54 protein-coding genes (1 of these 54 only partly in view) are annotated in these 56,650 nt (G+C 59.8%); 21 read left to right on the top strand and 33 right to left on the bottom strand.

All coding sequences use genetic code 11. The features are described 5' to 3' along the window. Nucleotides 1-316: 316 nt before the first annotated feature. The 9 genes from rpsO to ACSHXH_RS03805 form a co-directional block, all read right to left on the bottom strand. Complete coding sequence (gene rpsO / locus ACSHXH_RS03845; RefSeq protein WP_411221934.1) at nucleotides 317-586, bottom strand: 30S ribosomal protein S15; 270 nt, start codon at nucleotides 584-586, stop codon at nucleotides 317-319. Nucleotides 587-740: 154 nt separating this feature from the next. Next, nucleotides 741-1,130, bottom strand: a complete 390-nt coding sequence (locus tag ACSHXH_RS03840) for a hypothetical protein (protein WP_435670444.1) — start codon at nucleotides 1,128-1,130, stop codon at nucleotides 741-743. Nucleotides 1,131-1,234: 104 nt separating this feature from the next. Next, entirely contained in the window at nucleotides 1,235-1,789 is a 555-nt protein-coding gene (locus ACSHXH_RS03835) for a DUF1643 domain-containing protein (protein ID WP_435670443.1), read from the bottom strand. Beyond that, the gene (gene truB / locus ACSHXH_RS03830; protein ID WP_435670442.1) at nucleotides 1,786-2,694 is read right to left on the bottom strand and encodes a tRNA pseudouridine(55) synthase TruB; all 909 of its coding nucleotides are present in this window, start codon (nucleotides 2,692-2,694) and stop codon (nucleotides 1,786-1,788) included. Before truB ends, ACSHXH_RS03835 begins: the two co-directional genes overlap by 4 nt. A gap of 73 nt (nucleotides 2,695-2,767) precedes the next feature. Next, nucleotides 2,768-2,950 (bottom strand): Trm112 family protein, encoded by a 183-nt coding sequence (locus ACSHXH_RS03825; RefSeq protein WP_435670441.1) that lies wholly within the window; start codon nucleotides 2,948-2,950, stop codon nucleotides 2,768-2,770. Next, on the bottom strand, nucleotides 2,947-3,591 hold the full coding sequence (locus ACSHXH_RS03820; RefSeq protein WP_435670440.1) for an LON peptidase substrate-binding domain-containing protein: 645 nt from the start codon (nucleotides 3,589-3,591) through the stop codon (nucleotides 2,947-2,949). Before ACSHXH_RS03820 ends, ACSHXH_RS03825 begins: the two co-directional genes overlap by 4 nt. 27 nt (nucleotides 3,592-3,618) lie before the next feature. Beyond that, nucleotides 3,619-4,542, bottom strand: a complete 924-nt coding sequence (locus ACSHXH_RS03815; RefSeq protein ID WP_435670439.1) for a tetratricopeptide repeat protein — start codon at nucleotides 4,540-4,542, stop codon at nucleotides 3,619-3,621. A 72-nt stretch (nucleotides 4,543-4,614) separates the two neighbouring features. Further along, nucleotides 4,615-5,418 carry an alpha/beta fold hydrolase gene (locus ACSHXH_RS03810; protein WP_435670438.1) on the bottom strand — a complete coding sequence of 268 codons (804 nt, stop codon included), beginning with the start codon at nucleotides 5,416-5,418 and terminating at the stop codon, nucleotides 4,615-4,617. Further along, the gene (locus ACSHXH_RS03805) at nucleotides 5,418-6,017 is read right to left on the bottom strand and encodes a 2-hydroxychromene-2-carboxylate isomerase (RefSeq protein WP_435670437.1); all 600 of its coding nucleotides are present in this window, start codon (nucleotides 6,015-6,017) and stop codon (nucleotides 5,418-5,420) included. The genes ACSHXH_RS03810 and ACSHXH_RS03805 overlap by 1 nt, the downstream gene beginning before the upstream one ends. A 105-nt stretch (nucleotides 6,018-6,122) precedes the next feature. Here ACSHXH_RS03805 and ACSHXH_RS03800 point away from each other — a divergent pair, with 105 nt between their 5' ends. Next, a complete protein-coding gene (locus tag ACSHXH_RS03800) occupies nucleotides 6,123-7,133 on the top strand; it encodes a ribose-phosphate pyrophosphokinase (RefSeq protein ID WP_435670436.1) in 1,011 nt (336 codons plus the stop codon). 4 nt (nucleotides 7,134-7,137) lie between these two features. Here the strand turns inward: ACSHXH_RS03800 and ACSHXH_RS03795 are convergent, their stop codons facing one another. The 8 genes from ACSHXH_RS03795 to ACSHXH_RS03760 all read right to left on the bottom strand — a co-directional run bounded on the left by ACSHXH_RS03795 (nucleotide 7,138) and on the right by ACSHXH_RS03760 (nucleotide 14,698). Continuing rightward, a complete protein-coding gene (locus tag ACSHXH_RS03795) occupies nucleotides 7,138-8,118 on the bottom strand; it encodes a sterol desaturase family protein (RefSeq protein WP_435670435.1) in 981 nt (326 codons plus the stop codon). A gap of 81 nt (nucleotides 8,119-8,199) precedes the next feature. Next, a complete protein-coding gene (locus ACSHXH_RS03790; RefSeq protein WP_435670434.1) occupies nucleotides 8,200-8,550 on the bottom strand; it encodes an H-type lectin domain-containing protein in 351 nt (116 codons plus the stop codon). A gap of 105 nt (nucleotides 8,551-8,655) precedes the next feature. Next, nucleotides 8,656-9,090 (bottom strand): F0F1 ATP synthase subunit epsilon, encoded by a 435-nt coding sequence (locus ACSHXH_RS03785; protein WP_435670433.1) that lies wholly within the window; start codon nucleotides 9,088-9,090, stop codon nucleotides 8,656-8,658. Between the two features lie 63 nt (nucleotides 9,091-9,153). Continuing rightward, nucleotides 9,154-10,578: a F0F1 ATP synthase subunit beta gene (gene atpD, locus ACSHXH_RS03780; protein WP_435670432.1), complete on the bottom strand. Its 1,425-nt coding sequence runs from the start codon at nucleotides 10,576-10,578 to the stop codon at nucleotides 9,154-9,156. Nucleotides 10,579-10,594: 16 nt separating this feature from the next. Beyond that, nucleotides 10,595-11,476 carry a F0F1 ATP synthase subunit gamma gene (locus ACSHXH_RS03775; protein ID WP_435670431.1) on the bottom strand — a complete coding sequence of 294 codons (882 nt, stop codon included), beginning with the start codon at nucleotides 11,474-11,476 and terminating at the stop codon, nucleotides 10,595-10,597. A gap of 12 nt (nucleotides 11,477-11,488) precedes the next feature. Further along, entirely contained in the window at nucleotides 11,489-13,027 is a 1,539-nt protein-coding gene (atpA, locus tag ACSHXH_RS03770; protein ID WP_435670430.1) for a F0F1 ATP synthase subunit alpha, read from the bottom strand. Beyond that, nucleotides 13,028-13,588, bottom strand: a complete 561-nt coding sequence (locus tag ACSHXH_RS03765; protein ID WP_435670429.1) for a F0F1 ATP synthase subunit delta — start codon at nucleotides 13,586-13,588, stop codon at nucleotides 13,028-13,030. A 318-nt stretch (nucleotides 13,589-13,906) separates the two neighbouring features. Continuing rightward, complete coding sequence (locus tag ACSHXH_RS03760; protein WP_435670428.1) at nucleotides 13,907-14,698, bottom strand: class I SAM-dependent methyltransferase; 792 nt, start codon at nucleotides 14,696-14,698, stop codon at nucleotides 13,907-13,909. A gap of 62 nt (nucleotides 14,699-14,760) precedes the next feature. Between ACSHXH_RS03760 and gloB the strand changes: the two genes are divergently transcribed. From gloB to ACSHXH_RS03745, 3 genes are all read left to right on the top strand, one after another. Continuing rightward, nucleotides 14,761-15,528, top strand: coding sequence for a hydroxyacylglutathione hydrolase (gene gloB, locus ACSHXH_RS03755; RefSeq protein WP_435670427.1), 768 nt, complete (start codon nucleotides 14,761-14,763; stop codon nucleotides 15,526-15,528). A 157-nt stretch (nucleotides 15,529-15,685) separates the two neighbouring features. Next, a complete protein-coding gene (gene clpA, locus ACSHXH_RS03750; protein ID WP_435670426.1) occupies nucleotides 15,686-18,010 on the top strand; it encodes an ATP-dependent Clp protease ATP-binding subunit ClpA in 2,325 nt (774 codons plus the stop codon). Next, nucleotides 18,007-18,960: a M23 family metallopeptidase gene (locus ACSHXH_RS03745; protein ID WP_435670425.1), complete on the top strand. Its 954-nt coding sequence runs from the start codon at nucleotides 18,007-18,009 to the stop codon at nucleotides 18,958-18,960. The genes clpA and ACSHXH_RS03745 overlap by 4 nt, the downstream gene beginning before the upstream one ends. Before the next feature lie 3 nt (nucleotides 18,961-18,963). Here the strand turns inward: ACSHXH_RS03745 and ACSHXH_RS03740 are convergent, their stop codons facing one another. From ACSHXH_RS03740 to ACSHXH_RS03730, 3 genes are all read right to left on the bottom strand, one after another. Further along, nucleotides 18,964-21,099 carry a peptidoglycan -binding protein gene (locus ACSHXH_RS03740; protein WP_435670424.1) on the bottom strand — a complete coding sequence of 712 codons (2,136 nt, stop codon included), beginning with the start codon at nucleotides 21,097-21,099 and terminating at the stop codon, nucleotides 18,964-18,966. Nucleotides 21,100-21,102: 3 nt separating this feature from the next. Continuing rightward, entirely contained in the window at nucleotides 21,103-22,293 is a 1,191-nt protein-coding gene (locus ACSHXH_RS03735; RefSeq protein ID WP_435670423.1) for a biopolymer transporter ExbB, read from the bottom strand. 72 nt (nucleotides 22,294-22,365) lie between these two features. Beyond that, complete coding sequence (locus ACSHXH_RS03730; protein ID WP_435670422.1) at nucleotides 22,366-22,896, bottom strand: gamma-glutamylcyclotransferase; 531 nt, start codon at nucleotides 22,894-22,896, stop codon at nucleotides 22,366-22,368. 67 nt (nucleotides 22,897-22,963) lie between these two features. On the opposite strand from ACSHXH_RS03730, the gene ACSHXH_RS03725 reads away from it, so the two are divergent. From ACSHXH_RS03725 to ACSHXH_RS03710, 4 genes are all read left to right on the top strand, one after another. Continuing rightward, entirely contained in the window at nucleotides 22,964-23,941 is a 978-nt protein-coding gene (locus tag ACSHXH_RS03725) for a DUF2125 domain-containing protein (protein ID WP_435670421.1), read from the top strand. Nucleotides 23,942-23,996: 55 nt separating this feature from the next. Beyond that, on the top strand, nucleotides 23,997-25,271 hold the full coding sequence (locus ACSHXH_RS03720) for an acetylornithine deacetylase/succinyl-diaminopimelate desuccinylase family protein (RefSeq protein ID WP_435670420.1): 1,275 nt from the start codon (nucleotides 23,997-23,999) through the stop codon (nucleotides 25,269-25,271). Between the two features lie 111 nt (nucleotides 25,272-25,382). Next, nucleotides 25,383-26,858 (top strand): ABC transporter substrate-binding protein, encoded by a 1,476-nt coding sequence (locus tag ACSHXH_RS03715; protein ID WP_435670419.1) that lies wholly within the window; start codon nucleotides 25,383-25,385, stop codon nucleotides 26,856-26,858. 207 nt (nucleotides 26,859-27,065) lie between these two features. Continuing rightward, nucleotides 27,066-28,535, top strand: coding sequence for a PLP-dependent aminotransferase family protein (locus ACSHXH_RS03710; protein ID WP_435670418.1), 1,470 nt, complete (start codon nucleotides 27,066-27,068; stop codon nucleotides 28,533-28,535). Here the strand turns inward: ACSHXH_RS03710 and ACSHXH_RS03705 are convergent. Continuing rightward, nucleotides 28,528-29,574, bottom strand: a complete 1,047-nt coding sequence (locus ACSHXH_RS03705) for an NAD(P)/FAD-dependent oxidoreductase (protein ID WP_435670417.1) — start codon at nucleotides 29,572-29,574, stop codon at nucleotides 28,528-28,530. The genes ACSHXH_RS03710 and ACSHXH_RS03705 overlap by 8 nt on opposite strands. Before the next feature lie 53 nt (nucleotides 29,575-29,627). Between ACSHXH_RS03705 and mnmD the strand changes: the two genes are divergently transcribed. Next, nucleotides 29,628-30,302 carry a tRNA (5-methylaminomethyl-2-thiouridine)(34)-methyltransferase MnmD gene (gene mnmD, locus ACSHXH_RS03700; protein ID WP_435670416.1) on the top strand — a complete coding sequence of 225 codons (675 nt, stop codon included), beginning with the start codon at nucleotides 29,628-29,630 and terminating at the stop codon, nucleotides 30,300-30,302. 1 nt (nucleotide 30,303) lies between these two features. Continuing rightward, a complete protein-coding gene (locus ACSHXH_RS03695) occupies nucleotides 30,304-31,170 on the top strand; it encodes a DMT family transporter (protein WP_435670415.1) in 867 nt (288 codons plus the stop codon). On the opposite strand, the gene ACSHXH_RS03690 is transcribed toward ACSHXH_RS03695, so the two are convergent. Continuing rightward, nucleotides 31,135-33,099 carry a lytic transglycosylase domain-containing protein gene (locus tag ACSHXH_RS03690; protein WP_435670414.1) on the bottom strand — a complete coding sequence of 655 codons (1,965 nt, stop codon included), beginning with the start codon at nucleotides 33,097-33,099 and terminating at the stop codon, nucleotides 31,135-31,137. The two genes, ACSHXH_RS03695 and ACSHXH_RS03690, sit on opposite strands and share 36 nt — an antisense overlap. A 130-nt stretch (nucleotides 33,100-33,229) precedes the next feature. Here ACSHXH_RS03690 and dapA point away from each other — a divergent pair, with 130 nt between their 5' ends. Next, complete coding sequence (gene dapA, locus ACSHXH_RS03685) at nucleotides 33,230-34,105, top strand: 4-hydroxy-tetrahydrodipicolinate synthase (RefSeq protein WP_435670413.1); 876 nt, start codon at nucleotides 33,230-33,232, stop codon at nucleotides 34,103-34,105. Nucleotides 34,106-34,218: 113 nt separating this feature from the next. On the opposite strand, the gene ACSHXH_RS03680 is transcribed toward dapA, so the two are convergent. The 7 genes from ACSHXH_RS03680 to ACSHXH_RS03650 all read right to left on the bottom strand — a co-directional run bounded on the left by ACSHXH_RS03680 (nucleotide 34,219) and on the right by ACSHXH_RS03650 (nucleotide 42,800). Continuing rightward, nucleotides 34,219-35,523, bottom strand: coding sequence for a M16 family metallopeptidase (locus tag ACSHXH_RS03680; RefSeq protein WP_435670412.1), 1,305 nt, complete (start codon nucleotides 35,521-35,523; stop codon nucleotides 34,219-34,221). Next, nucleotides 35,520-36,863, bottom strand: coding sequence for a M16 family metallopeptidase (locus tag ACSHXH_RS03675; RefSeq protein WP_435670411.1), 1,344 nt, complete (start codon nucleotides 36,861-36,863; stop codon nucleotides 35,520-35,522). Before ACSHXH_RS03675 ends, ACSHXH_RS03680 begins: the two co-directional genes overlap by 4 nt. Nucleotides 36,864-37,000: 137 nt before the next feature. Next, complete coding sequence (locus ACSHXH_RS03670; RefSeq protein WP_435670410.1) at nucleotides 37,001-37,525, bottom strand: DUF3035 domain-containing protein; 525 nt, start codon at nucleotides 37,523-37,525, stop codon at nucleotides 37,001-37,003. A gap of 59 nt (nucleotides 37,526-37,584) precedes the next feature. Then, nucleotides 37,585-38,055, bottom strand: a complete 471-nt coding sequence (gene lspA, locus ACSHXH_RS03665; protein WP_435670409.1) for a signal peptidase II — start codon at nucleotides 38,053-38,055, stop codon at nucleotides 37,585-37,587. Nucleotides 38,056-38,074: 19 nt separating this feature from the next. Further along, nucleotides 38,075-39,664, bottom strand: coding sequence for a bifunctional phosphoribosylaminoimidazolecarboxamide formyltransferase/IMP cyclohydrolase (gene purH, locus ACSHXH_RS03660; RefSeq protein ID WP_435670408.1), 1,590 nt, complete (start codon nucleotides 39,662-39,664; stop codon nucleotides 38,075-38,077). Nucleotides 39,665-39,685: 21 nt separating this feature from the next. Next, nucleotides 39,686-41,434, bottom strand: a complete 1,749-nt coding sequence (locus ACSHXH_RS03655; RefSeq protein WP_435670614.1) for a heparinase II/III family protein — start codon at nucleotides 41,432-41,434, stop codon at nucleotides 39,686-39,688. 85 nt (nucleotides 41,435-41,519) lie between these two features. Further along, nucleotides 41,520-42,800 (bottom strand): RsmB/NOP family class I SAM-dependent RNA methyltransferase, encoded by a 1,281-nt coding sequence (locus ACSHXH_RS03650; RefSeq protein WP_435670407.1) that lies wholly within the window; start codon nucleotides 42,798-42,800, stop codon nucleotides 41,520-41,522. A 79-nt stretch (nucleotides 42,801-42,879) separates the two neighbouring features. Here ACSHXH_RS03650 and ACSHXH_RS03645 point away from each other — a divergent pair, with 79 nt between their 5' ends. Beyond that, nucleotides 42,880-43,062 (top strand): DUF1674 domain-containing protein, encoded by a 183-nt coding sequence (locus ACSHXH_RS03645; RefSeq protein ID WP_435670406.1) that lies wholly within the window; start codon nucleotides 42,880-42,882, stop codon nucleotides 43,060-43,062. Between the two features lie 2 nt (nucleotides 43,063-43,064). On the opposite strand, the gene ACSHXH_RS03640 is transcribed toward ACSHXH_RS03645, so the two are convergent. Beyond that, the gene (locus ACSHXH_RS03640) at nucleotides 43,065-43,424 is read right to left on the bottom strand and encodes a dihydrodipicolinate reductase (protein ID WP_435670405.1); all 360 of its coding nucleotides are present in this window, start codon (nucleotides 43,422-43,424) and stop codon (nucleotides 43,065-43,067) included. An 84-nt stretch (nucleotides 43,425-43,508) separates the two neighbouring features. Beyond that, nucleotides 43,509-44,327, bottom strand: coding sequence for a 4-hydroxy-tetrahydrodipicolinate reductase (gene dapB / locus ACSHXH_RS03635; protein WP_435670404.1), 819 nt, complete (start codon nucleotides 44,325-44,327; stop codon nucleotides 43,509-43,511). 84 nt (nucleotides 44,328-44,411) lie between these two features. Here dapB and rbfA point away from each other — a divergent pair, with 84 nt between their 5' ends. The 4 genes from rbfA to ACSHXH_RS03615 all read left to right on the top strand — a co-directional run bounded on the left by rbfA (nucleotide 44,412) and on the right by ACSHXH_RS03615 (nucleotide 47,728). Then, nucleotides 44,412-44,807: a 30S ribosome-binding factor RbfA gene (rbfA, locus tag ACSHXH_RS03630; RefSeq protein WP_435670403.1), complete on the top strand. Its 396-nt coding sequence runs from the start codon at nucleotides 44,412-44,414 to the stop codon at nucleotides 44,805-44,807. Next, entirely contained in the window at nucleotides 44,791-45,552 is a 762-nt protein-coding gene (locus tag ACSHXH_RS03625; RefSeq protein WP_435670402.1) for a phosphodiester glycosidase family protein, read from the top strand. The genes rbfA and ACSHXH_RS03625 overlap by 17 nt, the downstream gene beginning before the upstream one ends. A 63-nt stretch (nucleotides 45,553-45,615) precedes the next feature. Further along, nucleotides 45,616-46,962 carry a TldD/PmbA family protein gene (locus tag ACSHXH_RS03620; protein ID WP_435670401.1) on the top strand — a complete coding sequence of 449 codons (1,347 nt, stop codon included), beginning with the start codon at nucleotides 45,616-45,618 and terminating at the stop codon, nucleotides 46,960-46,962. Then, nucleotides 46,949-47,728 carry a 3'(2'),5'-bisphosphate nucleotidase CysQ gene (locus ACSHXH_RS03615; protein WP_435670400.1) on the top strand — a complete coding sequence of 260 codons (780 nt, stop codon included), beginning with the start codon at nucleotides 46,949-46,951 and terminating at the stop codon, nucleotides 47,726-47,728. Before ACSHXH_RS03620 ends, ACSHXH_RS03615 begins: the two co-directional genes overlap by 14 nt. 55 nt (nucleotides 47,729-47,783) lie before the next feature. On the opposite strand, the gene ACSHXH_RS03610 is transcribed toward ACSHXH_RS03615, so the two are convergent. Continuing rightward, a complete protein-coding gene (locus ACSHXH_RS03610; protein ID WP_435670399.1) occupies nucleotides 47,784-48,518 on the bottom strand; it encodes a winged helix-turn-helix domain-containing protein in 735 nt (244 codons plus the stop codon). Further along, nucleotides 48,460-48,744: a hypothetical protein gene (locus ACSHXH_RS03605; protein WP_435670398.1), complete on the bottom strand. Its 285-nt coding sequence runs from the start codon at nucleotides 48,742-48,744 to the stop codon at nucleotides 48,460-48,462. The genes ACSHXH_RS03610 and ACSHXH_RS03605 overlap by 59 nt, the downstream gene beginning before the upstream one ends. 181 nt (nucleotides 48,745-48,925) lie before the next feature. Here ACSHXH_RS03605 and ACSHXH_RS03600 point away from each other — a divergent pair, with 181 nt between their 5' ends. The 5 genes from ACSHXH_RS03600 to nusA form a co-directional block, all read left to right on the top strand. Then, nucleotides 48,926-49,411 (top strand): hypothetical protein, encoded by a 486-nt coding sequence (locus ACSHXH_RS03600; protein ID WP_435670397.1) that lies wholly within the window; start codon nucleotides 48,926-48,928, stop codon nucleotides 49,409-49,411. Nucleotides 49,412-49,606: 195 nt separating this feature from the next. Further along, nucleotides 49,607-51,397, top strand: coding sequence for an autotransporter assembly complex protein TamA (locus ACSHXH_RS03595; protein ID WP_435670396.1), 1,791 nt, complete (start codon nucleotides 49,607-49,609; stop codon nucleotides 51,395-51,397). A 1-nt stretch (nucleotide 51,398) separates the two neighbouring features. Further along, nucleotides 51,399-55,478: a translocation/assembly module TamB domain-containing protein gene (locus ACSHXH_RS03590; RefSeq protein WP_435670395.1), complete on the top strand. Its 4,080-nt coding sequence runs from the start codon at nucleotides 51,399-51,401 to the stop codon at nucleotides 55,476-55,478. A 164-nt stretch (nucleotides 55,479-55,642) separates the two neighbouring features. Continuing rightward, nucleotides 55,643-56,212 carry a ribosome maturation factor RimP gene (gene rimP / locus ACSHXH_RS03585; protein ID WP_435670394.1) on the top strand — a complete coding sequence of 190 codons (570 nt, stop codon included), beginning with the start codon at nucleotides 55,643-55,645 and terminating at the stop codon, nucleotides 56,210-56,212. A 5-nt stretch (nucleotides 56,213-56,217) separates the two neighbouring features. Then, nucleotides 56,218-56,650, top strand: the start of a protein-coding gene (nusA, locus tag ACSHXH_RS03580; RefSeq protein ID WP_435670393.1) for a transcription termination factor NusA. The gene runs 1,259 nt beyond the window's last position; only the first 433 of its 1,692 coding nucleotides appear in the window; the start codon lies at nucleotides 56,218-56,220; its stop codon lies off the right edge, out of view.

Raw genomic sequence — 56,650 nt, 5'->3', positions numbered from 1 at the left:
CGTTTCCTGTATAGGAGCGCTCCCGGCCCTCCGGGTCTCCCGTTATCAAATGGCGGCCCCATTGCCGCCGACCCTTTCATCATGCCATGCGCCAGGGTCGAAGCGTCACGTCTCAGATGGATGGGCCTTACAGGAAATACGCCACAAAGAAAACCATTCGTTTTATTAGGTCACCACGGGGTACGAGCCAAAAATCTGGTGAGATTTTTAGAAAATCCTTATCAGGATTTTTGCCGTGTGAGGCAGTCAGGCGTTCGGCGCGGCAACAAAAAAGGGCCCGCGAAGCGAGCCCTTTGAAACCAAATCTTGGCAGGCCTTAGCGGCGGATGCCCAGACGCTTGATCAAGTCCTGATAGCGTGCTTCATCCTTGGCTTTGGTGTAATCCAAAAGCTTACGACGCAACGCCACAAGCTTGAGCAGACCACGACGAGAGTGGTTGTCTTTCTTGTGGGTTTTGAAGTGCTCGGTCAGGGTCGAGATACGGCTGGTCAGAATGGCAACCTGAACTTCGGGCGAACCGGTGTCGCCTTCTTTGGTTGCGAATTCCTTGATCAGGCGGTTCTTTTCTTCAACGGTGATCGACATCGGGATCTCCTTTCGGAAGGTTTGTGTGAATGGCACAAGCCGGGATGTCGTCCAGCAGGGCCCATGGAGAATCTCCGCACGTCCTGCGGATGGGCGCGTATAGGCGATAAAACGGAGGTTGGGAAGCCCTTCGGCATTAACCGCGCCTTGCGCATCACGAGGCTCGGGCACCCCTGCCCCGTTGGGCGATCACCGCCTGAGTGGGCACCTGCACAACCACCGCACCGTTCATCAGCACATCGGTCCACGCTTGGTCGATTGCGGATAAGCGCAGGGCAATGTTCGGACGCTGCTGAATAGGCGGTTTGAGAAGGGCCAGAACCCGTTCCTGTGCAGCCTCAAACGATGCGACGCGGATGGGTGGCTTTGCCGCCGGTCCTGCCTGATTGATGCGCCCCGTGCGTTTGAACACCCCCAAAGAAGCCACGGGAATATCGGGCCAGTCGAGGGATGGCGCCGCCTGCGGCGTTGCATGGGACGGCAAGACGATGAACAGGCTTGCGATGCCAAAAAGGCCGAACAGACAAACCAAGAAATAGATCATGACGCACACCCGATTGGAAAGACAGGGTCACGCTAGACCCGACAGGTAAACGATCCGTTTTCATCCCTCGCGGCCCCCCGGACAAATCGTTCAAATTCGATCAATCACTCGGGCGGATACCGGCCTGCAATCCGCCACGCCACCGGCTGTGTGCTCAGCGAGACGTAAAGCGGATGGCGCGGGTGGCCGTGTTTGGTCAGACCCAGATGGTGCAGCGCACCACCAATTTGGCGCGCGACCGAAGCGCCTTGCCCCTGATACCCGCCATGCACGCCCCAAGCCGCCACAACCATGCCCGCGCGGTCCGTCCAATGCGCCAACACGGCGTCGTTGTGATCCCCCACCGGGGCATCGGCCTGTTTGAGATCCTGCGGATGCGTGGCGCGAAAAGCAAAGATATTGGCGATCATCACGCCCCCGAATCCCATCACGCGGGCGCGGGTTTCACAGCGGGCGACCGTTGGGTCGTTGCGATGCTCATCCGCCGTTGACGGGTTCAGCATGACGAACAGGATCGCCGGTTTTGCCGCGTCCCAAACACGCGACAAGCCGTAGCGGTATAGATCGCACCGCGAATACCAGACCTGCGATATACAGCCCGCCGCCGCGTGCGACCGATACACCAACGCATCATGAAGCGCGGGCGGCAGGTCTGTCATGCGCCGACAAACACCCGCGATGGATGCACTTCACCCGCCTTGTAGCGGCCAACGGCGATGGGTTCGCCATCGCACGACACCCAACACTCGTCGCCATATTCGACGCCCGATGCGATCACCATAGCCGGGTTGCCATTGCGCAACTTGACCGCCGCCTCGGCGGTGCAGGTGAGTTCGGGAAGATCTGCCAGCCCTTGCTCTAACGGGAGGAGATGGCTGTCCAATTCCGGCGTCCGCGCCAATGCGTCGATCTGATCGAGGCTCAGCCCGTCTTCGGCATCAAACGGACCAGACCAGACCCGACGCAAGCGCAAAACGTGGCCCAAACAGCCCAACGCCTCGCCCAGATCGCGGGCAATGGAGCGGACGTAACCTCCCTTGCCGCAGACGAGCATCAACACAGCGTGGTCGGCATCGGGGCGGTCTAACAAGGTCAGTTCGTCAACGAACAGGGGCCGCGCGGCGATGTCCATCTCTTCGCCGTCCCGTGCACGTTTATAGGCGCGTTCACCGTCAATCATGACAGCCGAGAATTGTGGAGGCACTTGCATGATGTCGCCGACAAAGGGGTGTAGCGCCTCTTTGATCTCGTCGTCAGAGGGGCGCAGATCAGAGCTGGCAATCACATCGCCTTCTGCGTCATCCGTACGGGTCGCCTGCCCGAACCGAACGGTAAACTCGTAGGCCTTGAGAGCATCGGTGATGTAAGGCACCGTCTTGGTCGCCTCGCCCAGGGCCACCGCCAGAACGCCGGTCGCGTCCGGGTCAAGCGTGCCGGCATGCCCCGCCTTTTTTGCGTCGAACGCCCAACGGACCTTGTTGACCACAGCCGTCGAGGTCAGACCAGCAGGCTTGTCGACCACCAGCCACCCGGAAATATCACGCCCTTTGCGTTTGCGTCCCATGCTGCCTCTTGTGCTCCTGAAAGAGGAGCGAGGTATCGCAGGGCCAAAGGGCTGTCAATTCAGCCAGGCCCGCTTAGTCAATCTCGCGGGCCTCGTCGATCAGCATGATCGGGATACCGTCACGGATCGGGTAGGCCAAATGCGCAGAATGGCTGAGCAATTCCTGTTTGGACGCGTCATATTCCAATCGGCCTTGGGTCTGGGGGCACACAAGTGCCTCCAGCATTTTGCGGTCAAATCCCGGCGTTTCGGTCATTGCAGGATACTTTCCGACTGTCCGCCGCGCAGCGCGTATTCGAGCAGCGTCACCAGCGTTTCACGCCGCGTGGACAAGGATGGTGCTTCAAGAAGCGCCTGTTTTTCCTCGGGTTCAAAGTCAAGCAGCATCGACAACGAATTGATCAGCAGCTCGTCATCCGCATCTTTCAGAGTGTGCCAATCCGCCGACAGATCGCGGGCCAGAAAATACCGGTCCAGAAGGTCCATGAACGCGTCGCGGTCAAAGCCGCGATCATGCTCGGGTCCGCCCTGATCGCGGTCAAAGCCATCCCAGTTCACCTCGAATTTGCGATAAGGTGAAAAGCCCACAACTTCGTCGCCAAAGCGAAAACGAGAGATGCCCGTGAGCGTGACCATGTAGCGCCCGTCTTCGGTTTCGGAAAACTGCGTAACACGTCCGGCGCATCCAATCCGGTGCAAGGCATCCTGATCGCCTTTTGGGCGGGCATTGGGCTGCGCCATTCCGATCAGGCGCGCGGGTGTTTTCATGGCATCTTCAAGCATTTGCAGGTAGCGCGGCTCGAACAGGTGCAGCGGCAGCCGCGCGCGGGGCAGCAAAAGCGCCCCGGGCAGCGGGAATACGGGGATGGATCCCGGCAATTCGGTGACTCTTATCATGATCGACGATCTAGCCTGACGAACGGATCAGGCAAATATCATTGAGCTTAATCGGCGACGCCCGTTCAGCGCCACAGGATCGTTTGGTTTAAGGGCGTCAAAAATCGTCATAAGCTGGGCTTTGGCCGCGCCATCGTTCCACTCACGGTCTCTGCGGAACAGCTCTAGAAGGTGATCCACAGCGCCTTGACCATCGCCAGAAGCATAGAGCGCCTGCGCCAGATCAAGCCGCGCCTGATGGTTGTCAGGGTCCACATCAACGGCGGCTTGCAGGTCGGCGACAGGCCCAGAATTGCTGGCCTGTTTGGCCAATTCAAGCTGCGCGCGGGCGGCTTCAAGTTCTGTGCTGGTGGCGATCTCGGCGGGTGCGCCATTCAGGATGGCTTCGGCCTGTTCGAGATCATCTGCGGCCAACGCACAGCGCACTAGGCCCGCATAGGCGCGTGGGTGTTTCGGGTCTTCTTCGAGCACGGCAGCAAAGGTCTGCATCGCATCCTCGACAGTGCCAACCTCAAGCATCTCTTCGGCGGCATCCACCGCATCATCCAGCCCGCCACCGGTTTCCCCACCTGCGGCCGTGATCACCTTGTCGATGAACACCTTGAGTTCGGAGGGCGATTTGCCCCCCTGGAACATATCAACAGGGCGGCCCTGCACAAAAGCCATGACGGTCGGAATCGACTGGATTGGCAAGCCCTGCTGCGTCAGCGCCTGCACCAGACCTTCGGCCTGATCGACGTTGATCTTGACCATCTTGACCGCGCCACGCGCAGAGCGCACCGCCGCTTCGAGATGTGGCCCCAAGGTTTTGCACGGGCCGCACCACGGCGCCCAGAAATCCACGATGATCGGGATGGTCATGCTTGCATCAACCACGTCGGTCATGAACGCGTCTTGCGAAATGTCCTTGATCAGGTCGGTCTCTGCGGGGCTTTGTCCAAGTTCGATCATCGCCGTCTCCTGTCGTCTTTGCCGCTTTATATCATGGGGTAGATGGCCTACGCCATGCCCGCTTGCAAGGGGTCACGCCATCAACATGGCGCTGATATGACAGGAAACCTGCGCCGGATGGGTGATTGGGGCCATATGGCCCGCGCCCGGTATCACGGCGCGCATCGCACTGGGAATGCGCCGCACAAGCGTCGTATGAATTGCAGGGATCACCGCGTCCGTGTTCTGGCCTTCCAGCACGCGGGTTGGGCATGTGATCTGTTCGAGTCGACCCGCAGCCAACAGACCCTTGGTGTCGTGCAAGAGCAGCGCTTCGGTTGCCTGAATAAAGGGCATCTGCGACGCAAAAAGCACCTTTTCCCGGTCGCCAAGGCGGTCCCAGCCGCGCCCATCGCCCCACACGGCGATAAAGGCCTGCGCCGCCTGCGCCCACGCGCCTTGCGTCAGGGCAGACACAAATCCTTTGGATCTGTCGAGATAGGCCTGCAACACGATTGGGTCGCTTTCTCGGGCCGCCGCAAACAGGACCGGTTCGATCAATGTCAGGCTGTGCACCTTATCGGGGTTTTCCAACGCAAGGCGCAGCGCCACAGTGGCCCCAAAGCTGTGGCCGATGACGTGACCGCCGGCGCCCAAACAGCCCCGCGCGATTGCGGTGACCTGATCGTGGATATCAGACAGGCGGTCCCATGGACCGCTGCGACCGTGCCCCGGCATATCCGGTGCGATCATCGTCAATTGGGCGGACAGTGTGTCTGCCAGCGGTGACCACACCTTTGAATGGGCAAGCGCGCAATGCAACATCACCGCGCGCTCGGCCCCGTTTCCAAATTCACGGCAGTAGACAGGCCCTCCTGTCTGCAAGCCGTCGGGCATCAGATTTTTCCAGCCAGATGAAGGTCCAGATCATCGATCCGATCCTGCCCCCAGAACCGTTCATCCGTATCCGTAACGTAGAACGGCGCGCCAAACACGCCACGCGACGCCGCCTCTTCGAGGTTTGCCGCATAGGTTTCGGCCCCGTTCAACAAACCGCTTTCTGCCAAGCCGGGATCGAACCCGGCAGCTTCGAGAACGGCGCGGATCACGTCGTCCTGGGCGATGTCTTTTTCTTCGGCCCAGACCGCGCGCAAGAACCCTTGGGCCAATGCGCCCAGATCACCACCACCCGCATTTTGCGCGGCGATAAATGCATACGAGGAGGGTGCGCCATTGGTCGGCCAGGATGCCGGTTTGAGGGTGAACGGCATCCCGAGCTTTTTCGATTGCCGGATCAGTTCCTGCGCGCGCAATTCCTGACGGCTTGGATGACGATCCTTGGGCGGAGTACCACCCGTGCGCGCGAACAAAGCCATCACGTCGAAGGGTTTATACGTGATTGTCGCACCATGCTTGGTTGCCACAGCTTCCATGCGTCTGCCCGCGAGATACGCATAAGGAGACAGTGTTGAGAAAAAGTAATCAATGTGGGCCATTCGGTCCCTCCGGGCGTGTGTTGCTTTGCGCGACCCTAGGCACATGGTAAGGCGAGCGCAACGTCACGAATCTGTCATACCTGATCCCTCCCGGAGCCTGCAGTCATGCCAAACCTTGTTGAACCCAAACTGATCTCAGGCAATGCGAATATGCCGCTGGCAAAGGGCATTGCCCGGCGCATGACCATGTATCGCGGGATGAGCGTGGGGCTTGTCGATGCCCGGGTCGAGCGGTTCAACGACCAGGAAATCTTTGTCGAGGTCTACGAGAACGTCCGTGGCGAGGATATGTTCATTATCCAGCCTACCTCAAACCCGGCCAATGACAATTTGATGGAACTGTTGATCATGGCCGATGCGTTGCGTCGGTCGTCAGCGGCCCGCATCACCGCCGTGATCCCCTATTTTGGATATGCCCGTCAGGATCGCCGGTCCAAGGCACGCACGCCCATCACCGCCAAGCTGGTGTCAAACATGATTGCCGAAGCCGGGATCGAGCGGGTTCTGACGATGGACCTGCACGCCGCGCAGATTCAGGGATTTTTCGACATCCCCGTGGACAACCTCTATGCGTCGCCGATCTTTGCGCTGGATATCCTTGAACAGTTCAAAGGCGATACATCGGATGTGATGGTCGTGTCGCCCGACGTGGGCGGCGTGGCCCGCGCGCGGGAATTGGCCAAGCGGATCAACGCGCCGTTGTCGATCGTCGACAAGCGCCGTGAAAAGCCCGGTGAGATTGCCGAGATGACCGTGATCGGGGACGTGACCGGCAAGAAATGTATCATCGTGGATGACATCTGTGACACCGCAGGAACGCTGTGCAAAGCGGCCGAAGTGCTTATGGAGCATGGCGCAACCGAGGTACATTCCTACATCACGCATGGTGTGTTGTCCGGGCCGGCGGTCGAACGGATCACCAATTCCGTGATGAAATCGCTCGTGATCACCGATTCCATTCAGCCAACCAGTGCTGTCAGCGCAGCCAAGAACATTCGTATCGTGCCAACAGCACCTATGTTCGCGCAAGCCATCCTCAATATCTGGAACGGCACATCGGTGTCTTCACTTTTCGAGACGGACACATTGGGTCCGATTTACGAAGGTATCCTTTAGGGCGTCACACTCCCATGATGCGTTTGCGCCGTTCTTTCATGCGCGCATCCGCGTCCTTGGTCCCGTCATGGAATGACCCAAAGAACCTGTCCCACGGAATCTCAAGCGAGCCGTAATTGCATTCGAAATACCGGTGATGCATCTGGTGATGGAACGTCCCCAGCTTGAGCCGGTTTTCGTCTTTGATCAAAAGACCTTCGAACCCCGTATGCGTCGTGGCCGCCGTCAGCGTATAATATTGCAAGTGATAGAGGATGTGCACCGGGTGCGCGGCAACGATCCAATGAATCAAAACCGAGCCCAGAAAAATCACATGTTCGATCGGGTGCATCGACAACCCTGACCACGGCCCAACATTGATGTTGCGATGATGCAGCGCATGCACGTGTTTGTAGAGGAACGGCACATGCAGTAAGCGGTGTATCCAGTAGAAATAGAAGCTTTCCCAGATCGGGATCAGCAGGAACAGGGCAACAAACCAGACCGGATGCGCCGCCCATGTGAGCATCGGCGCATATCCATTTGCCAGCGCCCAAAACATCAGAACCTCATAGGCGGTCCAGACGGTCACACCGCTCGCCAGCGTCCAGAACATGTTGTCACGGATTTGCCCACCTAGAGTGAACTGCCTGCCGTTCTTCATCAACGGGCGCGGGTCGTATTTGAGCCGATGCCCCTGCTTGGTGAAGGTGTAGAAATACAGGTGCAACCCACCAGCCACTGCCGTCATCAGCACCAGATTGCGGACAAACATTTCCGCAATCCAACCAAAGGCGAGCGTTTTGGTCTCTTCCAGAGGGGGTTGGAACCAATAGAACGAGACGAAGGCGATCCCGACGATGATCAGTTTTTCCGAGATCAAGAACCACGAATTCCAAACCCAGAGCGCCATCTCTTTGGGACGCAAGGGCCAGCTGAAAAATGGCGATGCCTTGAGCGGCACCTGAGGAACGTGGTTCCAGCCTTTCAACGGGGCGTCAGACATATGGCGCGACCTTGGAGCAATTCACGATATCAAAGTAGTGTGACAGACCCAAACCGAAAGAAAAGGGTTTTCAACCGCAGGTCAGAGAACGTCCCAATCGTCTTCGTCAGTCAGAGCGCCGATGGCGATCCACGAAATGCGCACCCGTGCGACACGGGTATCGAGCCATGTGCGAAACACCGCATCAAACCCTGCCGTCGTAACCTCTTCAGATGTCAGGTCTGCGCGGACATTGCGCTCGCTGTCCATATCCCAAAGCGTCAGCGTCACATGCACCACCGGCGGCACGGCGAAGGTTTCGTCAAAGGTCACCCGCTGACGGCGCACGCGCGATCCTTCGCCGGTCCACATCTCTCCGCCTTCCTCGAAATCCGAGAAAAGATCGACCGACCCTTGGGCGACCCCCAGCCGTGACGTTTTGATGATCTGCATGTTTCGCCTCCGACGTCAGGCCGTTCTAGCGCATGCGGAGGAGGGGAAAAACGAAAAAAGCCCCACATCACTGCGGGGCTTCAACGTACCGGACCCGTATACGGGTCAGAGGGACGGCTGTTTCGGGGACAAGCCGATATGGGTACCAATTGCCACCATATCCGACAACAGCTTGGCTGCGTCATCGACCGGGCCAGTGTCGTTCTTAAAGGTTTCCTTGGTCTGCTTGTAGGCGGCATGCGCCTCGTCAACCAGCGCTTCATACGAAGCTTGATCCATGTCTGCCTTGGGCACCGCGCGTTCCGCCAAAATGGACAGGCTTTCGCCAAGCTCGGCGAAACCGCCAGTCACAACAAAAACTTCAGTGCCCTTTTCGGTCTCGACCGTCAGCACACCGGGGCGCAGTGTGGTGATCAAAGGCGCATGGTTCGGCATTGCCGTCATGTCACCATCAGCACCCGGGATCTGCACAGATTTGACCTGCGCCGACATCAGGCTGCGTTCGGGGCTGACCAGATCGAATTGCATGGTCTCTGCCATGTGTCGTCTCCTTTTGGGTCTCGTCCCCGCGAACATATCCGCGAGGACTGATGAGCGCCCGGCTTATGCCGCGTCGGCTGCCATTTTTTCGGCTTTGGCTTTCACATCCTCGATGCCGCCAACCATGTAGAAGGCGCCTTCGGGAAGGTGATCGTATTCGCCAGCCACAACCGCTTTGAACGACGCGATGGTGTCTTCCAGTGGCACCTGAATGCCATCAGAACCGGTGAACACTTTCGCAACGTCGAACGGCTGCGACAGGAAGCGTTCGATCTTACGCGCGCGGGCCACGGCCAGCTTGTCGTCTTCCGAAAGTTCGTCCATGCCGAGGATCGCAATGATGTCCTGAAGCGATTTGTAGCGCTGGAGGATCTGCTGAACGTCAGTGGCAACCTTATAGTGCTCTTCACCAATGATCAGCGGGTCAAGCAGACGCGACGTGGAACCAAGCGGGTCGACAGCCGGGTAAATCCCCTTTTCCGAGATCGAGCGGTCCAGAACGGTTGTCGCATCGAGGTGCGCAAACGATGTCGCCGGTGCCGGGTCGGTCAAGTCATCCGCAGGTACGTAGACGGCCTGAACAGAGGTGATCGAGCCATTCTTCGTCGAGGAAATACGTTCCTGCATCTGACCCATATCGGTGGCCAGCGTCGGCTGATAGCCCACGGCGGACGGGATACGGCCCAGAAGGGCGGACACTTCGGAACCAGCCTGCGTGAAGCGGAAAATGTTGTCCACGAAGAACAGAACGTCCGATCCGGATTCATCGCGGAATTGTTCAGCCAGTGTCAGGCCGGACAGGGCAACGCGCATACGAGCTCCGGGAGGTTCGTTCATCTGGCCATAGACGAGGGCAATTTTGCTCTCTTCCATGTTGTCGGGAACGATAACGCCCGATTCGATCATTTCGTGATACAGGTCGTTGCCTTCACGCGTCCGTTCACCAACACCCGCGAACACAGACAGACCCGAGTGCACTTTGGCGATGTTGTTGATCAGTTCCATGATCAGAACCGTCTTGCCCACGCCCGCACCGCCGAACAGACCAATCTTACCACCCTTGGTATAGGGCGCGAGAAGATCGATCACCTTGATGCCTGTGGTCAGGATCTCGGTCTCGGTTGACTGCGCGGCAAAGCTGGGGGCTTCGGCGTGGATTGAGCGTGTTTCGTCTGAATTCACCGGACCGTTTTCGTCAACGGGATCGCCGGTGACGTTCAGGATGCGGCCCAATGTGGCCTTGCCGACTGGCACCTGAATGGGGGCACCGGTATCTTCGACATGCGCGCCGCGCACAAGACCCTCGGTGGCATCCATAGCGATGGTGCGCACAGTGTTTTCGCCAAGGTGCTGCGCCACTTCGAGAACAAGCTTCTTGCCGTTGTTTTCAGTCGTAAGCGCGTTCAGAATCGGCGGCAGTTCGTCGCCGAACTGAACGTCCACGACGGCACCGATCACCTGGGTGATTTTGCCTTTTGCGTTTGCCATGTTTCGTCTCCGGTTCTTAGAGCGCCTCGGCGCCCGAGATAATTTCGATCAGTTCGTTGGTAATCACGGCCTGACGCGAACGGTTGTATTCGATGGTGAGCTTGTCGATCATATCGCCTGCGTTGCGCGTTGCGTTGTCCATCGCACTCATCCGGGCACCTTGTTCGGACGCACCGTTTTCCAGCAACGCCGCAAAGATTTGCGTTGCCACGCCACGCGGCAGAAGATCGGCGAGAATTGCCTCTTCGTCCGGCTCGTAGTCATAGAGCATGTTGGCACCAGCATCGTCGCCTTCGGGCGCATCAAACGCCGCCGGGATGATCTGCTGCGCCGTTGGCGTCTGGCTTACGACGTTCACAAACTTGGCATAGAAGATCGTGGCAACATCGAACTCGGCCGCGTCAAAGCGGGCAAGCACGTCCCGTGCGATGCCTTGCGCATCGGCATACCCGATCCGTTTGACCTCGCTCAGGTCGATATGGCCGATGAAATGTGCACCAAAGTCACGCTTCATCGCATCACGGCCTTTTTTGCCAACGGTCAGGATCTTGACCGTCTTGCCCTTGCCGACCAGTTCGGTTGCCTTCTGCTTGGCCAGCTTCGCGATATTCGCGTTGAAGCCGCCACACAGACCACGTTCTGCCGTCAAAACGACAAGCAGGTGCACATCGTCTTTGCCGGTGCCGCTGAGCAGTTTCGGCGCACTTTCGCTGTCGCCAACGCTGGCCGCAAGCGCCCCCATCACGGCATTGAACCGTTCAGTGTAGGGACGTGCCATTTCGGCAGCATCCTGTGCCCGCCGCAGTTTCGCGGCGGCCACCATCTGCATGGCCTTGGTGATCTTGCGGGTCGATTTGACCGACGCGATCCGGTTTTTCAAATCCTTAAGATTTGGCATGGCCTCGTCTCCTTACGAGAAGTCGGCGGCGTATTCGTCGATTGCAGCCTTGAGCTTATCGGCGGCATCGCCCTTGATCTTCGGATCTTCGTTGGTGATCCAGTCGAGGATATCCGAACGCTTGTTGCGCATGTGGTTCAGCAGGCCCTTTTCGAAATCCTTGACGCGGCTCACCGGGTGCTTGTCGAGGAAGCCATTGGTCCCGGCGAAGATCATGCAGACGATTTCCGCGTTGGTCATCGGCGCGTACTGCGCTTGCTTCATCAGCTCGGTCAGGCGGGCACCGCGTGCCAGCAGCTGCTGGGTGGAGGCGTCAAGGTCAGAACCGAACTGCGCAAAAGCGGCCATTTCGCGATACTGCGCGAGGGACAGCTTCACCGGGCCTGCAACCGAGGACATCGCCTTGGTTTGCGCCGAGGAGCCCACACGAGACACCGACAGACCGGTGTTCACCGCCGGACGGATGCCCTGATAGAAAAGTTCGGTTTCGAGGAAGATCTGGCCGTCAGTGATCGAGATCACGTTGGTCGGAATAAACGCCGAAACGTCACCACCCTGGGTTTCGATAATCGGCAAAGCCGTCAGCGACCCGGAGCCATTGTCTTCGTTCAGTTTCGCAGACCGCTCAAGCAGACGCGAGTGGAGATAGAACACGTCACCCGGATACGCTTCGCGGCCCGGCGGGCGACGCAGCAGCAGGGACATCTGGCGGTAGGCCACGGCCTGCTTGGAGAGGTCGTCATAGATGATAAGCGCGTGACGGCCATTGTCGCGGAAGTGCTCGGCCATCGATGTCGCCGCATAGGGCGCAAGGAACTGCATAGGCGCGGGATCGGACGCAGTGGCCGCAACCACGATCGAGTATTCAATCGCGCCGCTTTCTTCGAGCTTCTTCACCAGCTGCGCCACAGTCGAACGCTTTTGGCCGATCGCAACGTAGATGCAATACAGCTTCTTGTACTCATCGTCGCCGGCTGCGTCGTTGTAGGATTTCTGGTTCAGGATCGCGTCCAGAGCAACGGCGGTTTTGCCGGTCTGACGGTCGCCGATGATAAGTTCACGTTGGCCACGGCCAATCGGGATCATCGAGTCGACGGCCTTGAGGCCGGTTGCCATCGGCTCGTGAACCGATTTGCGCGGAATGATGCCCGGTGCTTTCACGTCAGCGACAGACCGCTTGGACGTTTTGATCGGACCCTTGCCGTCGATCGGGTTGCCCAGACCATCAACAACGCGGCCCAGCAGTTCGTCGCCCACCGGCACGTCCACGATGGCTTTGGTGCGTTTGACAGTGTCACCTTCTTTGATGTCCCGGTCGGACCCGAAGATAACAATACCGACATTGTCAGCTTCGAGGTTGAGCGCCATGCCCCGGATACCACCGGGGAATTCGACCATCTCACCCGCTTGGATGTTATCGAGGCCATAGACACGCGCGATACCGTCACCAACGGAAAGGACGCGGCCCACCTCGGCGACTTCGGCGTCCTGCCCGAAGTTCTTGATCTGGTCCTTAAGGATCGCAGAAATCTCGGCTGCTTGGATACCCATTTATCCGACCTCTTTCATAGCATTTTGCAGGGAGTTGAGCTTGGTGCGGACCGACGAGTCGATCATCATTGAGCCCACTTTAACGACAAGACCGCCGATGAGGGATTCATCAACGGTCGCATTGATCTTGATGTCCTTGCCGATCTTGTCTTTCAACGTCTTGGCAAGGTCTTTTGTTTGCGCAGCTGTCAGCTTGATCGCGGATGCGACATCGGCCGTCACTTCGCCTTTTTCTTCGGCGATCAGGTCACGCAGCCGCGTGATCATCTGGGGCACCACAAACAGGCGGCGCTTGGATGCCATGAGCGACAACACGTTCTGCATTGTTGGCGTCAAGCCCATCTTGGCCGAGATCGCAGCGATTGCGCCCGACTGCTGGTCCCGGCTGTAAACCGGGGAGTGAATCAAATCTACCAGATCAGGACTGCCAGCAAGCGCGGCCGACAGATCGTCGAGGTTGGATTCAAGCTTGGCGAGCTCTTTACCCTCTTTGGCAAGGTCAAAGACCGCCATGGCATAGCGATCCGCGATGCCAGAGGAAATGGATGCTGGTTCAGACACGTCCACCCTTCCGCTATTCTGTCTCCGATCCCCCGAAAGCCGGTGGTCAGAGACGTGTTCAGTTTGGCAAATGCCGCAAGGCATAGAAATCAGCGCGGATGTAGCAGAGGCGTTCCAAGCCCGCAACACGCCAAGGTGATTTTCGAAACGCACCCATCCGCCTTGTTTACAAGGAGTTAAGCCAAAGTGCGACCTAATGCGCGCAAGAAAAATTCATCTTTTCCTAGTGTAACGGTCATGTTTGCCGATTCCTGTTAGCGCGAACGTCGCCTGCAGCCGTTTCAACAGGCTCATGTCGCTGCGCGCAACAATCGCGCTTTACCCCGTTTGCTGGGGTCTCAGTGCCGGATTTTCGGGCGCGACACGCGCCCGTGCCGGCTTGGGCGATGGGGATGGTACCAAATTGCCAAGCGGGTTCAGCACCCGGCTTTCCGATTTCGTGCCGCGCGGTGTTGGGTTGGTCTTGGTCACTTCGACCATCAAAACGCCCCCCGCCACCAAGGCCGATACGCTGCGCCCCATCTGCTCCCAAAACCGTCCCGTCTTCATCCAGAAGCGCCGGGTTGAGGGAGGCTGGTAGAGAACCGCTTTGTGCCGTTGCGGTGCAAAGTTATGCGCCTTGAGCTGCGCCTCGAGCTGTCCCATCGAATAGGGACGGCCATAACCGAATGGTGTCGCATCCGACCGCGCCCAAAGCCCGGAGCGGTTGGGCACGATAAAAAGCGCCTTGCCGCCCGGACCAAGAACCCGCCAACATTCCTCGAGAAGCGCTGTTGGCCGTTCCGAGGTTTCCAACCCGTGCATCAGGATCAACTTGTCAAAGCGGCCATTCTCAATGGGCCACAGCGTTTCTTCGCACAGGACCGAGACATTGGGCATTCCGGCAGGCCACGGCATGACGCCCTGCTGGGCAGGCATCAACCCGATGACCCGGCGGGCCTCTGGAAGATATGGGCGCAAAAGAGGAACGGCGAATCCAAACCCGCCGATGGACTGGCGATTGGCTTCGGGCCAGAATGACAGCACTTGATCCCGCACCACGCGTTGCGCCACACGCCCAATCGCACTTCGGTAATAGAAGCTGTGCAAGCGTTGCACGTCGAGATGCATTTGGGCCTCCGGTCTGTTTGGCCTAGATTAAGACAAGTGTAACCACCACGGGAAGAAACGCCATGCCTCTTGAACTTGTCACCCTGCCAGCGTTGTCGGACAATTATGCCTACTTGCTCCATGACACCGCCAGCGGCGACACTGCCTGCATCGACGCGCCCGAAGCCGCGCCAATTCTGGCAGAATTGGCGAAACGTGGCTGGTCGCTGACCGATATCTGGCTGACCCATCATCACCACGATCACACCGGCGGCGTTGACGATCTTCTTGACCATTACGACGCCAAGGTCACCGGGGCTGCCGCAGACCGCCACCGCCTGCCATCGCTAAACCGCGAAGTGTCCGAAGGCGATGCGTTTAAATTCGGCGGCGAGATTGTCGAAATTCTGGATGTGTCCGGTCACACCGACGGGCATATCGCCTTTGTCCTTCCTGAATCTCGATACGCCTTCACCGCTGATAGCCTGATGGCGCTGGGGTGCGGGCGGTTGTTCGAAGGCACCGCTGCACAGATGTGGGAAAGCCTGCAAAAGCTGGCGGCCCTGGACCCAGAAACTCTGATTTGTTCAGGCCATGAATACACGCACACCAATGCGCAGTTTGCGATCACCATCGATCCTGACAATCAGGACTTGAAAGACCGGATAGACCGCATAGGTTCACTTCGTGATCAAAACAAACCAACGGTTCCTAGCAAACTGTCTGACGAAGTGGCGACCAATCCGTTCCTGCGCGCCACTGATCCCGAAATCCGGGCCCATCTCAATATGATCGGCGCAGAGCCTGTTGAAGTTTTTGCCGAAATCCGCGCTCGCAAGGATCGCTTCTGAGGCAATTTCACAAGAACTTGTGTGCAATCGGACGATAGTACCGTGTCAAGATGCAGAAAAAACTTGAAGGTTGGGCGGTAACAACCAAACTTTAATATTAAGATGACAGGTGTGTCGTACCCTGCGACGCAACGCAAAAAAGAAGGAGCACTCAACCGTGCCTTCATTTTCGAATACCCTTGAGCAGGCAATTCACTCGGCTTTGGCGCTGGCCAATTCGAGGTCGCACGAATTCGCAACGCTGGAGCACCTGCTGCTGGCGCTTGTCGACGAACCTGATGCGGTTCGTGTGATGAAAGCGTGTTCAGTCGACACCGAAGAGCTTCGGACAACGCTGGTCGATTACATCGACGACGATCTGTCGAACCTTGTGACCGACATCGAAGGATCCGAAGCGGTCCCGACGGCGGCGTTCCAGCGCGTGATCCAGCGCGCCGCGATCCATGTCCAAAGCTCTGGCCGGTCCGAAGTGACCGGGGCCAATGTGCTGGTCGCCATCTTTGCCGAGCGCGAAAGCAACGCGGCTTACTTCCTCCAAGATCAGGATATGACGCGATACGACGCAGTCAACTTCATCGCGCATGGCGTGGCCAAGAACCCGGCTTACGGCGAAAGCCGTCCGGTAACCGGCGCCACCGACAACGAAGAAGAGCCGCAGGCACAGGAACCGCAGGGCGAACAAAAAGAATCGGCTCTGGCCAAGTATTGCGTCGATCTGAACGCCAAATCGCGTGAAGGCGACATTGATCCGCTGATCGGTCGCGATTCCGAGGTGGAACGCTGCATTCAGGTGCTTTGCCGCCGCCGCAAGAACAACCCGCTTTTGGTGGGCGATCCCGGCGTGGGCAAAACGGCAATTGCCGAAGGTCTGGCGCGCAAGATTGTATCGGGTGAAACACCCGAGGTGCTGTCAAAAACCACCATCTATTCGCTTGACATGGGCGCATTGCTGGCCGGCACCCGCTATCGCGGTGATTTTGAGGAACGGCTCAAGGCCGTGATGACAGAGCTTGAAGACCATGACGATGCGGTCCTGTTCATCGACGAGATCCACACCGTGATCGGTGCCGGGGCCACGTCCGGCGGGGCGATGGATGCGTCCAACCTGCTGAAGCCCGCGCTTCAGGGTGGTAAACTGCGTTGCATGGGGTCGACGACCTACAAGGAATTCCGTCAGCATTTTGAAAAGGACCGCGCGCTGTCGCGCCGGTTCCAGAAAATCGACGTGAACGAACCGTCTGTCGAAGACACGATCAAGATCCTCAAGGGCATCAAGCCCTATTTCGAGGAACATCACGGCGTCAAATACACCGCCGAAGCGATCAAATCAGCCGTGGAGCTGTCGGCCCGGTACATCAATGACCGCAAGCTGCCAGACAAGGCCATCGACGTGATCGACGAAGCTGGTGCGGCGCAACATTTGGTTGCTGAATCCAAACGACGCAAGACGTTGGGCGCGAAGGAGATCGAAGCGGTTGTCGCCAAGATTGCCCGCATCCCTCCCAAGAACGTGTCCAAGGACGATGCAGAGGTTCTCAAGGATCTCGAAGCGTCGCTCAAACGCGTTGTCTTTGGCCAGGATGCCGCCATCGACGCGCTGTCCTCGGCGATCAAACTGGCGCGTGCCGGTCTGCGCGAACCCGAAAAGCCAATCGGAAACTACCTGTTTGCAGGTCCGACCGGCGTCGGCAAAACCGAAGTGGCCAAACAGCTGGCAGATACGCTGGGTGTCGAACTGCTGCGCTTTGATATGTCCGAATACATGGAGAAACACGCGGTCAGCCGTCTGATCGGCGCGCCTCCGGGATATGTCGGGTTCGATCAGGGCGGTCAGTTGACCGATGGCGTCGACCAGCATCCGCATTGCGTGCTCTTGCTGGACGAGATCGAAAAGGCCCACCCGGATGTCTACAACATCCTGTTGCAGGTGATGGATCACGGATCGCTGACCGACCACAACGGGCGCACGGTCAGTTTCCGCAACGTGATCCTGATCATGACGTCCAACGCAGGGGCCACCGAACAGGCGAAATCGGCGATCGGCTTTGGCCGCGACCGCCGCGAGGGTGAAGACACGGCTGCCATCGAACGCACCTTCACGCCGGAATTCCGCAACCGTCTGGACGCGGTCATTTCGTTTGCGCCGCTGCCGAAATCAGTGATCCTGCAAGTGGTCGAAAAGTTCGTGCTTCAGCTTGAGGCGCAGCTGATGGATCGCAACGTGACGATCGAATTGACCCAGCCAGCCGCAGAATGGCTTGCCGACAAGGGCTATGATGACAAGATGGGCGCGCGGCCCTTGGGCCGCGTCATTCAGGAAGACATCAAGAAGCCACTCGCCGAGGAACTTCTGTTCGGCAAGCTCGCCAAGGGTGGGGTGGTCAAGGTGTCGGTCAAAGATGGCAAGCTTGTGCTGGAGACGGCTGGCCCGGACAATCCGCGCCTGTCGAGCAAAAAGCCCCCTCTTCTGACGGCCGAGTGATCCGGCGTCTTATTGCACTGCTCATCGCGTCCGCCACACCTGTTGTGGCGGACGTTTCCTTTCTGGGGATGCCGCTGGATTGCGTTTTGGGTGAAACCTGCGTGATCGAAGACTACCCGGACGTCGACCCGACCAGCGCCTCGTCGGATTACCATTGCGGCCCGAAATCCCGCGATGGGCACAGCGGTACAGATTTCGCGCTTCTGAGCTTTGACCAGATGGATCAGGGCGTGCGTGTGATGGCTGCCGCAGATGGCCGCGTTCAGGCCATTCGCAACACCCGCCCCGATCAGCCCTATATCCCCGGCACAGACTTGAACGGTCAGGAATGCGGCAACGCGGTGCGGATTGATCACGGCAACGGGTATCAGTCGGTGTATTGCCACATGAAGCTGGGATCTGTCCGCGTCACCCCCGGCCAACGCGTGCTGCAAGGGCAGGTTTTGGGCGAGGTTGGTCTGAGCGGTCTGACCAATTATCCGCACCTGCATCTGACCATCACGCGGGGCACCGACATCGTCGATCCCTTTGCGCAGGAACAGGACAACGCCTGTAGCACCCCGCTGCGTACATTGTGGAGCGATACGCCGGTTTATACCGATGCCGGGCTGTTCACGGCCGGTGTGTCCGACAGCGTGCCAGACCTGGCGGCGGTGCAATCCGGAGAAGCCCGGCGCAGCACTCTGTCACCAGAAGATGCAATGGTACTCTACACACACGCGTTTCACGGCAACATCCATGACCGGATCGAGATGACGATGATCGGACCAGACAGCGAGGTGTTTGACCACACAGCGTGGCTTGAAAAAGATCAGGATGAACTGATGCGCGCTTACGGGAAACGCGCGCCTGACGCGGGATGGCCAAAGGGCACGTATCGCGGCTATGTCAGATTGGTCCGGGGCGATGTAATTGTTGCCGTGCGCCATGCTGATGTGGTCGTCGACTAGGCGTTACTGTTCGGTCAGTTTCAATTCGATCCGCCGGTTTTGTGCCCGTGCATCAGGCGTATCGGCGGTGTTGACTGGTTGATATTCGCCAAACCCGTTGGCCGACAGGCGGCTTGGCGGGATACCAAGCTCTTCGATCATGTAGCGCACCACTGACAGCGCGCGGGCCTGCGACAATTCCCAATTGTCGGCAAATTCGCCCAGCCCGGACAGCGGCAGATTGTCCGTATGCCCGTCCACGCGGATGATCCAGTTGATGCCTTCGGGGATGTCCTGAGACACGTCCCGCAGGATGGCCGCGACATTCGCAATCTGATCAGTTCCCGCTGGGGACAGACCCGCAGCACCAGGCGGGAAAAGGACTTCGGACGAAAAGACAAAGCGGTCGCCCTCGATGCGCACACCGTCACGGTCACCCAGCACCTCGCGCAGACGGCCAAAGAATTCGGATCGGTATTGTTCCAAGTTCTGGTTTTCTGCAGCCAATCGCAGCTTTTCGGCTTCAAGCCGCGCGCGTTCCGCCTCTTCCAATTGCCGGCGGCGGCGTTCCTCGGCCGCCACGCGGGCCAGCGCTGTGTTCAATTCGCTGCCAAGACTTTCCAACTGGATTTGCGCCGCAACATCTTGCGCTTGTGCCTCATCCAAAAGCGCCTGCAACGATGACAATTGACGCCGCAATGCGCCGACCTGCTGGTTGAGCACTTCGGTCTGGCGCTGCGCCTCGGTCGCGCGTTGCGATTCCGCATCAAGACGGTCGCGCGCCTGTTCCAGCAAAAGCTGGCGTTGCTCTGCGACGGACAAGCGATCTTCAAGCGCGGTTTCAGCAGCGATCTTGGCGGCCAATGCTGCGGCCAGTTGGTCGCGGGTATCGTCCAGATTGACTTCTGTTGCCGTCTGACGTGCGACGGCCGCCGCCAATTGTTCTTCCAGGGTCTGTTCTGTTGAAGACCGCGTCGCGGCGTCTGCTTGCGCCTCGGCGAGGGCCTGACGCAACGCATCCAAGGTCGCTTGCGTGTCATCCGCAGCCTGCTCAGACGCCGTAAGATCGGCCGACAACGCTGCGTTTTGGGCACGCATATCCGCAAGCCGCGCCTCAAGGGCTTCAGCTTCGGACACGCGCAGCAAGGCCTGTGCCAATTGCGCTTCGAGCGATGACAGCGTCGTCTGATCCGCCGTTGCCGCGTCAAGATCAGATTGCAGCCCTGCGATCCGATCAGCCTGCGCATCAAGCCGTGCTTGCAAGGCGGCGGCGGTTTCCTCGCCCTCAAGCAAGGCGGCAGCCAGACGTGCGTTCAGATCGCCTTCGGCAGAGCGCGCAGCCGCCAAAAGGGTCAGCGTGTCTTCGGCCCGTGCACGCTGTTCCTCCAGCGCCAGGGTCATGGCGGTCAGTTCTGCATCCGCGTTTTCCAACCGGGCGCGCAACGCCTCTGCCGCTGCGGCCTCGGCCAGTTTTGCCGCCTCTTCCTCGGTCAAGGCGGTTTCCAACGTCTCGACCTGCGCAGACAAGGCAACGACCTGTTCGGACGCCTTGGCGTTCTCGGAGCGCAGGTCTGCGACCAATGTCTCAAGCGCGTCTCTGCGGGCGGCGGCCAATCGCGCCGCTTCGACCTGTCCATCAATCTCGCTGCGCGCGGTGGCGAGCGCGAGGTTCAACGCCTCTTGTTCGGTCAACAACGCGTCGCGCGTCGCGGTCAGGTCAACCACTTGGCCCAAGGCCGTGTCACGTTCCGACAAAAGTCCAGCAACCTGTTCTTCGAATGATGCAATTCGAACATCCGCCGCCTCAAGCGCCGCCGCTTGCCGGTCGCGCGTGGCGGACAGCGATGCGATGATCGCCTCTTGTTCTGTCAGTCGCGCCTGCGTGGTGTCCAGCGTCGCGTTCAGCGTGCCCAACTGGTTGGTCAGCGACGTTGTGCGCTGGCGTTCGACCCCCAAGGCGCGGGCCAGTTCCTCGATCTCGGAGGACAGGGTGTTCAGTTCGTTTTCCTGCCCGCTGATCGTGTCGCGCAGCACTGCCTGCACCACCATAAAGATCGTCAGCACGAACATCAGGACCAGCAACAGTCCCGTCATGGCATCAACAAAGCCCGGCCAGATCGAGGCCTGAAACCGGGATCCGGTGCGCCGCGACAAGGCCATGGCTTAACCCTCGCCCTTGTCGGTCTTGCGTCCTGTATTGCGCGCCAGCCGGTCAAGGGCGCGGGAAATGGCGTTCAAATCCGTGCGCAGTTCGGCCATGGTTTCCTGACGACCGGCTGCCACCTCTTCGAGAATGCGCAACATCTGCACGTCGATGGACCGAAGCCGCATGCGGCTTTCGGCATCCAGACCTTCATTGTTGGATTTATGGGTCAACACGTCAATGAGCCGGTCCTGACCATCAGCAATCCGGGCAAAAGCCGTGGCACTGGGGGCTGTGGCCTCCATGCGTTCGGTCATGCGTTCAAGAGTGTCGCTGAGTTGGCCCAACCGGTTTTCCACCTCAGAGCGGCCTTCTTCGGACTGGGCGAACAGCGTTTGCATCGCCTCCATCTGTTCGACCATCTGGTCGAGAATGACACCTGCGGTGCCCATATCGCCCCCGCTCTCGGCTTCTCCACTGGAGAACCCAAGTTTGGTGATAGAGCTGAGCCATTCTTCCAATTCGCGGTAAAATCGGTTTTGGCCATGACCCGCGAACAGCTCAAGCAGGCCAACAACCAATGATCCCGCCAAGCCCAGCAAGGACGACGCAAACGCCACCCCCATGCCGGACAATTGCGTGTCGAGCCCGCTCATCAAGCGCGCGAACACTTCGGTTCCCGTCTCACCATCCTCGGGGGCAAGACCCCGGATTGTGTCGACCAGCGCGGGTACGGTGGTTGCAAGCCCGTAAAACGTGCCCAACAGACCAAGGAAAATCAGAAGGTTGACGATATAGCGCGTGATCTCGCGGGCCTCGTCGATCCGGGTGGCCACGGAATCAAGAATAGACCGGGTCGAGGCCGTATTGATCTGCATCCGCTTGCCACGCGACCGCAACAGCGTGGCCATCGGCGCCAGCAACAGTGGTGGTTTCGCCTCGAACCCGCGTTCACGGTCCTGCGCGAAATGTTCGATCCAGCGTACTGATTGGATCAATTGCCAAACCTGCCAGAAACAAGCCAGCACCCCGATCACGAACACAAAGCCGATAAATCCGTTCAGATAGGGATTGGCCTGAAACACGGGCAACACCCGTGGCAGCGCCAGAAAGCCACCAAACCCTGTGAGCCCCAGAACAAGGAGCATCATCAGCACCTGTCGGACAGGCTGGGAAAAATGTGGCTCGGCCTCGATGTCCGGCTGATACATTCGGACAATTCCTGATGCGTTTCTTATTCTTCGAAGCCGACTTTAGGCGCATCTACGCCAATCGCCAAGCTGTTAAGCGATCAACATACGAACGCGCGCGCACAGCCAGTCCAATTCGGCGTCCGGGATGCCCAATTGCGCAAGATGTGCCGCCGTATTGAACAAGTATTCGCTGTTTGGGCCACGCCCACCCACGGCGGTGGCGATGATCTGGGCCTGTTCCTCAAGACCGAGCGATCCGCAATATTGGACGTGATCGGGATCAATCACGTAAGTGACCGCCATGTCTTTGCGGCCATCCGCAAATATCACTGGGACCACTTTTTCCAGATAGGCCGACGACACCAGTTCGCGGTCCCGCAGGTAGGCCATCGTCGCGTCGTATTCGGCCTCGTGCATCTGCATGGCCAGCCCGTCACAGGCGGCTTGCGGGTGTTCATCAAGCGCCAGAACAAGACCCGGATTGGCGTCAGTGCCGCGATGGTGGATCGAGCGCATGCAAAAGCTGCGCGCATAGCCATCCAGCCTTGCGCGTACAGACTGCACCGGCGCAAAGCCCGGGTTCCACAAAAGCGATCCGTATCCGAAGACCCATAGCGTCATGATGCTGGCCCTGCCTTTCTGCGCGCGGTAAACACCAAACGCACGATAGGTAAAAGGGGGTGCGCGGGTGAAACGTCTACTTGCGGCAATGATCGTGGCCACGCTGACCTATAGCGGATGGTGGATCTATGCGTCCCGCGCCATTCAGACCGATATGGCGGGTTGGTTCGAGGCCCAGCGCACTAAGGGCTGGGAGGCCAACTATACCGACATGACCGTGCGGGGCTTCCCAAATCGGACGGATTTGACGCTGACAGACCCGGTGCTGATGTCGCCAGATGGATCGGTCGGCTGGCACGCACCTTTCTTTCAGGTCCTCGCACTCAGTTACAAGCGCAATCATGTGATCGTCGCGTGGCCCGACACACAAAGCCTGACAACGCCCGAGGGCGAGATTGCCATCACCTCGGATGGTCTCCGCGCCAGCGTCGTGCGCGACGGGCAAGACATCCTGCGAACAAGCATCGAAGCGCCGGTTTTCAACCTGACCAGCCCCAATATGGCGCTGGCACTGGCCGACGCGAATATTGCGGTTGAGAAAATCGCCAACACTGTCGCCAGCTACAGGCTGGCCCTGTCTGTGGGCAATGTCGCAACATCCATGCCAAGCAGCACCGCCGGGATCGGTCCAGAGGCGTTTGCGTCAATCCGGGCCGAGATGGCGCTTGATTTTGATCAGCCACTTCGCCTTGACGCGCTCACTGGCACGCCACCGCAACCCACCAAGATCGACATTCAACGATCCGAAATCACCTTTGGCGCGGTGACGTTCCGCATCACCTTGGCCGCCACGCTGGATGCCCAAGGCCTGCCTACGGGCGAAATGTCCGTCAGTGCCGAAAACTGGCGCGATGCCACCAACGATGCAAGGATCAATGGCGACTTGCCTCCTGCGCTCACAGACGGATTGATCAACCTGTTGTCGCTGCTTTCCACGTTCAACGGCACCCGCGACAGCCTTGATGTCACACTGGGCCTTGATCGTGGCACGCTGCTTTTCGGGCCTGTGACCGTTGGCAAAATCCCCCCGATCCACTGGCGCTAAGCCTTGCCAAGGTCCCTGTCCCCCGGCAACACTTCGCGTCAAAGCGAGGTGACACATGCCTGATAGGCTCTTTCAACGGATTGATGATGCGCGCGAAGACCTGATCGCACTGACACAAGAGCTGGTCGCCATTCCGACGTTGAACCCGCCGGGTGAAAACTATGCCGCGATTTGCGATATGCTGGATGCGCGGCTGACCAAGTCCGGTTTCACCACAACCTGGGTTCGGGCCGAAGGCGCACCGGGCGACAGCGATCGGTATCCGCGTTGGAACCTGATCGCGCGGCACGAAGGCCCCCGCCCCGGCCCATGCGTGCATTTCAATTCGCACACTGATGTGGTCGAAGTGGGGCACGGCTGGACCCGCGATCCGTTCAACGCCCCCGTGGAAGGCGACAGGATTTACGGCCGGGGGGCCTGTGACATGAAAGGCGGTCTGGCTGCGTCGATCGTTGCCGCCGAAGCCTTTGTCGCAGAGCACCCCGACTACGCAGGCGTGATCGAGATCAGTGGCACCGCAGACGAGGAATCGGGCGGTTACGGCGGGGTGGCCTATCTTGCCGAACAGGGCTGGTTCGCGCCCGAGCGTGTGCAACATGTCATCATCCCGGAACCGCTCAACAAGGACCGCATCTGTCTGGGCCATCGCGGCGGCTGGTGGGCCGAGATCGAAACCAAGGGCGAGATTGCCCACGGCTCCATGCCATTTCTGGGCGATTGCGCAGTTCGCCACATGGGCGCAGTCCTGCACGCGTTCGAGGAAACGCTTTTCCCCGCGATGGCGTCTCGCTGGACCGATATGCCCGTGGTCCCCGAAGGCGCGCGGCAATCGACGATGAACATCAACTCGGTCCATGGTGGCCAGTCTGAACAGCCCACCGACTATACCGGCCTGCCCGCCCATTGCGTACCCGACAGCTGCCGCATCGTGATCGACCGGCGTTTTTTGATGGAAGAACCAATTGAAGAGGTCCGGCAAGAGGTAATCGACCTGCTTGACGACCTCAAAGCACGGCGCGCCAATTTCGACTACGAGATCCGCGAAATCAATCGCGTGATTCCGTCAATGACAGATAAGTTCGCCCCGATCGTCACCACCGTGCACGACGCCATCCGCGATGTGCTGGGCCAGGACCCGACCTATGTCGCGTCACCGGGCAGCTATGATCAGAAACACATCGACCGGATCGGCAAACTGAAAAACTGCATTGCCTATGGGCCGGGAGTGCTCGAACTGGCGCATAAACCGGATGAGTGGATCAGCATCACAGATATGCTCGACAGCGCCAAGGTCATGGGGCGCGCGCTGGAAACCCTGCTCCTGCCCTGATCTTCCTGTTGTTCCCGACCCGCCCCGACTGTGCCTGCACACAGTCAAAAGCAGAGGCTTGATCACAACGTGTTTTGGCGTGACACTTGCCACAACAACTGGAGGGACATCATGACCACACACTTCCTGCGCGGGGCCGCTCTGGCCACGCTTCTGGCAACACCCGCGCTGGCGCAGCAGACCGACTTGACCGTCGCGCTTCAACTGGAACCGCCGCATCTTGACCCGACCAGCGCCGCAGCCGGGGCAATCGATTCAGTGCTCTATTCAAACGTATTCGAAGGGCTGACGCGGTTCATGTCGGACGGATCAGTGGTCGCGGGTCTTGCGACCAGCTGGCAGATCAGCGACGACGGCACCACCTACACGTTCACCCTGCGTGACGGTGTGACCTTCCATGATGGCACCACGATGGATGCAGAGGATGTCAAATTCACCCTTGACCGCGCCCGCGCCGAAGACAACGTCAACGCTCAAAAAGCCCTTTTCGAAGGTATCGCAGAGGTCACGGTTGTCGACCCAATGACGGTCGAAGTACGGCTTTCCGCTCCGAACGGCAACCTGCTGTTCAATCTCGCCTGGGGCGATGCGGTGATCGTGGCGCCCGAAAGCATCGAAGCGATCAAACAAACCCCCATCGGCACCGGCCCCTTCACCTTTACACAATGGGTTCAAGGTGATCGGATCGAACTGGCCCGCAACCCCAATTATTGGGGCGAGGCCCCGGCGTTGGACGCTGCGACGTTCAAGTTCATCTCGGACCCGACAGCGGCTTTTGCGGCCATGATGGCGCAGGACATTGACGCTTTCGTTGGTTTCCCTGCCCCGGAAAACCTGCCGCAATTTGAGGCTGATCCGCGCTTTCAGGTCCTTGTCGGATCGACCGAAGGCGAAACCATCCTCGCCATGAACAACAAGCTGCCGCCGTTCGACAACATCAAGGTCCGTGAAGCAGTGTCTCATGCCATTGACCGCCAGTCGATCATCGACGGCGCCATGTTCGGCCTTGGCACCCCGATCGGGACACATTTTGCGCCCCACAATCCCGACTATGTCGATCTGACCGCGAAATCCAATTATGACCCGGAAAAAGCGAAGGCGTTGCTGGCCGAAGCCGGGTTTGCAGATGGGTTCACCACAACGCTCAAACTGCCGCCTCCGTCCTATGCACGGCGCGGTGGGGAGATCATCGCATCGCAACTGCGCGCCGTGGGCATCCAGACCGAGATCACCAACCTTGAATGGGCGCAATGGCTCGAAGAGGTGTTTCGCGGAAAGGATTTCGGCATGACCATTGTCAGCCATACCGAACCGTTTGATATCGGGATTTATGCCCGCCCCGATTACTATTTTCAGTACGACAATCCCGCGTTTCAGGACCTCATGACAACGCTGGGCACCACGAGCGATCCCGCCACGCGATCCGAGATGTTGGGACAGGCACAACAGATAATCGCCGATGACTACGTGAACGGGTATCTGTTCCAATTGGCCTTTCCAACAGTGGCCGATGCCCGGATCGAAGGGCTTTGGCAGAACGCGCCGACGCAGGCGACCGACCTGACCGGTGTGCGCTGGACTCAGTAAGCGGACGAAAAGCAAAGCGGCACGGGTAGACAAATCCACGTCTATGCGTGCCGCGTTAACTCAATATAGACGACTGAATGTAAGAAACTTCGTACGAAGTTTCTTGGGCCTGCCCATAAAATTCTAGGAGTGCGCAGGTCGTTTCAACACCAGAAAACCCCATAAGACCAGATTGCCAAGACCTTAAGTCCAATCTAGGCTCCTCTCATGGCAATCCCTGTTGAAACCTTTTTCCTCAAGCCAGACACCACGGGCACACTGCAATCACGGATTCAGCAGATGGTCGCCGAAGGCATCCTGTCTGGTCGGTTCAGGCGTGGTGAAAAACTGCCCTCAAGCCGCAAACTCGCGCATCATTTGGGCGTCAGCCGCATCACCGTCACGCTGGCCTATACCGAATTGTTGGCCAATGATTACCTGATGTCGAAAGGGCGGTCCGGCTACTATGTGTCCGACGATGCGCCCGAACCACCACAGTTTACCGACAGCCCGCATCGTGAAGATTCCGTCGACTGGTCCCGCGCGCTGGGACAAAAATTCACCGGTGGCGCAACCCCGGTAAAACCGCAGGATTGGGCACAGTACCGTTATCCGTTTCTCTACGGCCAGACAGATCCGCAACTTTTCGATCATGCCAATTGGCGGCTTTGCGCAATGCAGGCTCTTGGCGCGCGGGATTTCGCGGCGCTGACTCGCGATTACTACGATCAGGACGATCCGCAACTGGTCGAATTTATCCTGCGTCACACCTTGCCGCGGCGTGGGATCACCGCCACCCCGGACGAGGTGCTGATCACTATGGGCGCACAAAACGCGCTTTGGATGACGACTCAGGTCTTGCTCACGCAGCGCCGTCGCGCGGTGATCGAAAATCCCTGCTATCCGGCACTGCGCGACATCCTCACCCAATCGCGCTGCCATCTCAGCGCGGTGGATGTGGACGAAGACGGCCTGCCGCCAGAGGATATTCCAGAAAACAGCGATGTCATCTTCACCACGCCAAGTCATCAATGCCCGACCTCCTACACCATGCCCTTGGGGCGGCGGCAGGCGTTGCTGGACAGGGCACGCGCGCTGGATGCATTGATCGTTGAGGATGATTACGAATTCGAAATGGCCTATCTCAAGCCGCCGATGCCCGCGCTCAAAAGCCTCGACCGGGATGGGCGGGTGATTTATGTGGGCAGCTTTTCCAAATCGCTCTTTCCCGGTTTAAGGCTGGGATATCTTGTCGGATCGGCCCCGTTTATTCGTGAGGCGCGCGCATTGCGGGCGTCGATCCTGCGCCATCCACCGGGACTGACCCAACGCACCACCGCCTATTTTCTGAGCCTTGGGCATTACGACAGCCTGATCCGCCGCACCGGAAAGGCGCTGACGGATCGGCGGCAGATCATGGAGCATGCAATCGGCAAACACGGGCTGACCGTCGCGGGCAAAGGCAGCTATGGCGGATCAAGCTTCTGGATGCGCGCACCCGATCATGTCGATAGCGAAGACCTTGCCAAACGGCTAAGCGCGGCCAGCGTGTTGATCGAACCGGGCACGGCATTCTTTGCCGGGGATGCCCCACCCCGAAATTACTACCGCCTCGCCTACAGCTCTATCGCGCAGGCGCGCATTGATCCCGGCGTGGCCGAAATCGCCAAAGCCATCGACGCCACCCCCCTCACATAGAGGCAGCGACGCGGAAGCCTTCGGGAATGACATCCACCCCGTCCAGCACAAGATCGGCCATCACATGCGCCACCTTTGGCGCCATGCCGAAGCCAATCTTGAATCCGCCATTGGCGATGAAATGCCCGTTCCGGTTTGGCCAGGCCCCCAGCATTGGCGCACGCGACCGTGCCCGGGGCCGCACCCCGGCCCAACGGTCCACAACAGGCGCATCCGCCAGCATCGGCATCGCCGAAATCGCGCGGGAAATCAGGTCGTCGCATTGGTCGTCAAGACCGTCCGGCGCGTCGAATTCACGTTCGCTGGTTGATCCAATGGCAACCGTGCCATTCGCGTGCGGGATGATGTGCAAACCATCGACAAACACCTGTGGCACCGGACCCGCGTCATAGGCGAGCGCCGCAGATTGCCCCTTGATCCCGGCACCAACCGCCTTTCCCATCTGGTCCGACAGGTCAAGCAATCCACGCCAACCCGTCGCCCAGATCACGGCACCCCGGTCGGGCGCATCCGGCACAACTGTGATACCGCGCACAGCCAACGCCGCCACCAACGCGGCGCAGGCCTGACGCGGGTGCATCCGCCCGGTCAGAGTGTCATGGATCAGGAATCCAGACGGCGACACCGGCGCAAAGGCTCCGGCGGCATCAACCGAGACCACCTCCCAAGTCGCGCGCCCCTGCCAAAGCGCACGGGCTCCCTCGGTCCGGTCCCGCGCCAACCCGAGCGCATGACCGTCGGCAATCGGTTGCAACCGCCCTGTCCGACCATAGCCCGGATCACCACCGCCTGTTTCCTGCACCTCAGACCAAAACGCATCCGTCATCAAAAGGCTGTCGAGCTGAAACGCCTTCTTGTCATTCCAGTTCTCAGGCACATGCGGCGCAAGCGCACCGACCAATCCACCGCTAGACCCGGACGCCGGACCATAGGGATCGACCACCTGCACCCGCACGCCACGGCCGCTCAGTACCCAAGCGATGCTGAGGCCAAAGATACCGGCCCCGCGTATGGTAATCTCTGGAGCGAATTCGGGCATTGCCAATCCTCTGTGTCGTCGCCAAGGTCGCTCTGTCGCTAAGGTAAGTCACCATGGAACTCCAGACGGAACCGCTCGACTGGCGCGACGGGGATGTTCCTGTCTCCCGCCGGTTTGACGACCCCTATTTTTCGCTCGACAATGGGCTTGCTGAAACCCGCCATGTGTTTCTGACGGGTAATGATCTACCTGCGCGCTTCACCGACGGGTTTCATATTGCCGAATTGGGCTTTGGCACCGGGTTGAATCTATTGGCCACGCTTCAGATATGGCGGGCAAGCGGGCAGACCGGGACTCTGCATTTCACCAGCTTTGAGGCCTTCCCAATGCAGCCTGCCGACATGATCCGCGCGCAACAGGCGTTTCCCGAGCTGGCACTCATAGCCAACGAACTGGCGCCGTTCTGGGTCGAGAACGCGCGCAACATCACCTTGCACGACTTAACATTCACGATGATCGAAGGTGATGCGCGCGACACGCTCAAGACCATGACACACACCGCCGACGCGTGGTTTCTGGACGGGTTTTCCCCCGCCAAGAACCCCGAACTTTGGGGCCCTGACCTGCTGAACCTCGTAGCCCGGAACACCGCGCCAGACGGGACCGCCGCCACGTATACCGCTGCCGGGCATGTCCGCCGGAGCTTGGACGCCGCAGGGCTGATCACAACGCGCGTTCCGGGATTCGGGCGCAAACGACACATGACCATCGCCCAGAAAGCCGCCTGACATGACCGAAACCAACAACCGCCTTGGTATCTGGATCATGGTGGCGACGACCTTCGTCTTCGCAATGCAAGACGGGCTGTCGCAACATCTGGCCAGCGAATACAACGTTTTGATGGTAGTGATGATCCGCTACTGGTTCTTTGCCGCCTTCGTCATGTTCGTGGCCAGCCGCCGTGCAGGTGGCCTGCGCGCGGCAGCCGCAACAACCCAACCATGGCTGCAAGGCTTTCGCGGTCTGCTTCTGGCAGCCGAGATCTGCGTGATGGTGCTGGGTTTCACCTATCTGGGACTGGTGGAAAGTCATGCGATCTTTGCGTGCTATCCGCTGCTGATCGCGGCCCTGTCCGGGCCAATCCTGGGAGAGCAGGTCGGCTGGCGGCGCTGGACGGCGATTGGCGTAGGCTTCATCGGTATTCTGATTATTCTGCAACCGGGCTTCGGCGTCTTTACACCGCTTGCAATCATTCCTGCGGTATCGGCATTGATGTTTGCGCTCTATGGTCTGCTGACACGATACGCGGCCCGCAAAGACAGCGCAGCCACCAGCTTTTTCTGGACGGGTACGGTGGGCGCGGTGTTCATGACCACGATCGGCATCTGGTTCTGGGAACCGATGACAGCGCGCGACTGGGCGTTGATGGCGACCCTTTGTGTCACGGGCGCGTTCGGACATTATTTGCTGATCAAATGCTACGACATGGCCGAAGCCAGCGCGGTTCAGCCCTTTGCCTACCTGCAACTGCCTTTTGCTGCGAGCATTGGACTTCTCATCTTCGGGGAAGCCATCCGCCCCAATGTGGTTTTTGGCGCCAGCCTGATCGTTGGCGCGGGGTTATTCACCCTTTGGCGTCAGCGGCAAAAGGGTTGATCCACGCAATTCTTGCGAAAACGGCACCGGGTGCGGATCACGCCCCAGGCGCGCGCGATAGATGGGGAGGCTTTCGGTAACGCGCATCACGTAATTCCGGGTTTCGGTGAACGGGATATGTTCGATCCAGTCGATCATATCCATCCCGCCTGCCCTTGGATCACCGCGCTCTTCCATCCAGCGGATCGGACGACTTGGCCCGGCATTGTAGCCCGCTGCGATCATGACTGCGTTGCCATCAAATTGCCGCGCCAAGCTTTCCAGATACCGCGCGCCCAGCACCGCATTATAGACCGGGTCGGACAAGAGCCTGGGTTCGGAATATTCCAGATCCAGCCACCCCGCGACCTCTTGGGCGGTGGCAGGCATGACCTGCATTAATCCGCGTGCCCCTACCGGAGACACCACGCCGGGGTCAAATTCCGACTCGCGCCGGGCAATCGCCAGAACAAGCTCTGTTGGCACCGGATGGGCGACCTCGGCCAGCGGGTGCAACGCATAGTAAGGCGCATGCACCTCGTGCCCGAATTGCGCCGCGCGCTTGCCCAGCATCACCTGCACATGCGGCAATCCCAAATCGTCAAGCATTTGCCCCATCTGCCCGATCTGGGTCCGGTCAAGCGATTCCGCGAGATGGGTCAGGAACCGTTCGGACAGCACCTTCTCCTCGGCATCCAGCAAAAGGATCGCCGCCGTGAACACCGAAGACTGCGTGTAAGGCGCTTCGCGCCAGTCCGGGAACACTTCGTTGCCTGCCAAAAGCGGATCAGGTGGCAGACCTCCGGCTTCGGCTGCCAAAAGACCGTAGAACCCGGTCTGATACTGCGCGCCAAAGGCATAGGCCGCGGCCGCCTCTGCTGTGTCGCCCGCCGCAGCATGCGCACGGCCGAGCCAATACCCGGCACGACCAAGGGAAATCGGCGTCTCGACCCCTCCGCGCAAGGCCCGGAAATGGCCGATGGCCCGCTCTGGCGCGTTCAAAAACCGCAGGGACACATATCCCGAAAGCCATTCCAGATCGGCAAAAGATGACCCCTCGGTCAGATGATGACTGGAGGCCACCTCATAGGCCGTTTGATATTGCCCCGCCCGCATCAAACGACGGACAAGATCATCCCGCTGCCGGGCCCAGATGTCGGGCCGTCCCAACGTGTCGCGGGATTTCGACCGGGCCAGAAGCAACTCAACCGCGTCTTCCGTGCGCCCCTTGCGCATCCGCCAGTTGAACCGCTCGAACGCCAGTCCAGCATCCGCGCTCAGTGCTGCCGGGATCGCATCAATCAGGGTATCCACCCCGGCGGCGTCCACGCGCAGAGCCAGCCGCGCTTCGGCCAGCGCGCGCCAGCCGTCATCAACAAGGGGCAACATGGCGCGCGCATTGCTGATCCGGCCTTCCCAGAGCATCGTGTCCAACCGCCGAGTCAGCTGCGAAGCAAGCAAATCTGCATGCGCCGACAGGAACGCCGCCTGTTCTTCGGCTGTGAGGGTCAAACTTTGCCAAGCGCGCAAGATCACTGCCTCTGCCGCTGGACGGTCATCCGCCGTCAGCAAAGCCCGCGCGAGCGACAGTGCCCCTGCCCCAGTTTCAGGCACATGGTCTGCATAGAACGCCCGGATTACGTCTGCCGGGGCACCCGCCATCGCGCCTTCACTCTTTTCCCGCAGGAACGGCAGGCCCGGCCAATCTGGATTGCGGGACAGGAAATCCTGCACTTCGCGCGGAGTCCCAAGTCCCTCGCGCAGGGAATGCCACAGGATCACATCCAACGCCGCCTGCCCGTCAGCCCGCGCCTCGATCTGGGCGGCAGCCCAATTGCCTGCGCGCATCAGGTCCATCGCGCGCTCAAGCGGACGGGCAGAGTTCTGGGCCAAAACGGCCAAAGGTATGGCAAGCAAAGCCACGGTCAGGATCGCAACGCGCCGAAACATGACTTGCATTTTCCCCACTGAAACAGGATAGACGGCTCGCTATAGGATAACCCGCCGCCCGCGACCTTCAACTCACATTCGCGGGACAGGCGCAACGGCAGCTTTGCCATCAACGATAAGGAGCGTGACAATGTTCAAAGGGTCAATGCCTGCACTGGTCACACCGTTCAAAAACGGTGCAGTGGATTTTGACACGCTCAAACGTCTGGTCGACTGGCATGTCGATCAGGGCAGTCACGGTCTCGTTCCGGTGGGCACAACTGGCGAAAGCCCGACGCTGAGCCATACCGAACACGAAGAAGTTGTCACCTTCGTGGTCAAAGCCGCCGCGGGCCGTATCCCGGTCATTGCTGGTGCCGGGTCGAACAACACCGACGAAGCGATCCGCTTTTTGCAGCACGCCGAGAAAGCGGGCGCGCAGGCCGGTCTTGTGGTGACGCCCTATTACAACAAGCCGACACAGGACGGGCTGATCCGACATTTCACCATGCTGCACGATTCCTGTGATCTCCCGATCATCATCTACAACATCCCCGGTCGTTCGGTCGTGGACATGCTGCCAAAAACGATGGGCGAACTTGCAAAGCTGCCGCGCATCATCGGGGTGAAAGACGCCACTGGCGATCTGGCCCGCGTCTGTGCGCAACGGATAAGCTGCGGCAAGGATTTTGTGCAGCTGTCGGGTGAAGACGCCACCGCGCACGGGTTTAACGCCCAAGGTGGTGTTGGCTGCATCTCGGTCACGGCCAACGTCGCACCGGCGCTGTGCTCACAGATGCAAGAGGCGACATTGGCGGGGGATTATATCACTGCGCTTGAGCTTCAAGATCGTTTGATGCCACTTCATCACAGCATCTTCGTGGAACCAGGGCTGTGTGGCGCCAAATACGCGATGAGCCGTCTGGGCCTGTGTGACGAGGAAATGCGCGCGCCGCTGTTCCCGGTATCACAACCGACGCGTGACCTGATCGACAACGGTCTGCGTCATGCTGGACTGCTGAATTAAGCAGGATCAAACTCTGCAAAAAGTTTGGCGAAATCCTTTTGAGGGTTTTTCCGCTCTGAACGAAAAAGGCCGCGCAAGATCAGCGCGGCCTTTTTTTACCGTTTGGTAAAACCTTACGACTCGAGCCCTTCGGGCTGACCCACCACCACGAAACGCAGCGCCTCGGGTTTCAGAATCCGGGCCGCAACACGTTTGACGTCGTCCAGCGTGATCGCTTCGACCTTGGCATTGCGCGTCGTCACGTAGTCCGGGGTCAGATCGTCCATCTGCATCCCAACCAGAATGTTCGCAATCCGCCCATTGCCGTCAAACCGCAGCGGATATGCCCCAGTAAGATAAGTTTTGGCGCTTGCCAGTTCTTCTTCGGTAACACCCACTTCGGCCATCTTGACCCATTCGTCTCGAATGACCTCAATCGCCTCAGCGATGCGGTCATTCGCGCTCGATACGCGGCCAAGATACAGCGCCGCATGGTCCTTGGGCACGAGGTAGCTGTAGATACCATAGGTCAGGCCGCGCTTTTCGCGCACCTCTTGCATCAGCCGGGCTTCGAACCCTCCGCCGCCAAGGATCTCGTTGAGCACATAGGCGGTGAAGAAATCGGGATCATCACGCGCTATGCCTTCGTGCCCGAAGATCGCCACCGATTGCGGCACATCAAAGGGCACAACGGTCACGCCTGCGTCTGTGACAACCGCAACGTCGGGTGCCTGCGACACACCAGTTTCGGGCAAATCAGCCAACAGCTTGTCTAACAGCGCCGCCAGTTCTTCGGCCGAGATATCGCCCGCCGCGCTGACATAGACCCGGTCGCGGGCCAGCGCCCCCTTGTGTGCGGCAATCAGATCGTCCTGAACAAGCGCGGCAACACTGTCTTCGGTGCCTTCGATCGCGGACCCGTAAGGATGATCACCAAAGACCATGCGATCAAATTCGCGCCCGACGATGGTGTCAGGGTCCTGCAAATCGGACCGGATGCCCGACACGATCTGTGCCCGCACCCGGTCAATCGCATCTTGGTCGAACCGGGGTCGGGTGAGCGCGTCGCGCAAGAGCGCCAGCGCCGCGTCCTGATTTTCCGTCAGGAAACGCGCCGAAATCGACACAGCATCATCGCTTACGTCAAACTCGAAACTGGCCGCCAGCGATTCAACTTCTTCCGCATAGGCACGGGCATCAAGATCCGCCGCCCCCTCTTCCAGAAGTGCAGTCATAAGATACGTCGCGCCCCGCTTGCCCGACAGGTCCAGCGATGCGCCACCTTTGAAGCGCAGCTCAAGCGCCACAAAGGGGATCGACTGTTCTTCGACCAACCACGCGTTAATGCCCCCAGGGCTTTGCACTTCGAGGATGTCGATCTCGGCCCGCAATGGGCTTGCCAGCATCAGCAGCGCGATCAGAGGTCCGAAAAGCTTCATTGTGTAACCTCCTGGGCGGTGCGCAGAAATCCGGTCACGGCGTTTTTCCGGTCGAACACGTCTTTTGCCGCGGCGATGATGTCTTCGGGTGTGATAGATTGTACGATCTTGGGCCATGCATGCACATCATCGACCGTCAAACCCGATGTCAGCGCCGCCCCATACAGACGGGCCAGTGAATTCGAACTGTCGAGCGCATAGACCTGTGCGGCGCGCAATTGGAACTTGATCCGGTCAAGCTGTACCGGATCAACGCCCGTTTCAAGAAACTCGGCGACGATGCGATCCATATCTGCTTCGGCCTCTTCCAGCGTCACGCCATCGGCAGGCACATTCACGATGCCAAAGGTCGTGTCATCCAGCGACAACCCGCTGTAGAACGCCCCCGCATAGACCGACCGTCCTTCCTCGAACTGGAGCTTTTGCGGCAGAACCGATGTCTGCGATCCGCCCAGAACTTCTGCCAACAGGGTCAATGCTGCTGCGGTGCGCTGGTCCCCAGAATCGCGTTCAGGCGCAAGATACGTGCGCATCACGTAGGGTTGCGCAACGCGGGGGTCTTCAAAAGAGATCCGGCGTTCCGCCATCTGGGGTGGCTCTGACGGGCGGACGCGTTCAGGCAGCGCCTCGTTGCGCGGGATTGGGGCGTAATGTTCCTGCGCCAATGCCAAAACTTCGTCCGGCAGAACGTCACCGGCCACCACCAGAACGGCGTTGTTGGGCGAATAGAACTGTCGGTAATAGGCCAGCGCGTCGTCCAGATCGAGGTCGACCATCTCGTGGCGCCAGCCGATGATCGGGCGGCCATAGGCATGGTTCAGATATTGCGCTGCCATGCGTTGTTCGCGGAATAATGATCCGGGATCATTCTCAACCCGCTGGTTGCGTTCTTCTATGATCACATCGCGCTCCGTCAGAATATCGTCGCGGTCAAGCTGGATGTTCTTCATCCGGTCCGCTTCCATCTGCATCATCAAGCCAAGACGATCTGCTGCGACGCGCTGAAAATAGGCGGTGTAGTCAAAGCTCGTGAAGGCGTTGTCGGTGCCGCCATTGGCCTTGACGATCTCGCTGAATTCGCCGGGAGCAAGGGTTTCGGTGCCTTTGAAGAGTAGGTGTTCAAGGAAATGTGCCACACCCGACACGCCCGGCTGTTCATCTGCAGACCCGGCGCGATACCACAGCATATGCACAACTGCGGGCGCGCGGTGGTCTTCGATCACCACAACATCCATCCCGTTTTCAAGCTGGAAGGTGGTGACCTGATCTTGGATGGTTTGCGCATGAAGAGGCGCAGCAGCGAGAAAACACGCCCCGGCAAGGGCTATCAGGCGACGCATCGGCAAATCTCCTTGGTTTTGGAATAAGGTACGACGCCACGGGCCAAGTTCAAGCCAGTCAACGGTTTCGTGAGCAATGATCCTCAATCGTGCAAGTTTTTGGCGCAGGATCACCCCGAAAGGGTGCCCCATCCTGATCAACGCGGCGGAGCTGACGGTGTCTGCGCACCGGCGCGGCGCGCTGCATCCAATGTTGCGTAGGGATCAAGGGCCTGATTGCGGTAGATGCGGTTATACGTGTCTTCCGGCACCAGACGCCAGTTGAACAGTGACCGGCGTTCGCGGAAGGCCTGATCGGATGCAGCTAATTCCGCACGAATGTCCGGTTGACGGCCAAACCGCGAGGCCCGCGCCACAAGCGCCTGATCCCCGGCACCAATACCCGCCTGCGGATCAAGCCGCGCAGGGTTGCCACCAAGCACCGCAACAGCATCCTGCAACGGCGTTGGGTCTGTGCGGTTGATGCCGCCCGGCGTCGGCTGCGGCAGTTCGGAAAAGCTCTCCGGTGCAACAAGCGGTTTTGGCGGTACGATTGAAAACTCTTCCGGCGCACCGCTGGCATTGCGCAATTGGCGCAAATTGGTGTCCCGATCCGACGTGTCCTGACGCGATCCGCATGCGGTCAGCGCCATAAGTGCCAGTATGATCAATGTGCGCGGCATGTTTTCTGCCCGCCTCCGTAGTCGCCTCATCCCTGCTTTACCCCATCCTGTCGCGCCCGTCACGAGGCGTTTTTCCCACCAGAGAAAAGCGCAAGCCCAATGGCCCCGATGAACACGCTGATATCGGCCACGTTGAACGCATAAGGGTTGGTAAATCCGCAACAGGACATGTTCAGAAAATCCGCCACTGCGCCATAGAGCACACGGTCCACCACATTGCCCAGCGCGCCGCCGATCAACAGCCCGGCAAAGATCAGGCCAGTGCGCCCCGGCGGTTCACGCCGCATCCAGACCAGCACGAACAGAACAATCCCCAAAGCGACCGAAATCAGCACCCAGCGCGTCCAGTCCGCCTGCCCCGACAAAAGCCCAAAGTTGATCCCGGTGTTCCACGCCATGCGGAAATTCAGGTAGGGCGGAAACACATCGATGGCCCCAACTCGGGCCAATTCCATCACATGCACCACCCACCATTTGGTGATCTGGTCGATCACGAAGATCAGCGTGCCAACAAGAGCGACCAGACGCATGGGATGTCCCTTGCTCATTTCAGTGGCGGAAGTGGCGCATGCCGGTCAGCACCATCGCAAGGCCCGCGTCATCCGCCGCCTTGATGACCTCATCATCGCGCATCGACCCGCCCGGTTGAATGACGCAGGACGCGCCTGCGGCTGCCGCCTCCATCAGACCATCGGCAAAGGGGAAGAACGCGTCCGACGCCACAGCGCTGCCCTTGGTGAGCGGCTCTGGCAGGCCCAGCGCCTCGGCCATGCGTTCGGCCTTTTTGGCCGCGATCAGGGCAGAGTCGAGACGGCTCATCTGGCCCGCACCAACACCCACGGTTGCGCCGTCTTTGACATAGACGATGGCGTTGGATTTGACATGTTTCGCCACCGTCCACGCAAACAGCAGGTCGCGCATCTGGTCTTCGGTCGGCGCGATCTTGGTCACAACCTTGAGGTCGTCCATGTTGATCCGGCCATTGTCGCGGTTCTGCACAAGAATACCGCCCGATACCTGTTTCCACGCAGTGCCCGGTTCCGCCGTGTTGGCAAGACCGGGGGCGATCAGCAGGCGCAGGTTTTTCTTGGCCGCGAACACGTCCTTGGCGTCCTGATGCGCTCCGGGCGCGATGACGACTTCGGTGAAGATCTCGGCAATCGCCTCTGCGGTTTCGCCGTCCAGGGTCGCATTCAACGCCACGATCCCACCAAAGGCAGACGTGCGGTCGCAGTCGAACGCCTTTTGATAGGCTTCTTTCAGCGTCCGGCCTGTCGCCACACCGCAGGGGTTGGCGTGCTTGATGATCGCGCAGGCAAACCCGTCGCGCGGCAGGAATTCCGACACCAGCTCAAACGCCGCGTCCGTATCGTTGATGTTGTTGTAGCTCAGTTCCTTGCCCTGAAGCTGTTTCGCCACTGCGACACCCGGACGGGCAGAACCATCATGATAGAACGCCGCCGCCTGATGCGGGTTCTCGCCATAGCGCAAAGGTTGGGCAAGCGTTCCGGCAAAGACGCGCCGGCGAGGGGTGTCTTCGCCAATGGCGCCGGCCATCCATGTGCTGACAGCCGCATCATAGGCCCCTGTCCGGGCATAGGCGATCTGGGCATGGCGCTGACGGAAGGCAAGCGTCGTCTGCCCGTCATTGGCATCCAACTCAGCCAGCAGCGCATCGTAGTCCTCAACATCCACGACTGTGGTCACAAAACTATGGTTTTTGGCCGCGGCGCGGATCATTGCGGGGCCACCAATGTCGATATTTTCGATGCAGGTGTCATAGTCGGCACCTTTGGCAACATTTTCCTCAAACGGGTAGAGGTTCACCACCAGCAAGTCGATCGCCTTGATATCATGCTGAAACATCGCCGCGACGTGATCGTCATTGTCGCGCAAGGCAAGCAACCCACCATGCACCATCGGATGCAGCGTTTTGACCCGACCATCCATCATTTCGGGAAATCCGGTCACATCCGCCACATCCTTGACGGGCACACCGGCATCCCGCAGCGTCTTGGCCGATCCGCCGGTGGACAAAAGCTCTACACCCCGCGCATCGAGCGCCTTGGCAAGATCAACAAGTCCGGTTTTGTCCGACACGGACAGAAGCGCACGGCGAAGGGGGGCGAGGTTGGTCATAGCAGCAAGAGATCCCGATGTTCAGTTCAGCAGCGTCGCATCGTCCTGAGCAAGATCCCGAACCGCGATGGCGGTGTCCTGAGCCTTGGCCAACGACCAGCGAACGCGGGTCGCATACTCCATTGCGCGGGCAGTTAAAACGATCTGTTTCGTCGCGCGCGGGCGCAGACGGCCTTTTTCGAGGTAAACCGACGGCTCTAAAGCCAAATCACAGTGGCCTTCAAAACGAAAAACCCAAATCTCGCCGCTTCGCAGCGCCATGCTGACGGCCGTGCCATTCATGTCGATGGCGGTATCGACCTCGGGGTGCAGGTGAAAGCGGATGTCAAAAGGCACGCCGCTCAGGCGGCTGTCTTCAAGTTTGTGATTGAACTGTGCCTTGGCGGCTGCATCGAGCGCGACAAGTAGATCTTCGCCCACGATGCCCCGCCCGTCAAAGGTTAGCTCTAGGATGCGTGCATGGGTCAGGCCATGGGTGCGCAAATACCCGTCATGTCCGCCCTCAAACCGGACACCATCCGACGCGCGGGACATTTCAACAGGCACGCTCTTTGGTACATCGTCCAAGAGTTCACGTTCAATCGGGCCCATCCGGGACGTTGCCCCAAGCCGCGCGCTGGAAAACCCATCAAGACACAGAGTCGAATGGGACGGCGTCGCCCGCCCAGCCCTGCGCCAGTCTTCGCCAAAGGTCGATCCCGAGCCACAATTCACGATCAGCGGACGTCGTCCCGAGGTCAGTTCAAACGCCAGCGTCGAGGCATGTGCGTTGAAGCTCGCAATACCGCTGGGTGGGGCTGCGGCATCAATGATCATGGTGGTCCGACCTGCGGCAAGCCGGGCATATCCCATGACAAGCTCTTGCGCTGCCTGCGCCTTGACACCGGCTGTCGCCAGCACGGTGTCAAGCCGCCCTTCAACCCCGCGCCCACCGCCATGAAATCGCGCGAGCCCCCCGTCTGCATGGCGAAGGGCGCGCAAAGTGGGCACGATGCGGGCAATGGCCTCAAGATGAGACGGTTCGGGCACACGCCTGCTTTCATGCAAGGCATCGCGCGCCCAGATCAGCAGGGTGCACACCTCAAGCAATTCCTCAGGATTGCGCGTCGGAAGCCCGCCTGCATCGGTGATCTGGCGTACGCATTCCTGGCCCAAGGCCTTGATGGCGGGGTCGGCCTGGCTCTCCATGCCTTGCAACGACAGGCCCGCCGAAATCAGCCCGGTCAGCGCCTCGAACCGGGGCAAACCGGGCGGAGAGCTGTGCCAGCGGCGATTGAGAAAGATGGTCTGCTGAGCAATCGAGCGAAAGAACGCGCGGGACTGTTCGGGCGTTGCGCCGCCCAGAACGAAAAACGCATGATGCAGCCACCGGATGACCCGCCGTCCCGCAAGTTCGGGCGTCCAACCGGGGCCAGAACCGTTGCCATACCTGTCGATCCAGTTGAACAGCCAAGCCTGCGCGGCCTTGCGCGTCGCGGCATCCCCAACGCTGGCCATATCATCCAACCAGACAAATCCGTGAACTTCTTCAAGAAACGCATCGTCTGGTGGGGCAATGTCCCAAAGGATTGCACCGGGCGCTTCAACAAGATGACCGGCGAACAGAAGGTTGCCAGCTGTCAGTTGACGACCCCGGGCAAACGACCCGACTGTGCGCGGCTCAGGTTGTCCAACAAAGGCAGTTGCAGGTTTAACGCGCGCAGACAGACGCGCGTGAACACGGTTCAAAAGCCGGGTCTGCGCCCGTTTTGCGGCGTCCAGTCGAAACATCAGCTCTGCCTCAGCCTTGCGTTCACGCAAGCGTTCTTATGGGTGCATCATACCCACGTGGGCACACCAAGTCACGGTGCAATTCTCACGCAGGCAAGGCTTTGCCTTTGCGGCGCAGCACGGACATGTAAAACCCGTCCATCCCACCTGCGTCGGCCCAATAGTCCGGGCGCAGCCGCACCCCGCCTGACGGGCTGATCCAATCAGGCTCAAGCCCGGTGGCCACGGGCGGCAGAACCTCAATATCGTCACGCTGCGACAGCAGCCACTTGATCTGGTCCTCGCCCTCTTCGCGCAACAGGCTACAGGTGCAATAGATCAGCATGCCATCCGGCTGGAGGTGCTCAAGAGATCGGGCCAGCAAGGCACGTTGAAGCGCCACAAGATCGTCGATCCCGGTTTGTGTTTTGACATAGGGCAGGTCGGGATGCCGCCGGATCGTGCCAGTGGCCGAGCATGGCGCATCCAGCAGGATCGCATCGAACAGGCCATCCTCATAGGTCAGCGCATCGCCGATGACGGTCTTGGCCGTTAGCTTGGTGCGGGTCAGATTTTCGGTCATTCGCGCCATGCGGGGGCCAGAGATATCGAGCGCGGTCACATCTGCCCCACCGGCTGCCAATTGCATTGTCTTGCCACCCGGGGCGGCGCAAATATCAAGCACCCTCTTACTCGTCACATCCCCGAGCAATTGCACGGGCAAGGCCGCAGCCGCGTCCTGCACCCACCAGTCACCCGTGTCGAACCCCGGCAACGCCGACAGTTGGCCGCGTGCAGTCAGACGGATGGAGCCCGTGGGCAGAAGCGTGCCGCCCAGTTTGTCCGCCCAGCCAGCAGCGTCGGATTTGACGGAAAGGTCCACCGGCGGCGGCACGGCATGCGCGCGTTCAATCTGGGCCACAACAGGCTTGCTCCAGGCTTTTGCAAGCTTTGGGCGCAGCCATTTCGGCAGCATCGTGTCGGGAGCTTTGTCCCACGCCTCTGGCTCAATCGCGGTGATCTTGCGCAGAACGGCGTTGACCAGTCCCTTCATCGGTGCGGTCTTTTTGTTGCGCCCGGCGAGTTTCACAGCCTCGTTGACCACGCCATGCGCAGCCCCCCCGGTCATCAGTTCGACCGTGGCCATGCGTAACAGGTTCATCACCCGCAACGGCGGCTGGCGTTGCAGATTAGGGGCCAGCAAGTGATCGGCCCGCCCCAGATAGCGCAGCGTTTCGGTGACAAGCCGTTGTGCCGCAGCACGTTCGGGAGCTGTGAGATCTTGCCACACTGGGTCGCTGATGACATCCGACATCATGCGGCCTTCGCCGATGATCTGGCTCAGCCCATCAAGGGCGACAAGGCGGGGCGATGCGGGTGCGTGCAAGAGGCTGTCCTGTGATGGGCCGGGGTTGTCCCGGACCGGATGGCGCGTATATCAAAGGCAGGCGATATGGAAGACCGTGATGACATCTGACACTCTCAAAGACCTGCCCCCTGCTGCCCAGCGCGCCTTGGCCGAAGCCGAAGAACGTCGCCGCAACGCCCAATCCGAAGCGCCCTTGCCCAAGGAATTGGGTGGACGAGACGGGCCGGAACCTGTGCGTTACGGTGATTGGGAAAAAGGCGGCCTGGCTATCGACTTTTGAGATCAGCGCAGGCGGAAATCCGCGAATTCGCCTGCACCCTGATCGGCGGTAAACCGCATCGCTGTGCCGTCGGCGCGCACTTCTTGGCAATTGTAACCCATGTCATCCCCGCCCCAATTCAGCTCTCGGCAAAAAAAACCGTTCTGCCACGACCATGACCCGGTGATGTCCCACGTGGCCCCACGCCCCGAAATCTGACCATCCGGGTTAACCTGCAGGCGCACCAAAGGTCTGGACAAGGTTTTGCCTTGGATAAGCTGGACAAATTCCGACTTGCTTTCGATGCGCTTGAGTTCGGCTACGGCCATGCTCGGCAAAACAAAAGCCATGAAAAGGGCGGCTATAAACGCATCGCGGGTCATAAATGGGCCTCCGTACAAATCTTACCCAGTATTACGCAGGAGAGATGCGTTTGGATCAAAATGGTCCGTCACGCAGGCCGAATCTTAGTCGCCTGACAGGCCCAGAACATCCAGCATGTCGTATTCCCCCGGAGCCTTGTCCTGCCCCCATAACGCCGCCTTGAGCGCGCCACGGGCAAACACCGCGCGGTCACTGGCCACGTGGCGCAACGTAATGCGTTCGCCCTCGGCCGCGAACAGCACGTCATGTTCGCCGACAATGTCGCCACCCCGAATGGCCACAAAGCCGATATCGCCCCGCATGCGCGCGCCAGTGATACCGTCACGACCGCGGTCGGACACATCGCGCAGATCGACGCCGCGCCCTTCAGCAGCCGCCTCGCCCAGCATAAGAGCGGTGCCAGAAGGCGCATCGACCTTCTTGTTGTGATGATATTCGATCACTTCGATATCGTAGTCCGCATCCAATGCGGCCGCGACCTTGCGGGTCAGCACGGTCAGCAGGTTGACACCAAGGCTCATATTGCCCGCGCGGACAACAACAGCATGCCGCGCGGCAGCCTTGATCCTGGTTAGGTCGTCCTCTGAAAGCCCCGTGGTTCCAATCACATGCACGGCACGCGCCTGCGCCGCCAGCTCTGCAAAGGCAACCGTGGCCGCAGGCGCGGTAAAGTCGATCACCGCCTGCGCACGGGCAAAGCAGTCCAGCGGATCGTCAGAGACAATCACACCATTCGCCGCCCCACCCATCGCGGTGCCCACATCCTTTCCCACCCAGTCATGGCCCACGCGCTCAACCGCCCCAGCCAGATGCATCCGGGGGTGCTTGGCGATTTCAGTCACCAGCATTTGCCCCATCCGCCCGGACACACCCGTGACGACGACACCGATCTCTTCGCTCATGATACTCTCCGCAGGTGGATTTTCGCTTCAATAGCTGGTGACCTCTGGCTTGGCAAAGGTCGCCAGACGTCTTATGTGCCGATCATGGCAAAAAACCGATCCCAAAGCTTTGACGGACCCAGCCAGCGGCAGCTGCGTGTGGGGGAATTGATCCGACGGACGTTGGCCGAAGTGCTGGCGCGTGGGGAAATTCACGATCCCGATCTGAACCGATATTCCATCACAGTCGGCGAAGTGCGCACAACCCCCGACCTGCGCATGGCAACCGCGTTTGTAATCCCGCTTGGCGGTAAGGGGCAGGACGATATCCTTGAACTGCTCAACCGAAATCGGGGCGAATTGCGCAGGTTGGTATCGAAAAACCTCACCCTTAAGTTTTCACCCGAACTTCGGTTTCGGCTGGACGACACGTTCGACCGAATGGACGACACACGCCGCATGTTCGAACAGGATGATGTTCGCCGTGACCTCGACAGCTAGGATCACGCTGGCCGCATTGGGGCTGGTGGTTGGCTTGGGAAGCGCGGCGCAGGCAGACGTGGCATGTACGGAACGGACCTTTGACGGGCTGCGCTATACCGCTTGCGACGTGGATCCGCGCGCCCATGACCTGCGCCTCTTTCTTGATGCCCCTTCGGGCGACAAGTTCGGTCAATTCTCAACGATCGAAGCCATGTTGGCGGCAGAGGGCCGAACGCTGAGTTTCGCAATGAACGGCGGAATGTATCATGCTGATCGCGCCCCGGTTGGGCACTATATCGAAGACGGCCAAGAGATCATGCGCGTCATTCCAAACGCCGGTCCGGGCAATTTCGGTCTGTTGCCGAACGGAGTGTTCTGCATCCGTGACGGCCGCGCTGATGTGATCGAAACGCTGAGGTATGACACCGCGCGCCCCGATTGTCGCCATGCGACGCAATCCGGCCCGATGCTGGTGATCGACGGTGAGCTGCACCCGAGGTTCCTGGAGAACGGAACATCGAGGTATATCCGCAATGGCGTTGGCACATCCGAGGATGGCACGCGTGTGGTCTTCGTGATCTCGGACCAACCGGTAACGTTCCATGAATTCGGGCGTATCTTCCGCGACGACCTCAATCTGCCGCAAGCGCTGTTTTTTGATGGCAGCGTGTCACGCCTGCACGCGCCACAGCTGAACCGGTCGGATTTCGGGCGCTGGCTGGGGCCGATTGTCGGCGTGGTTGCCCCGCTGGATCGCGAGTAGGGTTGCGGTAGGTGCCTTGCCGCTCTACCTCTCTGCGGCACGAAGCACGGCACCGGAGGCCCCATGACACCCACGCTAGATGACCTGACGCAAAGCCTGTTGCAGCGCGCCAAGGACGCCGGAGCCGATGCCGCAGACGTTCTTGCCGTCACGGGCAGTTCGCTTTCTATCGACGTGCGCAACGGTGTGCTGGAACAGGCCGAACGGTCGGAATCAACCGATATTGGACTGCGCGTCTTTGTCGGGCAGCGGGTTGCGAACGTATCGTCGTCCGACGTGCGCGCCGACAGTCTTGCCATGATGGCTGAGCGTGCCGTAGCGATGGCGCGTGAGGCCCCCGAAGACCCCTATGCCGGTCTAGCGGATCCGGCGCAATTGGCGACCAATCGCGCGGCGGACTGGCTCCAGACGTATGATCCCACGCCCGAGCCGTCACCGGCCGAGCTTGAACAAGACGCCCGCGATGCCGAAGGTGCTGCGTTGGCGGTGGACGGCATCACGCAGGTGTCGGCATCGTCAGCAGGCTACGGATCGCAGGCGATTCATCTGGCGGCCACCAACGGATTTTCCGGAGGATATCAACGCACATCACGGTCTGTATCGTGTGTCGCCATTGCCGGAACAGGCACTGGGATGGAGCGGGACTACGACGGCGATCAGCGTATTTTCCAAAGCGATCTGCGGTCTGCCTCGGATATCGGAAGGACCGCAGCGGATCGGACACTTGAGCGGATGAACCCGCGCAAGCCCAAGACCGGGGCCTATCCGGTGCTGTTCGATGAACGGATTTCATCCTCACTGATTGGGCATCTGTTGATGGCCATTAACGGCACTGCGATTGCGCGGCGGTCATCTTGGGCTTTGGATTTATTAGGTAAAGAGGTTCTTCCAAAGGGTCTGAACCTGACCGAAGACCCACATCGCGTGCGGGTTGGTGGATCGCGCCCCTTTGATGCCGAAGGCTTGGCCACGCAGGCGCGGGATATCGTAAAGGACGGGGTGCTGACCGGCTGGACGCTCGATCTTGCGACGGCCCGCCAGCTTGGGCTGTCCGCCACCGGCAACGCATCGCGCGGTACCACGGGTGGACCATCCCCCAGCGTGTCGAATGTTCACATGACGCAAGGGGATACGGACCGCGCAGGACTGATCACACAGATGGGAACGGGGCTTGTCGTGACATCGATGATCGGGTCGACGATCAACCCCAACACAGGCGACTATTCGCGCGGCGCGGCCGGTTTCTGGGTCGAGAATGGCGAAATCGCCTACCCGGTCAGCGGCGTGACAATTGCCGGCAATCTCATAGAAATGCTGAAACAAATCACGCCTGCAAATGATGCGCGCCCTTGGTTGAGCCGGGTTGTGCCCTCGCTTTTGGTTGAGGGGCTGACGCTTGCCGGAGAGTGATCTTGACCTGCTGATCGACGCCGCGAGACAGGCAGGGAAAATAGCGTTGCATCACAAGGCGAAAGGTCTGGATGTCGACCATAAACCGGATGACGCAGGGCCAGTAACACAAGCAGATTATGCGGTGGATCAGGCACTACGCGAAGGCCTGACTGCTGCGCGCCCGAGCTATGGCTGGCTCAGCGAAGAGACCGAAGACACCGCAGCGCGGCTTGATCTGGAGCGGGTATTCATCGTCGATCCGATCGACGGCACCCGCAGCTTTATCAACGGGGAAACCACCTGGGCGCATTCGCTTGCGGTGGTTGAGAATGGGGTCGTGACAAAGGGGGTCGTTTACCTTCCAGAAATGGATTTGCTGTATTCCGCTGACATCACGCAGGGTGCGTTTTGCAACGGGGAACCGTTACGTGTTTCTGATATATTGGAAATTGATGATGCTCGGGTTCTGGCCACAAAGCCGAACATGGACCCGATTCATTGGCGTGACACCGTGCCGGCCTTTGCCCGGTCGCATCGTCCCTCGCTCGCCTATCGTTTGTGTCTGGTGGCACAAGGGCGTTATGATGCGATGTTGACGCTGCGTCCGAGCTGGGAATGGGACATCGCCGCCGGGGCGCTGATCTTGTCAGAGGCCGGGGCTCTTGTGACGGATCGGCATGGCGCAGCTTTGCAATTCAACAACAAGGTTCCACAGACAGCGGGTGTTTTGGGCGCGTCGCACGTGTTGCACGACAAGATTGCCGAACGGCTGGTCTATACCTGATTGATGCGTGTCTTTCGCAGGCATGTGGTCTGCAACGCCGCAACGTCGTTCCTCTTTACAGCACCTCGATAACATCCTTGTCGATGGCAAGCATGTAGCCCCGCCGGGCGATGTTCTTGATCAAAAGTTCGCTCACCAACTGGTTGCCCAACCCATCTCGCAAGCGTTTGATCCGGGTGGCCCCTGCGGCCTCGTCGCAATCCACTTCGGAGCGGCCGGAAATGATCGCTTCGATCTGGGCACCAGACAGAAGTTCGTCGTCAAGCCGCGCCTCGGCGAGAATCGAGATGGTTTCGATCATCGCATCGGTGAGCTTGAACCCCATCGTATTAAGATAAACGGTGTTTTCCTCGCGGCTGACGATCAGGGAATTGACCTGAATGCCCGAGCGTTCGATCTGGGCCATGCGCCGATTGAGCAACACAAGCATCACAAGAAACACCAAGGCTGCGACCAGCATCGCGGTGGCAAAAATCAGAAGAACAAAGATCGTGGTGCGATACCCCGCCAATGTGTCGGAAAAAGCGGTGCCGGACTGGGCAAGAATTTCAAGCAGCTTGACCTCAGCCTGCGAGGTCAGATCGTCGTTTTCCACAAAGATTTGCTCAACCCGGGCATCAAAAGCGTTGGCATCCGGCAAGGTCAGGACAAGAAAAACGCCTGCCAACAGCAGAAGGGCCACAATCACGCTGATGCCGATCACCACGATGCGGGTGCCGGATCGGCGCGCGTCAGTAGCGGAGGTAATGAGGTCCGGCACTGTCTTTCCTTTCGGCAAGCCCGTTTTCATCAAACACCGACACCACATTGAGCAGCGTCCACCCCGCTTGCGCAAGCCGGGACTGCAATTGTTGGGTGGCGGATGCAGACGTGCAGGGCCCCGAAATTTCGGCAACCCCGTAATGCAGGCGCAAGGGCGCATCCTGTTTTGCCTTATAATCAGCGTAGCACGCGGCCTGTGCGGCGGCGGGCCAGCTGAGCGCGGCGAGGATCAGAAGGGCGAAGATGTGTTTCATGGCGTGACCCTGCGTCGAAGTCGTCGGAAATTCAATAACGTGCACACCGCTATCGGATAGCGGGGGCGCGATATTGCCTGACTTTGCACAAAGGCCCGAGATGGTTTCACAGGCAGCGGCCAAAACGCCCTGCCCCAATATCCGCCCTTGCCGGGGCCAGACAGGGAAAGGAACCCCAACCATGTCACGCAGATTCATCGCCGCTGTTTTGGCCGTATCGACCACAATTGCCGCGTTTTCGGCAGCACCGGCGCGCGCTGCGTCGGAAGACGACATTGCGCGGCTTTTGGCCGGGGCCGCCACGGTGTTCATCATCGGCAAGGCCATCCAAAACGCCCGCGACACCGATCGCGATGACCGGAAATCGGTGATCATCCAGCACCGTCCGAAACCACAGGTCTATTCGCATAAACCCATCCCCAAGGTGATCCAGCGCGATATCCGCCAATCAGGGCGCAGGGGCGCGTTGCCAGCAAGCTGTGTACGTCAGATCGAAGGTGGGCACGTCAATCGTGTGGTGATCGACCGCTGCCTTGAGCGGAACAACATTCACACCCGCAGCCTGCCCAAAGCCTGCCGAATGAACGTGGAAACACGGCGCGGCACTGCGCGGGCATATGCTTTGCCCTGTTTGCGGCAGCGCGGCTACACACTGGCGCGCAACTGAACCGCGCCGGACGTGCCGGGGGGCCTTGGTCCTTGGTGCCCCGCGCCTTGCCCGCATGGTGACCCCACGCCATGCGGGCCTTTTCCATCTACGGCGCACACGTTCTGAAATGTGATGCCACGCGAGCGGAACCCGTTTGAGGCTGAGTCGTTGGGATGCTAGGGTTACGCAACGAAAATACGAGGTTTAGGGCGCATGAACCGGCTGCACCGCACCATCTTGTGCACTTTCTTCCTGACAGTCCCCCTTGCCGGGACCGCGCAAGACCTTGATCTTAATATAACCGGCGGCAGCGCAGAGTTGCGCAGCGAATTGAAAGACGCCATGTCTCTGGTTGCGTTGCTCGATGCCGAAGACGCCACGCCGCAAGCGTTGATCGCCGCAGCGCAGGCAGACTATGGGCGGATTGTTGCCGCGTTGTATGGCGGCGGACGGTTCGCGCCATCAGTGTCGATCCAGATAGACGAGCGCGAAGCCGCAGACATTTCACCGTTCGAGGCCCCTGCCCGCATCACAACAATTCTGGTCGAGGTTGATCCCGGCCCACGGTTTCAGTTTGGGCGCGCCGAGATTGCGCCACTGGCAGATGGAACTGTGATCCCCGAGACGTTCCAAAGCGGGGCACGCGCCGGGACCGGCCCAATCCGGGATGCGGTCGATGTGGGTGTTGCCGCGTGGCGCAATGTGGGGCACGCCAAGGCACGGCTGGAGGAACAGCAGATCACGGCAGATCATCCCAACCGCGCTTTGGATGTGCGGCTTGGTCTTGCGCCGGGTCCACGCTTGCGTTTCGGCGACGTCGTTGTGACGGGCAATGACCGTGTACGGCGCACCCGCATTCGGGAAATCGCCGGTTTGCCGCAAGGGGACGTGTTCGACCCGCAAGAGATCAGTGAGGCCGAAAGGCGTTTGCGCCAGACAGGCGTGTTCAGTTCCGTAGCGGTGGCCGAGGCCGAGACGCCGAATGCCGATGGCAGTCTGGACCTTGCTTTGCAGGTGGCAGAGCAGAAACCCCGGCGTTTCGGCTTTGGGGCCGAGCTGTCGACGCAAGAGGGCGGCAAGATCAGCGCGTTCTGGCTGCATCGCAACCTGTTCCAAGGGGCTGAACGGCTGCGGGTCGATGGGGAAGTGTCGGGCATTGGGACTGACACCTCCGAGATGGATTATGCGCTGACGCTGACCTATGGGCGGCCCGCGACCTTCACACCGGACACGGAATTCTATCTCACCGCCGAGATCGAGCAGTTGAACGAACCAGGATTCAGCAGCAATCAGATCGGTATTTCCTCTGGGCTGTTGCATCGGTTTTCCGACCAGTTAAGCGCGAGTTTCGGACTTGGGTATCGGTATATCGACACACAAGACGCCTTTGGCGACCGGCAGTTTCAGCTCCTGACGGCGGATCTGGAAGCGACCTATGACACGCGCAACAACAGTTTGAACCCGACGGGAGGGTATTACCTTTCCGCAACCGGTACGCCCTTTCTGGGGCTGGATGACACCGAAAGCGGGCTGCGGTTCACGACGGACGCACGCGGTTATGTCGGGTTTGGTGCCGAAGATCGGTTTGTGCTGGCAGGACGGGCGCAGATCGGCTCTGTCTGGGGGCCAAGCCTTGAGGATACGGTGCCCGATTACCTGTTCTACTCCGGTGGCGGCGGGACCGTGCGCGGGCAAGCCTATCAATCCCTTGGCGTCACCGCAGAGAATGGCGAGTTTACCGGCGGGCAAAGCTTTGCCGCCCTATCTGCCGAACTGCGCGCAAGCGTGCGCGACACTATCGGGCTGGTCGGGTTCTACGACACAGGGTTCATCACCGATGAGAGCGGCTTTGCCGGCGAAAGCGATTGGCATGCGGGGGCGGGGTTCGGGCTGCGGTACAACACCGGGATCGGCCCCATTCGGGTGGATATTGCAACACCCGTGACCGGCGACGAGGCCGGGCAGGCGTTTGAACTTTATATCGGAATTGGACAGGCCTTTTGACATGCGTTTGATTGCGATCCTCCTAGTCTGCCTGTGGTGGCCGATTGCCAGCTTTGCGCAGGACAGTGACGAAGACCCCGGCTATCTGGCGGGATTGTTGCAGGACGCGTTGTCCGGCGCGGGGCGCGATGTGCGAATCCGGGGATTTCAGGGCGCGCTGTCGAGTGCGGCGTCGATAGAGCTGCTGTCGATTTCCGATGCGCAGGGCGAATGGTTTCGGGCGGAAAACGTCGCACTGAACTGGAACCGCGCGGCGCTGTTGCGCGGCGTGGTGGATGTCAGCACGTTCGAGGCGGACCGCGTGATCGTGTCACGCGCCCCCGATGCCGGGTCGGCCGTGCCCAGCGCCGAAGCGACGCCGTTCACGATCCCGGATTTGCCTGTGTCGGTTCAGATTGGTGAGATCACGGTTGCCTCTGTTCTATTGGGCGCACCACTTTTGGGGGAAGACGCCGAGTTCTCGATAACCGGCGCGGCGACGCTTGAAAGTGGCGGTGCAGATATACAGTTTGGGCTGGCGCGGATTGACGGGCAACAGGCAGTGATCCTGTTGGCGGCACGGTATGACCCGGCGTCGCGCGATCTGGTTGTTGATCTGAGCGCCGAAGAAGAAGCTGGCGGATTGGCCGCGACGGTGCTGGGCATCCCCGGCGCGCCGTCTTTGACACTTTCGGTACAGGGCGAGGGCCAAATCGACGCGTTTACCGCCGATATCGCACTGGCGACGGATGACACACCCCGCATCACCGGCGTGGTTGAGGTCCTGGCACCCGAAGAGACCGGAGGCTGGGACGTGCAGGTTGATATCAACGGCGATCCAACGCCGCTGTTGACCCAAGAAACCCGCGCATTTTTCGGCACCGAGATCGGTTTGCAGGCGCGGGTGACGCGCGACGCATCGGGTCGGACGGAATTGCCACAATTCGATCTGACGGCGAACACCCTGTCGCTGACAGGAAGCGCGGTGATTTCGAACACCGGCTGGCTAGAGGCACTGAATGCGCAAGGCCGGATCGCCAATCCCGAGGGAGGGCCCGTCGTTCTGCCGTTCGGGGGCGGGGACACGCAGGTTGGTTCGGTGACATTTGACGCCGAGTTGAATGGCGATCTGACGTTTGATGCGCGGATTTCGGAATTTGCGAACCCGGCGGCGACTTTGGAATTGCTGCGCCTGCGCGGGCGCGGGACTATTGACCAGCAAAGCTTTTCCCAAGACGGGCAGCTTGGACTGGATCTTGACTGGTCCGCAGAGAATTTGGCGCTGACCGATCCAGCACTGGCCCAGGCAGTGGGGACAAATCTGTCGGGTGCGGCGCGGGTCGATCATCAAGGCGGACAGCCCATCCGCGTGACCGGGCTTGACGCCAGCGGCGCAGATTACGGGCTGCGCGGCAGCGCCGTCTGGACTGGTACAGACACGATGCCACTGGCGCTTGACCTTCGGGTCGTGGCGGAAAACCTCCAGCGTTTTTCAGCGGTGGCCGGGCGCGAACTGGCGGGGCGGGTCGAAGTGCAGGTGAACGGTGACGTTGCACCGATTTCCGGCATGGCGGATCTGGTCGTTGATGGCACCACGCTTGACCTGACCTTGGGGCAGGATGTGGCGGACCGGGTGCTGGCCGGGATTGGATCGGCGCGCATCGACCTGCGGCGGGACGAGACCGGAACGACGCTGCGCAATGCGCGCGTGGTCACCTCTGCCGCGCGGATCGAAGCCGCTGGCAAGATCGCGAGTGCTGACACGGCACTGCGGTTTGATGGTGTGCTAAGCAATCTGGATCAGGTGTTTCCCGGCGATGCCGATGGCGCGGCCTCACTGGACGGTGTGGTGATGTTTTCGGGGACGACGCTGCGCAGCCTTGAGATGACCGCCGATCTGTCGAACCAGACGGACGCAGTACGCCTGCCGATTGCGGGGGGCATCCTGCTTGGCAGCGGGGCGGTGGATGTGACGGCCACGGGCGGGCCAAGCGGCACATGGCGTGCAGATATCACCACGACCGATATTCGCGCGGCACAGGGATCGGCAAATACTCTGACGCTTTCAGGCACAGGCGTGTTGGCGCAAGCGGACAGCGGCGCGCTCGTGTCCCTTGGCGGGGAACTGACGGTTTCGGGCACATCGCTGCGCCTGTCGGATTCCCGCTTGTCGCAAGCGGTCGGGTCCGCGCCCACGGTCACCAGCGATTTCGACTGGGAACAGACACCCGAGCGGTTGACCCTAAAGGCGGTCCGCCTTGACACCGGGTCGATTGACGCGACCGGATCGGCGATTGTGACCGACCTGCTGCGCGCACCGGATGCGCAATTTGCGCTCTCGCTGGTGGCCGATACGCTGGCCCCGCTGTCGGGTTTGGCGGGTCAGCAGTTGCGCGGGCAAGCGGTGATCGACGTCAATGGCACCTACCGAAACGGCGGTATGTTTGACGTGACAGCCAGCGGTCAGGGATCGGGATTGAGCGTGAGCAATCCACTTATCGACGCACTGCTGGCTGGGGTGACCCGGTTCAGTGCCAGCGCCACGGGCCAGAACGGTGCCTTGGGTCGGCTCAGTGCCGATGTGCAGAACCCTGCGCTTTCTGCAAAGGTGAGCGGACCGCTGAGCGATCTTGGCATCAGCGCACGGCTGGCCAATGTCGGGCTGATCGCGCCAGATTTTCAGGGCCCTTTGCTGGTGGATGGCACGGTCCAACAACGGGCGACCGGGTACGGGATTGATGTCGATCTGACCGGCCCAGGGGGCACCACTCTGGCCGTTGACGGCACTTTGGCGAATGGCGGCACGGCGGCGCTTTCGATCAATGGCGCGGCGCCGCTTGGGCTTGCCAATGCGTTCATCGCGCCGCGCCGGTTGAATGGTCAGGCCAATCTGGACTTGCAGATGTCCGGCCCTTTGGCTCTGGCCAGCCTGTCGGGGACAATCGCACCGCAAGGGGCCGAGTTCAGCGCGCCAACGCTGGGGATCATCCTTGCGCCGATCAGCGGGCAAATCCAATTGGCCAATGGGGCTGCACAGGTGGGGTTATCCGCGCAGGGCAACAATGGCGGGTCTGTCGATGTGAACGGTCGCCTTGGTCTGAACGGGTTTGACGCGGCACTAACCGCAACGTTAACCCGGTTTGGTATCCGCGATGTCGATCTGTATGACACAAGCCTAGAGGGTGTCGTCGCCTTGACCGGACCGATTGGGCGCGACTTGTTGATCAGCGGGGAACTGCAGCTGAGCGAGACTGAAATTCAGGTGCCATCCTCAGGCGTGTCCGCGCTTGGTGCGATCCCCCCGATTGATCATTTGGGCGCAACGCGCCCCGTGATGCGCACATTGGACCGGGCCGGAATCACCAGTACGAAAGACACCGCTGTCGAAACGGTGCGCAGGCCAGCAACCACGCGCCTTGATCTGACGCTGACCGCGCCCGGACAGATCTTTGTCCGGGGACGTGGGCTTGATGCCGAATTGGCGGGGCAATTGCGGGTGACAGGGCCAACATCGGCGATCGTCCCGCAAGGTGGGTTCGAGCTGGTGCGCGGTCGGTTGGACATCCTGAGTCAGCGCTTCACGCTGAACGAGGGGCGCATCCAGCTTAGCGGCAGCTTCAACCCCGTGCTGCGCTTTGTGGCCAAGACAGAGGCCAATGGTATCATCGTACGGGTGATCCTTGATGGGCCGGCGTCATCCCCCGAGATTTCGTTCTCGTCGAGCCCCGAACTTCCCGAAGATGAAGTGCTGGCGCAATTGCTGTTCGGGCGTGACCTGTCGAACCTGTCAGCCTTGCAGGCGCTGGAATTGGCCAATGCAGTGGCCGAACTGGCCGGGCGCGGCGGCATCGGCATTCTGTCACGGCTGCGCGATGGGTTCGGGCTTGATGATCTTGACGTGACCCAGACCGATGATGGCGGCACGGCAGTGCGGGCGGGAAAGTATATTTCCGACAATGTTTATTCGGATGTGGTTGTCGAAAGCGGCGGACGGACTGAAATCAACCTCAACCTCGATGTGACGTCAGACATCACCGCACGCGGCAGCGTCGACAATACCGGCAATTCATCCTTGGGCATCTTTTTCGAACGCGATTACTAAAGACCCCTGCCACCGCAATCCGTGCGAAGCACGAATCCGCTTGCAGAGTCGGGAAGCGCTTCTTATAGGACTTCCAACAGCGGCGTGTTGGCTTAGGTTCTCACCCACCGAATTCTTCAACGGGCCGCGCGCCCGTTTTTTTGTGCCTGGAGACCAAAGCAACCATGTCTGACCTGATCGCAAGAGCCGCGATGGACCGACGTCTGGCGGAAATCGTTACCCCTCTGCTTGAGGATATGGGGTTCGAGCTGGTGCGCATCCGTCTGATGACCGGCAAGATCGCCACGCTGCAAATCATGGCCGAACGTCCCGAAGGCGGAATCGAAGTTGATGAATGCGCCGCAATCAGCACAGCGGTCAGCGCGACATTGGATGTCGAGGACCCGATCCTTGACACCTACACTCTCGAAGTGTCGTCACCGGGGATTGACCGTCCTTTGACCCGTCTCAAGGATTTTGAGACGTTTGAAGGCTATGAGGCCAAAATCGAAACATCCGAGCTGATCGACGGGCGCAAGCGCTTTAAGGGCGTGTTGGCCGGGATCGAGGGAGACGAAGTGCTGGTCAATCTGGACGAAGGCACGGTCGGGTTGAAATTCGACTGGCTGACTGACGCCAAGCTGGTTCTGACTGACGAGCTGATTAAGGAAATGCTGAAGGCGCGCAAAGCCCAAGGCTTCGACGAGAACAATTTTGACGACGTGATTGAGGCCGAAGGGCCCGAAGAGGAGTAAACCGAATGGCAATCACCTCCGCCAACCAGTTGGAACTGTTGCAGACCGCCGAAGCGGTGGCGCGCGAAAAGATGATCGACCCCGGGTTGGTCGTCGAAGCGATGGAAGAGAGCCTCGCGCGGGCTGCAAAGTCGCGCTACGGGTCCGAGATGGACATTCGCGTGGCGATTGACCGCAAGACCGGCCGCGCGACCTTTACCCGCGTGCGCACCGTGGTCGAAGACGACGACCATGAGAACTATCAGGCCGAATTCACAGCCGAGAGCGCGAAACCCTATTTCGTCGCTCCCAAGTCGACCCAGAACGCGGTCTGGCTGCGCGACGGTCAGCCGATCACCGAATTTGGTGGCGCGGCTCAGATCGGTGACACCTTTGTCGAAGAAGTGCCCCCGGTTGAAATGGGCCGCATTGCCGCGCAATCCGCCAAGCAGGTGATCC

The organism is Marivita sp., assembly GCF_051251565.1.
In the GTDB taxonomy this organism is placed as follows: Bacteria; Pseudomonadota; Alphaproteobacteria; order Rhodobacterales; family Rhodobacteraceae; genus Marivita.
The sequence above is the reverse complement of the archived record's forward strand: the minus strand, read 5'-3'. Positions and strand labels throughout refer to the sequence as shown.

Excerpts from the sequence above, each read along its gene's own strand:
- ACSHXH_RS03640 (WP_435670405.1), bottom strand. The coding sequence starts at position 43,424 with ATGACCCGCGATGCGTTTATAGCCGCCCTTTTCATGGCTTTTGTTTTG.
- ACSHXH_RS03760 (WP_435670428.1), bottom strand. The coding sequence starts at position 14,698 with ATGCATCTCGACGTGCAACGCTTGCACAGCTTCTATTACCGAAGTGCG.
- rbfA (WP_435670403.1), top strand. The coding sequence starts at position 44,412 with ATGGCAAAAAACCGATCCCAAAGCTTTGACGGACCCAGCCAGCGGCAG.
- ACSHXH_RS03815 (WP_435670439.1), bottom strand. The coding sequence starts at position 4,542 with ATGATCGAACTTGGACAAAGCCCCGCAGAGACCGACCTGATCAAGGAC.
- ACSHXH_RS03680 (WP_435670412.1), bottom strand. The coding sequence starts at position 35,523 with ATGAAGCTTTTCGGACCTCTGATCGCGCTGCTGATGCTGGCAAGCCCA.
- ACSHXH_RS03645 (WP_435670406.1), top strand. The coding sequence starts at position 42,880 with ATGACATCTGACACTCTCAAAGACCTGCCCCCTGCTGCCCAGCGCGCC.
- ACSHXH_RS03735 (WP_435670423.1), bottom strand. The coding sequence starts at position 22,293 with ATGTATCAGCCGGACATCGAGGCCGAGCCACATTTTTCCCAGCCTGTC.
- ACSHXH_RS03775 (WP_435670431.1), bottom strand. The coding sequence starts at position 11,476 with ATGCCAAATCTTAAGGATTTGAAAAACCGGATCGCGTCGGTCAAATCG.
- ACSHXH_RS03825 (WP_435670441.1), bottom strand. The coding sequence starts at position 2,950 with ATGACCGAAACGCCGGGATTTGACCGCAAAATGCTGGAGGCACTTGTG.
- ACSHXH_RS03720 (WP_435670420.1), top strand. The coding sequence starts at position 23,997 with ATGCCTGATAGGCTCTTTCAACGGATTGATGATGCGCGCGAAGACCTG.
- ACSHXH_RS03670 (WP_435670410.1), bottom strand. The coding sequence starts at position 37,525 with ATGCCGCGCACATTGATCATACTGGCACTTATGGCGCTGACCGCATGC.
- ACSHXH_RS03590 (WP_435670395.1), top strand. The coding sequence starts at position 51,399 with ATGCGTTTGATTGCGATCCTCCTAGTCTGCCTGTGGTGGCCGATTGCC.
- ACSHXH_RS03835 (WP_435670443.1), bottom strand. The coding sequence starts at position 1,789 with ATGACAGACCTGCCGCCCGCGCTTCATGATGCGTTGGTGTATCGGTCG.
- ACSHXH_RS03655 (WP_435670614.1), bottom strand. The coding sequence starts at position 41,434 with ATGTTTCGACTGGACGCCGCAAAACGGGCGCAGACCCGGCTTTTGAAC.
- ACSHXH_RS03595 (WP_435670396.1), top strand. The coding sequence starts at position 49,607 with ATGAACCGGCTGCACCGCACCATCTTGTGCACTTTCTTCCTGACAGTC.
- gloB (WP_435670427.1), top strand. The coding sequence starts at position 14,761 with ATGCCTCTTGAACTTGTCACCCTGCCAGCGTTGTCGGACAATTATGCC.
- atpA (WP_435670430.1), bottom strand. The coding sequence starts at position 13,027 with ATGGGTATCCAAGCAGCCGAGATTTCTGCGATCCTTAAGGACCAGATC.
- ACSHXH_RS03840 (WP_435670444.1), bottom strand. The coding sequence starts at position 1,130 with ATGATCTATTTCTTGGTTTGTCTGTTCGGCCTTTTTGGCATCGCAAGC.
- ACSHXH_RS03675 (WP_435670411.1), bottom strand. The coding sequence starts at position 36,863 with ATGCGTCGCCTGATAGCCCTTGCCGGGGCGTGTTTTCTCGCTGCTGCG.
- rimP (WP_435670394.1), top strand. The coding sequence starts at position 55,643 with ATGTCTGACCTGATCGCAAGAGCCGCGATGGACCGACGTCTGGCGGAA.
- ACSHXH_RS03790 (WP_435670434.1), bottom strand. The coding sequence starts at position 8,550 with ATGCAGATCATCAAAACGTCACGGCTGGGGGTCGCCCAAGGGTCGGTC.
- ACSHXH_RS03785 (WP_435670433.1), bottom strand. The coding sequence starts at position 9,090 with ATGGCAGAGACCATGCAATTCGATCTGGTCAGCCCCGAACGCAGCCTG.
- ACSHXH_RS03730 (WP_435670422.1), bottom strand. The coding sequence starts at position 22,896 with ATGACGCTATGGGTCTTCGGATACGGATCGCTTTTGTGGAACCCGGGC.
- ACSHXH_RS03710 (WP_435670418.1), top strand. The coding sequence starts at position 27,066 with ATGGCAATCCCTGTTGAAACCTTTTTCCTCAAGCCAGACACCACGGGC.
- ACSHXH_RS03600 (WP_435670397.1), top strand. The coding sequence starts at position 48,926 with ATGTCACGCAGATTCATCGCCGCTGTTTTGGCCGTATCGACCACAATT.
- ACSHXH_RS03715 (WP_435670419.1), top strand. The coding sequence starts at position 25,383 with ATGACCACACACTTCCTGCGCGGGGCCGCTCTGGCCACGCTTCTGGCA.
- ACSHXH_RS03795 (WP_435670435.1), bottom strand. The coding sequence starts at position 8,118 with ATGTCTGACGCCCCGTTGAAAGGCTGGAACCACGTTCCTCAGGTGCCG.
- ACSHXH_RS03695 (WP_435670415.1), top strand. The coding sequence starts at position 30,304 with ATGACCGAAACCAACAACCGCCTTGGTATCTGGATCATGGTGGCGACG.
- ACSHXH_RS03690 (WP_435670414.1), bottom strand. The coding sequence starts at position 33,099 with ATGTTTCGGCGCGTTGCGATCCTGACCGTGGCTTTGCTTGCCATACCT.
- ACSHXH_RS03705 (WP_435670417.1), bottom strand. The coding sequence starts at position 29,574 with ATGCCCGAATTCGCTCCAGAGATTACCATACGCGGGGCCGGTATCTTT.
- purH (WP_435670408.1), bottom strand. The coding sequence starts at position 39,664 with ATGACCAACCTCGCCCCCCTTCGCCGTGCGCTTCTGTCCGTGTCGGAC.
- ACSHXH_RS03820 (WP_435670440.1), bottom strand. The coding sequence starts at position 3,591 with ATGATAAGAGTCACCGAATTGCCGGGATCCATCCCCGTATTCCCGCTG.
- atpD (WP_435670432.1), bottom strand. The coding sequence starts at position 10,578 with ATGGCAAACGCAAAAGGCAAAATCACCCAGGTGATCGGTGCCGTCGTG.
- dapA (WP_435670413.1), top strand. The coding sequence starts at position 33,230 with ATGTTCAAAGGGTCAATGCCTGCACTGGTCACACCGTTCAAAAACGGT.
- ACSHXH_RS03610 (WP_435670399.1), bottom strand. The coding sequence starts at position 48,518 with ATGAAAACGGGCTTGCCGAAAGGAAAGACAGTGCCGGACCTCATTACC.
- ACSHXH_RS03805 (WP_435670437.1), bottom strand. The coding sequence starts at position 6,017 with ATGGCCCACATTGATTACTTTTTCTCAACACTGTCTCCTTATGCGTAT.
- lspA (WP_435670409.1), bottom strand. The coding sequence starts at position 38,055 with ATGCGTCTGGTCGCTCTTGTTGGCACGCTGATCTTCGTGATCGACCAG.
- ACSHXH_RS03800 (WP_435670436.1), top strand. The coding sequence starts at position 6,123 with ATGCCAAACCTTGTTGAACCCAAACTGATCTCAGGCAATGCGAATATG.
- ACSHXH_RS03605 (WP_435670398.1), bottom strand. The coding sequence starts at position 48,744 with ATGAAACACATCTTCGCCCTTCTGATCCTCGCCGCGCTCAGCTGGCCC.
- ACSHXH_RS03620 (WP_435670401.1), top strand. The coding sequence starts at position 45,616 with ATGACACCCACGCTAGATGACCTGACGCAAAGCCTGTTGCAGCGCGCC.
- truB (WP_435670442.1), bottom strand. The coding sequence starts at position 2,694 with ATGGGACGCAAACGCAAAGGGCGTGATATTTCCGGGTGGCTGGTGGTC.
- mnmD (WP_435670416.1), top strand. The coding sequence starts at position 29,628 with ATGGAACTCCAGACGGAACCGCTCGACTGGCGCGACGGGGATGTTCCT.
- dapB (WP_435670404.1), bottom strand. The coding sequence starts at position 44,327 with ATGAGCGAAGAGATCGGTGTCGTCGTCACGGGTGTGTCCGGGCGGATG.
- rpsO (WP_411221934.1), bottom strand. The coding sequence starts at position 586 with ATGTCGATCACCGTTGAAGAAAAGAACCGCCTGATCAAGGAATTCGCA.
- ACSHXH_RS03740 (WP_435670424.1), bottom strand. The coding sequence starts at position 21,099 with ATGGCCTTGTCGCGGCGCACCGGATCCCGGTTTCAGGCCTCGATCTGG.
- ACSHXH_RS03810 (WP_435670438.1), bottom strand. The coding sequence starts at position 5,418 with ATGCCCGACGGCTTGCAGACAGGAGGGCCTGTCTACTGCCGTGAATTT.